This is a genomic window from Flavobacterium soyangense (assembly GCF_015277675.1).
GTDB lineage: Bacteria > Bacteroidota > Bacteroidia > Flavobacteriales > Flavobacteriaceae > Flavobacterium > Flavobacterium soyangense.
On record NZ_JADHEC010000019.1, the window covers coordinates 1 to 57671 of the forward strand.

General features: G+C 32.6%; 43 protein-coding genes and 1 pseudogene (1 of these 44 running past the window's edge). 23 read left to right on the forward strand and 21 right to left on the reverse strand.

What is annotated here, in order from left to right:
• From IR213_RS09530 to IR213_RS09540, 3 genes and pseudogenes are all read left to right on the forward strand, one after another.
• Positions 1-99: pseudogene (locus IR213_RS09530) on the forward strand (IS982 family transposase); the annotation flags it as partial.
• 24 nt (positions 100-123) lie between these two features.
• The gene (locus IR213_RS09535; protein ID WP_194312085.1) at positions 124-3396 is read left to right on the forward strand and encodes a glycosyltransferase family 117 protein; all 3273 of its coding nucleotides are present in this window, start codon (positions 124-126) and stop codon (positions 3394-3396) included.
• An 88-nt stretch (positions 3397-3484) separates the two neighbouring features.
• Positions 3485-4123, forward strand: a complete 639-nt coding sequence (locus IR213_RS09540) for a polysaccharide deacetylase family protein (protein WP_194312135.1) — start codon at positions 3485-3487, stop codon at positions 4121-4123.
• 21 nt (positions 4124-4144) lie between these two features.
• Here the strand turns inward: IR213_RS09540 and IR213_RS09545 are convergent, their stop codons facing one another.
• The 7 genes from IR213_RS09545 to IR213_RS09575 all read right to left on the reverse strand — a co-directional run bounded on the left by IR213_RS09545 (position 4145) and on the right by IR213_RS09575 (position 9216).
• Positions 4145-4441: a thioredoxin family protein gene (locus IR213_RS09545; protein WP_194312087.1), complete on the reverse strand. Its 297-nt coding sequence runs from the start codon at positions 4439-4441 to the stop codon at positions 4145-4147.
• A 74-nt stretch (positions 4442-4515) separates the two neighbouring features.
• A complete protein-coding gene (locus IR213_RS09550; RefSeq protein WP_194312088.1) occupies positions 4516-5751 on the reverse strand; it encodes a metallophosphoesterase in 1236 nt (411 codons plus the stop codon).
• A 215-nt stretch (positions 5752-5966) separates the two neighbouring features.
• Entirely contained in the window at positions 5967-6185 is a 219-nt protein-coding gene (locus IR213_RS09555) for a hypothetical protein (RefSeq protein ID WP_194312089.1), read from the reverse strand.
• A gap of 103 nt (positions 6186-6288) precedes the next feature.
• A complete protein-coding gene (locus IR213_RS09560) occupies positions 6289-7623 on the reverse strand; it encodes a sensor histidine kinase (protein ID WP_228479150.1) in 1335 nt (444 codons plus the stop codon).
• 10 nt (positions 7624-7633) lie between these two features.
• Positions 7634-8308 (reverse strand): response regulator transcription factor, encoded by a 675-nt coding sequence (locus IR213_RS09565; RefSeq protein WP_194312090.1) that lies wholly within the window; start codon positions 8306-8308, stop codon positions 7634-7636.
• 193 nt (positions 8309-8501) lie between these two features.
• Positions 8502-8747: a hypothetical protein gene (locus IR213_RS09570; protein WP_194312091.1), complete on the reverse strand. Its 246-nt coding sequence runs from the start codon at positions 8745-8747 to the stop codon at positions 8502-8504.
• Positions 8748-8964: 217 nt separating this feature from the next.
• The gene (locus IR213_RS09575) at positions 8965-9216 is read right to left on the reverse strand and encodes a hypothetical protein (RefSeq protein ID WP_194312093.1); all 252 of its coding nucleotides are present in this window, start codon (positions 9214-9216) and stop codon (positions 8965-8967) included.
• A 200-nt stretch (positions 9217-9416) separates the two neighbouring features.
• Here IR213_RS09575 and polA point away from each other — a divergent pair, with 200 nt between their 5' ends.
• On the forward strand, positions 9417-12257 hold the full coding sequence (polA, locus tag IR213_RS09580; RefSeq protein ID WP_194312094.1) for a DNA polymerase I: 2841 nt from the start codon (positions 9417-9419) through the stop codon (positions 12255-12257).
• A gap of 132 nt (positions 12258-12389) precedes the next feature.
• Here the strand turns inward: polA and IR213_RS09585 are convergent, their stop codons facing one another.
• Complete coding sequence (locus IR213_RS09585) at positions 12390-13415, reverse strand: LacI family DNA-binding transcriptional regulator (protein ID WP_194312096.1); 1026 nt, start codon at positions 13413-13415, stop codon at positions 12390-12392.
• A 340-nt stretch (positions 13416-13755) separates the two neighbouring features.
• Between IR213_RS09585 and rplM the strand changes: the two genes are divergently transcribed.
• From rplM to tsf, 4 genes are all read left to right on the forward strand, one after another.
• Entirely contained in the window at positions 13756-14211 is a 456-nt protein-coding gene (rplM, locus tag IR213_RS09590) for a 50S ribosomal protein L13 (RefSeq protein ID WP_143391594.1), read from the forward strand.
• The gene (gene rpsI / locus IR213_RS09595) at positions 14211-14597 is read left to right on the forward strand and encodes a 30S ribosomal protein S9 (RefSeq protein ID WP_143391595.1); all 387 of its coding nucleotides are present in this window, start codon (positions 14211-14213) and stop codon (positions 14595-14597) included. Before rplM ends, rpsI begins: the two co-directional genes overlap by 1 nt.
• A gap of 233 nt (positions 14598-14830) precedes the next feature.
• Positions 14831-15691, forward strand: coding sequence for a 30S ribosomal protein S2 (rpsB, locus tag IR213_RS09600; RefSeq protein WP_194312097.1), 861 nt, complete (start codon positions 14831-14833; stop codon positions 15689-15691).
• Positions 15692-15799: 108 nt separating this feature from the next.
• Complete coding sequence (tsf, locus tag IR213_RS09605; RefSeq protein WP_194312098.1) at positions 15800-16624, forward strand: translation elongation factor Ts; 825 nt, start codon at positions 15800-15802, stop codon at positions 16622-16624.
• A gap of 82 nt (positions 16625-16706) precedes the next feature.
• On the opposite strand, the gene IR213_RS09610 is transcribed toward tsf, so the two are convergent.
• The 10 genes from IR213_RS09610 to IR213_RS09655 form a co-directional block, all read right to left on the reverse strand.
• Positions 16707-17735 (reverse strand): LacI family DNA-binding transcriptional regulator, encoded by a 1029-nt coding sequence (locus tag IR213_RS09610; protein WP_194312099.1) that lies wholly within the window; start codon positions 17733-17735, stop codon positions 16707-16709.
• Between the two features lie 518 nt (positions 17736-18253).
• Entirely contained in the window at positions 18254-18715 is a 462-nt protein-coding gene (locus tag IR213_RS09615) for a DoxX family protein (protein ID WP_194312100.1), read from the reverse strand.
• A 17-nt stretch (positions 18716-18732) separates the two neighbouring features.
• Complete coding sequence (locus tag IR213_RS09620) at positions 18733-19968, reverse strand: hypothetical protein (RefSeq protein WP_194312101.1); 1236 nt, start codon at positions 19966-19968, stop codon at positions 18733-18735.
• 334 nt (positions 19969-20302) lie between these two features.
• Positions 20303-20854, reverse strand: coding sequence for a hypothetical protein (locus tag IR213_RS09625; RefSeq protein ID WP_194312102.1), 552 nt, complete (start codon positions 20852-20854; stop codon positions 20303-20305).
• Positions 20855-20899: 45 nt separating this feature from the next.
• On the reverse strand, positions 20900-22636 hold the full coding sequence (locus IR213_RS09630) for a glycoside hydrolase family 13 protein (protein WP_194312103.1): 1737 nt from the start codon (positions 22634-22636) through the stop codon (positions 20900-20902).
• 3 nt (positions 22637-22639) lie between these two features.
• Positions 22640-23317: a VOC family protein gene (locus IR213_RS09635; protein WP_194312104.1), complete on the reverse strand. Its 678-nt coding sequence runs from the start codon at positions 23315-23317 to the stop codon at positions 22640-22642.
• Positions 23318-23322: 5 nt separating this feature from the next.
• Positions 23323-25110, reverse strand: a complete 1788-nt coding sequence (locus IR213_RS09640) for a glycoside hydrolase family 13 protein (RefSeq protein WP_317173142.1) — start codon at positions 25108-25110, stop codon at positions 23323-23325.
• 321 nt (positions 25111-25431) lie between these two features.
• Complete coding sequence (locus IR213_RS09645; RefSeq protein WP_194312105.1) at positions 25432-26322, reverse strand: carbohydrate kinase family protein; 891 nt, start codon at positions 26320-26322, stop codon at positions 25432-25434.
• Between the two features lie 2 nt (positions 26323-26324).
• On the reverse strand, positions 26325-27653 hold the full coding sequence (locus IR213_RS09650; protein WP_194312106.1) for a sugar porter family MFS transporter: 1329 nt from the start codon (positions 27651-27653) through the stop codon (positions 26325-26327).
• 22 nt (positions 27654-27675) lie between these two features.
• Complete coding sequence (locus IR213_RS09655) at positions 27676-29163, reverse strand: glycoside hydrolase family 32 protein (RefSeq protein ID WP_228479151.1); 1488 nt, start codon at positions 29161-29163, stop codon at positions 27676-27678.
• Between the two features lie 264 nt (positions 29164-29427).
• On the opposite strand from IR213_RS09655, the gene IR213_RS09660 reads away from it, so the two are divergent.
• From IR213_RS09660 to IR213_RS09720, 13 genes are all read left to right on the forward strand, one after another.
• On the forward strand, positions 29428-31434 hold the full coding sequence (locus IR213_RS09660) for a glycoside hydrolase family 65 protein (RefSeq protein ID WP_194312108.1): 2007 nt from the start codon (positions 29428-29430) through the stop codon (positions 31432-31434).
• 570 nt (positions 31435-32004) lie between these two features.
• Positions 32005-35013: a SusC/RagA family TonB-linked outer membrane protein gene (locus IR213_RS09665; protein WP_228479152.1), complete on the forward strand. Its 3009-nt coding sequence runs from the start codon at positions 32005-32007 to the stop codon at positions 35011-35013.
• A gap of 11 nt (positions 35014-35024) precedes the next feature.
• Positions 35025-36566 (forward strand): RagB/SusD family nutrient uptake outer membrane protein, encoded by a 1542-nt coding sequence (locus tag IR213_RS09670; protein WP_194312109.1) that lies wholly within the window; start codon positions 35025-35027, stop codon positions 36564-36566.
• Positions 36567-36731: 165 nt separating this feature from the next.
• The gene (locus tag IR213_RS09675) at positions 36732-40040 is read left to right on the forward strand and encodes a VCBS repeat-containing protein (protein WP_194312110.1); all 3309 of its coding nucleotides are present in this window, start codon (positions 36732-36734) and stop codon (positions 40038-40040) included.
• Complete coding sequence (locus tag IR213_RS09680) at positions 40033-43284, forward strand: VCBS repeat-containing protein (RefSeq protein WP_194312111.1); 3252 nt, start codon at positions 40033-40035, stop codon at positions 43282-43284. Before IR213_RS09675 ends, IR213_RS09680 begins: the two co-directional genes overlap by 8 nt.
• A gap of 38 nt (positions 43285-43322) precedes the next feature.
• Positions 43323-44675, forward strand: a complete 1353-nt coding sequence (locus IR213_RS09685; protein WP_194312112.1) for a vanadium-dependent haloperoxidase — start codon at positions 43323-43325, stop codon at positions 44673-44675.
• On the forward strand, positions 44675-45592 hold the full coding sequence (locus tag IR213_RS09690; protein ID WP_194312113.1) for a GyrI-like domain-containing protein: 918 nt from the start codon (positions 44675-44677) through the stop codon (positions 45590-45592). The genes IR213_RS09685 and IR213_RS09690 overlap by 1 nt, the downstream gene beginning before the upstream one ends.
• 129 nt (positions 45593-45721) lie before the next feature.
• Positions 45722-47026, forward strand: coding sequence for an MFS transporter (locus IR213_RS09695; protein WP_194312139.1), 1305 nt, complete (start codon positions 45722-45724; stop codon positions 47024-47026).
• 13 nt (positions 47027-47039) lie between these two features.
• Positions 47040-47969: a carbohydrate kinase family protein gene (locus IR213_RS09700; RefSeq protein WP_194312114.1), complete on the forward strand. Its 930-nt coding sequence runs from the start codon at positions 47040-47042 to the stop codon at positions 47967-47969.
• Between the two features lie 6 nt (positions 47970-47975).
• The gene (locus tag IR213_RS09705) at positions 47976-49709 is read left to right on the forward strand and encodes an alpha-amylase family protein (RefSeq protein ID WP_194312115.1); all 1734 of its coding nucleotides are present in this window, start codon (positions 47976-47978) and stop codon (positions 49707-49709) included.
• 250 nt (positions 49710-49959) lie between these two features.
• A complete protein-coding gene (locus tag IR213_RS09710; protein WP_194312116.1) occupies positions 49960-51180 on the forward strand; it encodes an MFS transporter in 1221 nt (406 codons plus the stop codon).
• Complete coding sequence (locus IR213_RS09715; protein WP_194312117.1) at positions 51170-53026, forward strand: trehalase family glycosidase; 1857 nt, start codon at positions 51170-51172, stop codon at positions 53024-53026. Before IR213_RS09710 ends, IR213_RS09715 begins: the two co-directional genes overlap by 11 nt.
• Positions 53027-53122: 96 nt before the next feature.
• Positions 53123-53683, forward strand: coding sequence for a DNA-3-methyladenine glycosylase I (locus IR213_RS09720; RefSeq protein WP_194312118.1), 561 nt, complete (start codon positions 53123-53125; stop codon positions 53681-53683).
• Positions 53684-53722: 39 nt separating this feature from the next.
• On the opposite strand, the gene IR213_RS09725 is transcribed toward IR213_RS09720, so the two are convergent.
• Together IR213_RS09725 and aat are read right to left on the reverse strand one after the other, a co-directional pair.
• The gene (locus IR213_RS09725) at positions 53723-54511 is read right to left on the reverse strand and encodes an MOSC domain-containing protein (RefSeq protein ID WP_228479153.1); all 789 of its coding nucleotides are present in this window, start codon (positions 54509-54511) and stop codon (positions 53723-53725) included.
• Positions 54512-54513: 2 nt separating this feature from the next.
• Positions 54514-55152, reverse strand: a complete 639-nt coding sequence (gene aat, locus IR213_RS09730) for a leucyl/phenylalanyl-tRNA--protein transferase (RefSeq protein ID WP_194312120.1) — start codon at positions 55150-55152, stop codon at positions 54514-54516.
• A gap of 59 nt (positions 55153-55211) precedes the next feature.
• Here aat and IR213_RS09735 point away from each other — a divergent pair, with 59 nt between their 5' ends.
• A complete protein-coding gene (locus tag IR213_RS09735; protein WP_194312121.1) occupies positions 55212-55949 on the forward strand; it encodes a phosphatase PAP2 family protein in 738 nt (245 codons plus the stop codon).
• 57 nt (positions 55950-56006) lie between these two features.
• On the opposite strand, the gene IR213_RS09740 is transcribed toward IR213_RS09735, so the two are convergent.
• Entirely contained in the window at positions 56007-56384 is a 378-nt protein-coding gene (locus tag IR213_RS09740; protein WP_194312140.1) for a DUF3127 domain-containing protein, read from the reverse strand.
• 171 nt (positions 56385-56555) lie between these two features.
• On the opposite strand from IR213_RS09740, the gene IR213_RS09745 reads away from it, so the two are divergent.
• A protein-coding gene (locus IR213_RS09745) for a sensor histidine kinase (RefSeq protein ID WP_194312122.1) crosses the window boundary here: on the forward strand, positions 56556-57671 show its 5' portion. It continues 33 nt past the right edge of the window; the window shows 1116 of its 1149 coding nt (coding positions 1-1116); the start codon lies at positions 56556-56558; the stop codon falls past the right edge of the window.

The window sequence follows — 57671 nt, forward strand, 5'->3', positions numbered from 1 at the left end:
AGAATTTTAGCTAAAATAACAGCTTTAACTTTGGTTCAATTCATCAATAGATTTATTTTTGAAAGACCAATAAACAATATTAAAACACAAATAGTTTAATTACACCCAACGGGTTATATAAATATGTCAACATTCAATTTCAATAAATGGAATACAATTACTGGTTGGTGCGCATTTGCAATCGCATTAATAACATATACACTTACTGTTGAACCTACAATGAGTTTTTGGGATTGCGGCGAATACATTGCCACTTCAGCAAAACTTCAGGTCGGACACCCTCCAGGGGCTCCATTGTTCCAAATGATTGGTGCTTTTTTCGCAATGTTTGCAATGGATGATAAACATATCGCCCTGATGGTAAATATGATGTCTGTTTTTTCGAGTGCATTTACAATTTTATTTATGTTTTGGTCATCATCGATGATTTTGAAAAAAATAATTTCGCAGTATTCTGAAATAAATAAAAATAATTCTATTGTAATTCTTGGCAGTTCTTTTGTGGGCGCTTTGGCTTATACTTTCTCTGACAGTTTTTGGGCTAGTGCCGTTGAAGCCGAAGTTTATGCAATGGCTTCCTTGTTTATAGCTTTGCTTTTTTGGTTGGGTTTACGTTGGGAGCAAGATATGGATTCGCCTAGAGGCAATCGATGGCTACTAATTATTTCACTAGTGATTGGACTTACATTTGGTGTACATTTCATGGCATTGTTAGCCATTCCTGCCATTGGTTTTCTTTATTTTTTCAAACATTATAAAGTAGTTACCATTAAAAATTTCTTGATTGCCAATGTTGTCGTTGTAGCCATTTTGTTGTTTATTTTCAAACTACTGTTGCCTTTGACGATGGCTTTCTTTGGTAAAACCGAAGTTTTTATGGTCAATAGTTTAGGGTTGCCTTTTGACTCGGGGACAATTTTTGTCGTTTTACTTTTTATTGCTTTCTTTTATTTTGGTTTAAAATACACTCACAATAAAGGATATGTGCATTTCAATACCTTAATTTTATGCATTTTATTTATATTAATAGGTTTTTCAACCTGGATGATGTTGCCTATTCGTGCCAATGCAAATACAGTAATTAATGAAAATAAACCTTCGGATGCTCGAGAAGTTTTGGCTTACTATAATAGAGAGCAATACGGTTCAAATCCATTGTTTTATGGCCCTCAATATACTGAAGCTTTTGCAGGGCTAGACAAAAACAATCCTTATTTAGATAAAGCCCCTAACTACGAAAGGGATTATAAAACCGGGAAATATGTTATTGTAAATAATTTCAAAAATGCGGAACAAAATAGTGATGATGCACAAAAAACTATTTTGCCTCGATTATGGAGCAGCGAAAACATTGAGAATTACATCAACTTTACAAATCCACCTCAGTTTAGAATAAATCCTGACTATGCCTATGAAGAGGATTTGCCAAAATACGGAATCGATCCAAGCACCTTATCCGAAGAAGACTTAAATAAAGCTGTGGCTCAGTTGAGGAATGAAACAGAAAAAACTGTGACAGAATTCAGAAAAGCCTATGCTCAAAAACAAATTGATAATGATGGTTATGTAAAATTCTTAAAAAGTTATGGCGATTATTTAATTGTAGATAAACCCTCAACTATCGATAACTTAAAATTTATGGTTGAATTCCAATTTGGCTATATGTATTTTAGGTATTTAATGTGGAATTTTGTTGGCCGCCAAAACGATGTTCAGGGAAGATACGACTATCAAGACGGAAACTGGCTTAGCGGCATTCCATTTATAGATGAATTACATTTAGGTCCCCAACAAAACTTACCTTCGGATGTGTTGAATAATAAAGGGCGCAATGTATATTTCTTTTTACCTCTTATATTAGGCCTTATAGGTATAATGTATCACGCCAGCCGAGATCGAAAAAGCTTTTATGTGCTTTTAGTCTTGTTCTTGTTTTTGGGAATAGCATTGAAAATCTACCTCAACGAAAGACCTTTTGAACCTCGAGAAAGAGATTATGCATTGGTAGGTTCATTTTATGTATTTGCCATTTGGATAGGCTTTGGAGTATATTCATTGTATGAAAGCATACAAAAAAATTTAGCTCCAAAAATAGCCGGACCCATAATTATTGCGGCGAGTTTACTGGCAGTTCCTGTTCTTATGGCCTGCCAAAACTGGGATGATCACGATCGTTCAGGAAAATATACTGCAACAGCATTGGCGAAAGCCTATTTAAATTCCTGCGATTCAAATGCTATTTTATTTACCATTGGAGACAACGACACATTTCCTCTTTGGTATGCCCAAGAAATCGAGCATGTTCGAACAGATGTTAAGATTGTAAATACAAGTCTTTTTATGACAGATTGGTATATTGACCAAATGAAAACCAAAACTTACGAGTCAAATCCGTTGCCTATTTCATTTACTCACGACGAATACGTGGGTGACAAATTGGATTATGTAGCGCATATCCAAAAAGTAGACAGTCGTTGGGATATAAAAGATTTTATCAATTTTATTAAAAATCCAAAATCTACTGTTGAAATGCAAAATGGACAAACGATTCATTTTTATCCAACAAATAAAATCAGAATTCCTATTGACAAAAACAGCATCATCCAAAACAAAGTTGTGGCTGCAAAATTCAAAGACTCCATTGTGCCTTATATTGACATTGACATCAAAGGGAATGCAATATATAAAAACAGGTTAATGATGCTTGATATTGTAGCTAATAACAATTGGAAAAGACCTATTTATTTTAGCCCTGGTGCGTTTGAAGACGAAGATTATTTGTGGATGAAAAACTATCTTCAATTAGAAGGAACGGTTTATAAATTAGTCCCAATAAAAACAAAGGTCGAAAAAGACGGAAACCCAATGGATATGGGAGATATTGATGCGGATAAAATGTATTCTATTGTAATGAAATGGGATTGGGGCAATAGTGACGGAAATATTTATCACGACCCTGAAACAAGAAAAAACAGCATTTCTTATCGTTCAGTTTTGTCAAGATTAATGGATAAGCTCATTGCCGAAGGGAAAATGGACAAAGCTAAAAACGTGATTGACCTAGCTATGACAAAAATGCCTTTGGAAAAATTTGGTTATTACTCCATGGTAGAGCCTTTTGCCAAAGGATATTATGAAGTGGGCGAAGCGGCAAAAGCTCGTCAACTTTTGGATAAATTAATACTAAAATACAAAGAAAATCTAAATTACTATGGCAATTTAAGTTCTTCGGAACAGGTCGAAATAGCCGTAGACATCATCACTGATATTGAGCGTTACAGAAGTTTATTGCAAGTTATGAAGGAAAGCGGGGATATTCAATTTTATAATAAAAATAGACCTGCTTTTAATACCTATATTAAAATATTTGCTCGTTTTGGACGTGAAAAAGAATAATAAATTTTAAAAAATTGAGAGTTAAAAAATGTAGCGAAATTGAAAAATACCGCTACATTTTTTATTTCATTTAATAAAAATGGGAATGATGAAGTTCTATTGGATAAAAACAAATCTTCTTATTAAAAAACTATTCAGCAATTATGTATGGGACATTCCCAATACAGAAAACAAAATCTATCTCACTTTTGATGATGGCCCAATACCTGAAATTACGGAATGGGTGCTGCAAGAGTTGAAAAAACACAATGCCAAAGCGACTTTTTTTTGCATTGGAAATAACGTCGAAAAATATCCGAATATTTTTTTAAAGCTAATTAATGAAGGGCATTCTATAGGAAACCATACTTTTAATCATTTGAATGGCTGGAAAACTTCAACTGAAGAATATTTAGAAAATTCTAACCGTTGTGAAACTGCAATCTGTAATCTCCAAACTGCAAACTGCAAACTGTTCCGTCCGCCTTATGGGAAAATTAAAGCCTTACAAGCCAAAAAACTGCGACAATTAGGGTACAAAATAATTATGTGGGATGTTTTAAGTGCTGATTATGACACTTCCATTTCCAAAGAAAAATGTTTGGAAAATGTATTAAATAATGTGGAATCTGGAAGCATAATCGTTTTTCACGACAGTGTAAAGGCTTTTCCTAATTTGGAATATACTTTACCAAAAGTCTTGAAAATTTTAACAGAAAAGGGATTTGTGTTTGAAGCAATAAATTGAAATTGCTTGCTAAAACGGCGATTAAAGATACTCTTGAACCAGACCAATTATAGTATTAGCATCTAATTCTCCAGATTGTCTCCAGATCATTTGACCTTCTTTGTAAATCATTAAAGTAGGAAGCCCTTTGATCCGTAAAGCATCAGCTAGTTCCTGATTCTTATCAACATCAATTTTTATTACTTTTGCCTTATCACCCAAAGCTGCCGCAACATCTCTTATTACTGGATGCATCGAAACTGATGATTCGTTCCAATCTGTGTAAAAGTCAATCAACACAGGTACTTGCGTGCTTATAAGTTCTCCAAATTTTGACATAAAACCAACGAATTTAATTTTCTAAATCTATTGAAAAGAGTTGTTTATTTTACAAATGTAGCATTTTAAACGAATTAAGCCACATTCTTGCCTTTTTTTAGTTCAATGACTGTGATCTCAGGCATAATTCCCACTCTACCAGAATAGGCGTGAAAGCCAAAACCTCGGTTCACATATATATATCTTCCCACGTTTTCATACAAACCAGCCCAATGTTTATATACGTATTGAATTGGACTCCACTTAATAACTCCTGGAATTTCTATACCAAACTGAAATCCGTGAGTGTGACCTGAAAGCGTAAGTTGAAAATGTTTTGGGTGATTTTGTATTTCACAATCCCAATGACTTGGATCATGACTCATTAGAATTTTAAAATCTTCTTTTGCCAAATTGGCAGAAGCCAAATTAATGTCTCCAGCTTTCTTAAAATTAGTTCCCCAATTCTCAACTCCAATTAATGCGATTTTGTCTGTGCCCTTTTCAATAAAAGTATGTTCATTCAGCATCAAATTGAAATCAATTTGCCCATATAAATTCTTAATGGCTTGAAAATTTTCTTCTTTTGCAGCTTCTGACGGCCAAGTAACATACTCTCCATAATCATGATTTCCTAAAACCGAATATTTTCCGTACTCGTGTTTCTTGATTCTTTTAAAAGTGTCAATCCAAGGATTCATTTCTTTGGCATCAGTATTTACAATATCACCGGTAAACAAAATCATATCTGAATTTTGTGCATTAACCAAGTCTATGGCATAATTTATTTTTTCCGGATTATCAAAGCTTCCGCTATGGACATCAGATATTTGCGTAATGGTAAAGCCGTCAAAAGCATCCGGCAAATCAGGAAAAAATATACGTTGTTTGATTACTCGATAGTTATATTTTCCAATTGTCACTCCATATATTAAGGACAAAAATGGTACTGCTGCTATTCCTAATCCAATCTGACTGACAAATTTTCGCCTTGAAGCAAGAAAATTAATACTGTCATTATAATTTGAAAAATAATTTACAGTGCCAGTGCCAATTCGAAAAATATCTTCTCCAAAAAGCACTAAGGTCAATATAATTTTGGGAAGATATATTAGGAGAGCTAAACCCATCGTACGCATCGTTTGACTGGTTTGTCCTATCGAACGGTCAAATTGCGTGAATGAATAAATAATAAATGCCAAAATAATTGCGCTTACTACTTGATAAGAAACCAAAATAAATCTAGTTTTGATTAAGGTTTTAAATGCTTGAAAAGCATAAAACTCAATAATAACAAGGATAAGACACAATACTAATATGCGTATAATCATCAGAATATAAATTTTGTGCAAAATAACAAATTAATTAGGTGAAACGAATTTTAATTAATTGAAATTTAACTAAAACCATACCAAAATTATTTTAAATTTCAAAAAAAAAGCTGATAAATTCCTTTATCAGCCTTTATTTAAAAAACTATTATTTTCCCAACCTGTTTTTATAATTAATCTGAAAAATAAATTAATTGTTTTTTAGCTTTTGGAACTTACATTTTTTTTGCTGATTTCGCTTTCATAGCATCTGTTTTCATAGCATCTGTTTTCATAGCATCTGCTTTTTTGTCCATTTTAGCTTTTTTCGCTTTAGGCTGTTTTACTTCTTTTGCCGGAGCAGTTTTTGCTGGAGCAGTTTGAGTTTGAGTTTGTGCATTTACCATAGCAGTAGTTCCCAATAGAACTGCTACTAACATCATTACTTTTTTCATAATTCTAATTTTAATAATTTATATTTGATTATTTTATAGACCAAATGTAAAATGGCTAAATGAAGATTAAATGAAGTTTTGGCGATGTCAAAAACTTTAACTTTTAATTAAGTTTACGGCTATTGGAAAGTAGCAACGTAAAAGTCGTGCCTTCGTTAGGAACAGAAGTCACTTCTATGTCAATATGATGAAAATGGGCAATACTGTTAACAATTGCTAGTCCCAGACCTTGCCCTTCCTGATCAGAATTAATTCGGGTAAATCTATTAAATATCTGACTGGCTTGGGATTCATTCATTCCAATCCCAGTATCTGAAATAGACAAATAATATTTTTCTTTTAAAAATCTGTCACTAACGGTAATATTGCCATTTTTACGGTTGTATTTGACGGCATTGACCATTAAATTATACAAAAGGATGTGAATTAAAGTTTTGTTTCCAATAAACGGGAAATTATGCTGTAGATTTATACTTATCGTTAATCCTTTTTCATCCATACGATCTTTCAAATCTTCATGCAGATTATTAAGTAACTCCTTCAAATCTATAGTTTCATTTGCCTCATATTGATTATTTTCAATTCTTGAAATCAGTAAAAGATTGTTAATGACTTTTTTGAGCATATCGAGTGTTTTCAATGAACTTGCAATTTTATCAATGGCATTATCATCTAAAGAATTGTTTTGAAGCAGATTTTCGAACTTATTTTTCAATAATGCAATTGGAGTCAATAATTCGTGCGAAACATTGGCAATAAATTGCCTTTCCTTATTGAAAAGTTCGCTGATTCTATCCATCATTTGATTTAGAACCGCATCTAATTCCTGAAAATCTGTTGAATGCGAATTTATTGGAGTATGATCGAAAGTATCGGGTTCATTGACACGGCGAATTTTAGTATCGATGATTTTATTAAATGGCTTCAATAAATATTCGATGTAAAAAGTATCCATTAAAAAAGTGACTGCCAAAATAATGAATAAAACAATCAGGATAAAAAACCGAATGGTGAATGTAAGTTCTTTAATCTCACTCAAACTATTCCCTATTTCTAGGCGATAAGCCTTTTTTTCATAAATGAAATCATACTGTAAAATCATATAATCATTTCGCTCCTCTTCAATAATTCGAGGTTCTGTTATGAAAATTGTTTCATGTATCAATGCTTTTTTAGGCAATCTTGTCAGTTGTAGAAACTCACTATGTAAGGTCGAAAAACTGGAATACGTTTCGGTAGCATCATTCCTGATAATGAAATCATTGATTTCTTGCTTATCTAAGTTACAAATAAACTTTTCTTTCTTTTCCAATAAGCTTTTGTTGATGTGCTTATACACCACCTTTTCAATCAAAACGGGCAACATCAACCACAATATTAAAATCACTAACAATCGAGTCAGAGCATTAAAAATAGAAAGTTGGTGTTTAATTTTCAAAGCAACTTATTTATACATTAATTCTGTAACCAACATTTCTAACGGTTTCAAACCATTCTAACGAAGTATGTTTGTCTAATTTCTTGCGAAGATTTCGAACATGAACATCAATAAAATTTGAATCTGAATTAACTTCCAGAATATCACCCCAAATGTGTTCCGTCAATTGCAATCGCGTAATCACACGGTTTTTATTCAATGCTAAATATTGGAAAATATCAAATTCTTTTTTGGTCAGATTGATAGGGATTTTATTATAACTTACTTTGTAATCCTGCAATTGCAAATTAAAACCGTGAATGTTCAGATCATTAACCGTAAAACCGTGAATTCGCCTTATTATAGCATACAAACGTGCTCCCAATTCGGTTAAAGCAAAAGGTTTGGTCAAGTAATCATCAGCGCCAAGTTGCAGTCCATTAATTCTATCATCGAGTTCGCCACGAGCCGTAATGATAATTACAGCCATTTTCGATTGTGTTTTCCTTACCATTTTCAAAACATCAAAGCCGCTTCCGTCAGGCAAACCCAAATCAAGAAGCAAGACATCAAAATCATTGCTGTTAATCTCTTCCAATGCCTTAGAGCAACTGTTTGCCCATTTGCACACATAGCCATTTTTTGAAAGGTAATCAATCACCTCATTGGCTAATTCCTTAAAGTCTTCGACGACGAGAATATTCATAAATAGATTTTAATAAAAACAACAATTCAAAGAAACAAATTAAGTTGATACAACGTTTTTAATTATCAAAACATTAACTCTTAAATTCATCAAAAAAAAGCCGATAAATTTCTTTATCAGCTTTCTTAATAAACGCTTTTTTCTGGCAGTTTTTATGTTTGATTGTCTCAAAAAATTGCAATCTAAAAAATAATTATTTTTTAGATTTGGCTGGCTCTGCTTTTTTTGCTGGAGTAGCTTTTACCGGCTCAGCTTTTTTAGCAGGAGTTACTTTTTTGGTCGAAGTAGTTTTTGCTGGCTCTGCTTTTTTAGTTTCAGATTTTGCCATTGTCTGTTGCTTTACTTCTTTTTTAGTCTCTTTTTTCGCAGGTTCAACTTGAGCATTCATCATTACTGTTGTTCCTAACAATAGCGCAATTAACATCAAAAAATTTTTCATGATTTTTAATTTAAGTTAATATATTGATTTTTAATATGTTAAAGATAATGAATTTAAAATAATTTTTGGATAATTTTTAAAAAAAATAGCTCTTGAACGAAGCAAAAAAGCTTATAAATTTTATTACCCGCTTTTAAATAACTTGCTTTGTTTGCTTTGTTTGCAAACTCACAATAATTTGTCGCTCAATTTCATAAGGGCAAAACCAAAGGCTTCGTTATTTTTTTGCTTTTGCAGCGTTGGCCTTTTTCTCTGCTTTAGCTGCTTTTTTCTCGGCTTTCGCCTCTTTTTTCTCCTCTTTTGTTTTGTGTTTAGAAGTTGTAACTTCTTTTGCCAGAGTGATTTTTGATGGTTCTGTTCTTGCGTTTACCATCACACTTGTTCCTAAAATTACTGCGATTAACATCAATACTTTTTTACTCAAGTTTTGCAGTTTGTTTTTTTTGTTTTCGTGAATTTGTGATTCCATAATTTCTAAAATTTAAATTAATAATTTGTTATTTATAAGTCAAAAGTATATCCGTAAAATGAAGACCAAATGAAGATTGACTGGATCAAAGAAAGTTTAACCATTCATTAACTTTTTGGACTATAGAAACAAAAAATTTAATGAAAATGAAAAGACTTTTTAAAACCCAATTGCTTATTTTTACAAACTAATTTTTTATTATGTCAGCTCAAAAACGTCTTTTCCTTCTCGATGCATACGCTTTAATCTTCCGTGGTTACTATGCTTTTATAAAAAATCCTCGAATTAATTCCAAAGGAATGGACACTTCTGCCATTATGGGTTTTATGAATTCCCTGATGGATGTTATCAAACGCGAAAAACCAGACCATTTGGCCGTGGCGTTTGACAATGGCGGGAGCCAGTTGAGAAACGAAATATTTCCCGAATACAAAGCACACCGTGATGCTACACCCGAAGCCATAAAAATTGCCATTCCTTATATCCAAAAATTATTGCAAGCGATGCATATTCCAATTATTGAAGTCAAAGGTTATGAAGCAGATGATTTAATTGGAACCATTGCCAAACAAGCCGAAAAACAGAATTACAAAGTCTTTATGGTCACGCCAGACAAGGATTTTGCACAACTGGTTTCGGAAAACATTTTTATGTATAAACCAGCTCGAATGGGCAACGGAATAGAAATTTGGGGAGTTCCCGAAGTGTTGCAAAAATTCGAAATCGAACGTCCGGATCAAGTGATTGACTACCTCGGAATGATGGGCGATACTGCCGATAATATTCCAGGTTTTCCAGGCGTTGGTGAAGTTACCGCCAAGAAATTATTAAAGGAATTTGGCACAATGGAAAATCTTTTGGCCAATACCGACAAGCTGAAAGGCAAAATGAAGGAAAACATCGAAGCCAACAAAGAAAAAGGATTATTATCCAAAACCTTAGCAACAATTCTATTGGATTGCCCGGTAGTTTTTGATGAAACCGATTATGAATTATCAACGCCAGATGTCGACAAAACCGATGCACTTTTCAACGAACTCGAATTTCGAAGAATGGCAGAACAATTTGATGCTATATTCAGAAAAGGCGGAACTACAACGACAAATTCTCCAGTAGAAGATGCCAAATTATATAAAAAAACTCAACCCAAAAGCGAAGAACAATTCGATCTTTTTGGCAGCACGCTCCACGACGAAACTACAGATGAAACGCGTCATCAATATTACAATTCATTAGAAAATACTAAACATTCTTATCAGATTATCCAAGGAGATCTAGGTGTGAAATTGCTGTTACAAAATCTACAAAATCAACCTTCGGTTTGTTTTGATACTGAAACTACAGGTCTTGATGCTTTGCACGCAGAATTAGTTGGGATTTCGTTTTCTTTCGAAAAAGGAAAAGGATTTTACGTTCCGTTTCCGGAAAATCAGGAAGAGGCCCAAGTTTTAATTAACAAATTCGTTCCGTTTTTTGAAAATAAGAATATCGAAAAAATTGGACAAAATTTAAAATACGACTTAAAAATTCTTTCCAATTATAATATTAAGGTAGAAGGAAAATTATTCGACACAATGATTGCTCACTATCTCATTAACCCGGATATGCGTCATAATATGGATATTTTATCGGAAACCTATTTAAAATATTCTCCAAAATCTATTGAAGATTTGATAGGCAAAAAAGGCAAAAACCAGAAATCGATGCGCGACATCGAATTGGAAGAAATCAAGGAATATGCCGTTGAAGATGCCGATGTAACTTTGCAACTAAAAGAGATTTTCACATTGGAATTAGACAAAACGGGGACCAAAAAACTTTTTGAAGAAATTGAAATTCCATTAGTAAAAGTACTTGCCGATATGGAAAAAGAAGGTATTCGAGTGGATGTAGATTTTCTGAAATCATTGTCGAAAGAACTAGGCAATGATATTAAATCATTGGAAAAATCCATTTATGAAACCGCTGGACATTCTTTCAATTTGGCTTCTCCAAAACAATTAGGAGAAGTTTTATTTGACAAACTGAAAATTGGCGGAGCCAAACAAAAGAAAACAAAAACCGGACAATACGCTACTGGCGAAGAAATTTTAAGCTATTTGGCAGTTGATTATCCAATTGTAAAAGAAATTCTCGATTGGAGGCAACTGATAAAACTGCAAAATACTTATGTTGATGCATTACCGAATCAGGTTGACAAAATCACGAATCGAATCCATACCGATTATATGCAAACTGTTGCTGCGACTGGTCGTTTGAGTTCCAATAATCCAAACTTGCAGAATATTCCGATTCGCACCGAGCGTGGTCGTCAAATCAGGAAAGCGTTTGTTGCCCGTGACGAAAATTATACCTTGGTTTCTGCGGATTATTCCCAAATAGAATTGCGAATTATTGCGGCTTTATCTGGCGAAGAGAATATGATTGCTGCTTTTAAAAACCACGAAGACATTCACAAATCGACTGCATCAAAAGTATTTAATGTTCCTTTAGAAGAAGTTACCCGAGAACAAAGAAGTCACGCCAAAACGGTGAATTTCGGGATTATTTATGGTGTTTCAGCATTTGGATTGAGCAACCAAACTTCCTTGTCAAGAAGCGAAAGTGCCGCTTTGATTGAAGCCTATTACAAAACGTATCCAAGACTGAAAACCTACATTCAAGAACAAATAGAAAGCGCCCGTGAGAATGGTTATGTGCAAACTATTCTTGGTCGTCGCCGTTACCTAAAAGATATTAATTCACAAAACGCAATTGTGCGTGGCGGAGCCGAACGAAATGCCGTAAACGCACCAATACAAGGAAGTGCCGCCGATATCATTAAAATTGCGATGATTAATATTCACAAGAAACTAATTTCAGAAAACTGGAAATCGAAAATGTTGTTACAAGTTCACGATGAACTTGTGTTTGATGTACACAACTCGGAATTGGAAAGAATTCAACCGATGATTAAACATGAAATGGAAAATGCATTTATAATGGATGTGCCTTTAGATGTTGAAATAGGTGCTGGGAAAGATTGGCTGGAGGCGCACTAAAAAGTGGTCAATGTTCAGTCAAAGTTGGCAGATTAAGATTTTTTCTTGACTTTCTGTGATGACTAATTTAACACTTCCAGAATTACTCTTGGTGTAATTATCCTTTTAGATTATTTCTTAAAAGAACTTTAACTACAACTTTCTAGTCGATTCTCTTTCTCTCAATTGCGTTTTGATAACTACCGTTTCATAAGGAAGATTTTCTTCTTTAGATTCTAATCTGTTGATTAATAATTTTGCAGCTTCTTCACCTATTTCTACACCATATTGACTTACGGTGGTAAGGCTTGGAGACAGTCTTCTGGAAGCAAGAATTCCATCGGCAAAACCAATAATAGATAATTCTTCAGGAATTTTATAGCCTTTTTTAATACCAATTCTCAATGCGGCAACGGAGTCATTTTCGTCCAAGGCAAAAATTCCGTCAATGGTATTGTTGTCAAGATTTTTTTCGATTTTTTCTTTTAAATCATCCTCTGAATCGGTTCTAAGAATCAAATTCTGATTTATTGGAATGTTATTATTTTTTAGAGCTTGCAAATATCCTTCGACTCTTAATTTTCCAACACTTAGATTATCAACTGAAGAAAACAAGGCGATATTCTTGCATCCAATATTTATTAAATGTTGAGTAGCATTTAAGGCCGAATCGAAATCGTCAACAACAACTTTGTCACAAGAGACTTCTTCTGCAATACGATCAAACATAACAATTGGAATACCTTCATTTATAATGTCTTTAAAGTGATTGTATTCGTGTAATTTTTGAGCTTCCTCTGAAATAGATAGAATAAAACCGTCAATAGTCCCATTACTCAACATTTCTAAGGTGTGCACTTCTTTCTCCAATGATTCGTTAGAAATACACATTATAACATTATATCCTTTTTCATCTGCAATTTTTTCTATACCGCTAAATACTTTGGCAAAAAAAGAATTCAGAATATTTGGAATGATAACACCAATATTTTTTGTTTTTCTGTTTTTGAGGTTCAGACCAATAACATTTGGTTTATAGTTTTTGAGTTTAGCGTATTCTTTTATTCTGGTTTTTGTTTGCTCACTAATTTCAGGACTATCATTAAGTGCTTTTGAAACTGTAGAAACAGAAACATTAAGTTCTTTGGCAATTTGTTTTAGAGTTGCTTTAGCTTTCATAAGTCAATAATTTATTATCATTTATTTTGATTATGAAGAACTCTCGTTTGAGGATAAGCTTCATATTTTTTTATTCAAAAAAACTCTTTTACAAAATAAACCGTTTTTAAAAAGTGGAAATTACAATTTTTTTTTGAATTAAGGCATTGCAAATATAGAAACTCTAAATTGAACTACAATTCAATAAAAAACAAATGTATTTAGATTCAAATATTTATTTGATTATCAGTATAAAAAGGAACTTAAAATAAATTTTTAAGACAATTTGTATTTCAAAAAAATAATTGTACTTTTGCACTCCCTTTATTGGGAATGGAATGTTTAATTAAAATAAATTATTGTGAACGCATTAAGCTACAAAACAGTATCGACAAGCAAAGCAACCGTATCCAAAGAATGGATTGTGGTAGACGCTGACGGTCATAACTTAGGTCGTCTTGCATCAAAGGTCGCCATGATCCTTAGAGGCAAGTACAAACCAAGTTATACCCCACACGTGGACTGTGGAGATAACGTAATTGTTATCAACTCAGAAAAAATCAACCTTACAGGTAACAAAATGGACGAAAAAACATACGTTCGTCACACTGGTTATCCTGGAGGACAAAGAACTTTAACTGCTAAAGTATTACAGGCAAAAAACCCTGCATTATTAGTAGAAAAAGCAGTAAAAGGAATGTTACCTAAAAACAAATTGGGAGCAGAACTTTTCAGAAATTTAAATGTTGTTGTAGGATCAGAGCACAAACAAGGCGCTCAAAAACCTAGAACTGTTAACCTTAACGATCTTAAGTAATGGGAGTAATTCACAAAATCGGTAGAAGAAAAACCGCTGTTGCACGTGTATATGTTTCAGAAGGAACAGGAGTTATCACTGTAAACAAAAAACCATTCGCAACTTATTTCCCAACTGCAACTTTACAATACAAAGTTTTACAACCTATGTCTATGACAGAAAACGTAACTAACTACGATGTAAAAGTGAACGTTTACGGAGGTGGTTCAACTGGTCAGGCAGAAGCTGTAAGAATGGCTTTGGCAAGAGTAATGTGTGAAGTTGGCGAAGGAAACAGAGCTATCTTAAAACCAGAAGGTTTATTAACAAGAGATCCAAGAATGGTTGAACGTAAGAAATTCGGTCAGAAAAAAGCTCGTAAGAGATTCCAATTCTCTAAACGTTAATATTGCCTGTCTTGTGCATTTCGTGCAAGACTCATTGATAATTAAATTTAAAAACAATGTTGTTGTTGCTCGCTGAGGCGAGAATTAGTTTAGCATCTAAATGAAACCAAATTGAAAGATTGAAAAATTAAAAGATTAAAAAATTAGAAAACGAATCTTTAAATCTTTAAATAATTGAATCTTTAAATTTAAAAGGGACATTGCTAATCAACAGAACGTAAACTAAACAAAAAATGTCAAACAAAGTAGAAGTAAAAGAATTACTAGAAGCAGGTGTTCACTTTGGACACATGACTAGAAAATGGGATCCAAATATGGCTCCATACATTTATATGGAACGTAATGGAATTCACATTATCAATCTATATAAAACTGCAGCAAAAATTGAAGAAGCTAACGAAGCTTTGAAAAAAATTGCCGCATCAGGTAGAAAAATATTATTCGTAGCTACCAAAAAACAAGCAAAAGATATCGTTGCTGAAAAAGCAAAAGCAGCAAATATGCCTTACATCACTGAAAGATGGCCTGGTGGAATGTTGACTAACTTCGTTACAATCAGAAAAGCTGTTAAAAAGATGGCTACAATTGATAAAATGAAGAAAGACGGAACATTCATGACTCTTTCTAAAAAAGAGCGTTTGCAAGTTGATCGTCTTCGTGCTAAATTAGAGAAAAACTTAGGTTCAATCGCAGATATGTCTAGACTTCCTGCGGCATTGTTCGTAGTAGATATCAAAGCAGAACACATCGCAATAAAAGAAGCTCAAAAATTAAACATTCCAGTTTTTGCTATGGTGGATACAAATTCTGACCCAAGAGAGGTTGAATACGTAATCCCATCAAACGATGATGCTTCTAAATCAATCGATAAAATTTTAACTTTAGTAACTGCTGCAATTGTTGACGGTCTTGCTAACAGAATTTCTGACAAAGAAGGTGACGTCCCAGCTGAAACTACTGAAGCAGTAGCTGCTCCGGTTGCTGTTGCTGAAGAAGTTGCTCCTGTAGCAGATGTTGAAGTTGTTGCTCCAGCCGTTGAAGCTGAAGTGGCTGAGCCTACTGCTGAAGCAGAAGCTCCTGCAACTGAAGAATAAATTAACATAAATTCCAAATTCCAAAAAAAATTAGAAACTAACGAAGTTGCTGATTTAATAAAATTGGGATTTGGAATTTTTTTATATAACCTTAAAAAATAATACAAAATGGCAACAATTACTGCTGCAGACGTAAATAAATTAAGAACAATCACAGGTGCAGGAATGATGGACTGCAAAAAAGCACTTGTAGAATCTGACGGAGATTTTGATTTAGCTATCGAAAACTTACGTAAAAAAGGACAAAAAGTAGCCTCAAATCGTGCTGATAGATTGTCAACTGAAGGTGCAGTTATCGCTGTTGTAAATGCAGACAAAACCGCTGGAGTTATCGTTTCTCTTAACTGTGAAACTGACTTCGTAGGTAAAAATGAATCATTCATAAAACTAGCTCAGGACTTAGCCGATTTAGCATTAAATTTCGAAAGTAAAGAAGCTTTTTTAGCTACTGATTTTGGCGGAATCACTGTTGCCGAAAAGTTAATTGAACAAACTGGAGTTATTGGGGAAAAAATTGAAATTCGTTCTTTTGAAAGATTAGAAGGCGCTTTCATTGGTTCATACATTCACGCAGGAAACAAAATTGCCACTTTAACTGCATTATCTGCAAACATTGCGGGTGCTGATGAAGTAGCAAGAAACGTATCAATGCAAGCTGCTGCTATGGCACCAATTGCTTTGAACGAAGAAGGTGTTGATGCAGACACTATTGCAAAAGAAATCGAAATCGCGAAAGATCTTTTGCGTCAAGAAGGAAAACCAGAAGCTATGTTAGACAATATTGCTAAAGGTAAACTAGCTCGTTTCTTTAAAGACAATACATTGGTAAACCAAGATTATATTAAAGACAACAAAATGAGCGTTGCCGCTTATGTGAAATCTTTGGATAAAGATCTTATCGTTACAGGTTTTAAAAGAGCTGCTTTAGGATAATTTGTTCTAAACTCAAATATAAAATCCCATTTTAATTTTATTTAAAATGGGATTTTTGTTTATAATAATGGCTAAAAATTCTTTAACTCTTCTTTAAACTTGATTCTCTTACTATAACACTTGTATTCAGTTCAATTGTTCTAGGTTTAAATTCCTTTCCTTCTTTTCGACAAATTATTTCTTCAAGTAATAAATTAAAAGCTGTAGCACCCATTTCATAACTCGGCTGGTCAACTGTACTTAACTTTGGTTTGATAACTTGGGACATAAACCAATTGCTAAAGCCAACAAGTGCAATTTGACCTGGTACGGCAATATTATTTTCATTTAAATAGGACAAAACACCTACAGCCACTAAATCTGTGACCGCAAAAATTCCATCAACATCAGGATGATCATTTACAATTTGTTTTGCAAATTCTAACCCTTCATCAAAAGTTACACTTTGGCAAGTATAAACTAATTTAGAATCGAAAGGTATTCCGTTTTTATCAAGTGTTTTTTTATATCCGAGAAAACGATCAATTGCATTTTGTGGATTCTCAGGACCTCTGATATGGGCAATTTTTTTACACCCAATATTTATCAAATGTTGCACAGCTTCAGAGGAAGCCTTTTGATCATTGATAATCACTTTTGAGCTTGGTATTAACTTTGATATTTTATCAAACTGAACAAAAGGTATGCCATTAGAAATTATATTTTTAAAATGATTTTCATAATTTGATTCATTAGACAAAGACATTAAAATCCCATCAACACGTTTGTTTAACAAAAGATTTACCTGCTTTTTTTCAAGTTCCAATGATTCGTTTGATTGAAGAATTATAACCATGTATCCATTTTTATCAGCCTCCTCAATAACACCTTGAATGATATTTGAAAAAAAATGATGCACTACTTCTGGAATTATCAATCCAATAGTTTTAGATTCTTTAGTTCTAAGGTTTACTGCAAAACTATTGGGAGTAAAATTAAGCTGTTCAGCCAAATCCATTACCGCTTTTTTGGTTTTGGGACTTACATCTTTATAATTTTTTAAAGCTTTAGAAACAGTCGTAATAGAAATACCTAAAGTAGCAGCAATTTCTTTAAGAGTGGTTGTTTTCATTAGAATCTAAATAATAGAGCGAATTATTTTTTCCGAAAGTATAGATTTAAATTTAATATCAATCTTTTTTTTATAAAATTTATGAATAAATATGTTCAAAATAAATTTTTTTGTTTTCGTTTCTTTTAAGTTTTTATGATTAAAAAGTATCTAAACTTTTTTTCGAGAGAATTAGAAATATCTCTTTCAAAAAAATCTTAGATTTTATCTTAAAAATTAGTCGTTTATAACAATTAATTTTATTTTAAAAGCATTAAGCAAACTAAGATATAGATATTTTATAGCAATTGTTAAAAAATTGCATTTTGACACAAGAAAATAATTAAATAAAATCAATAACGTTAGAAGAAAAAATATTTTCCTCTAACGTTATTGATTTTTGAAAATTTGCAATGTAAATAACTCTTAAAATATGACCAAATAAGAAATATATAACTGTCACTAAAAAACAAACGCACCTTATTTATGTTAGCCGTTATTATTTAGTGACAGTTTTGTTAAGTCTTATATTTTAATCATTACACAGGAGCCTGATTCAGTTCATTATAGTATTTTTTATTGTGTTTTCCTGCAATCACGAGAGCTCCAGAAATTAACACAAGGTTTTTTATGATATATTGCCCCACCAAAGTTGGACAATAAGGAAAAACATCAAAACAAACAGTTTGAACAATAAATACAGGAAAAAAGGTCACACCCATGTGTAACAGAAGTAAAACTATGGCAATAGGAACTAACCTTTTGAAAAGCAATCCCAATCCAATAATAACTTCACAAATTCCAAGAATGGGAATAAATATTTCAGGCCTAAACCAATAAACTGTTTTTTCGACCAATTCCCCTGCAGGACTCATTCCGAAAACTTTTAGAGCACCAAACCAAATATAGACAATGGAAAGAGAAATTCGCAAAATTAAAATGCTATGTTTTTCTATTGAGTCACTAAAATTAAAATATAAAGTATTGAATGTTTTTATCATACTAAATGTATTTATGATTAATGACTAGTTTTTGGAGCGTTAAAAACAGGTATATTCATTTTTTTATGATGGCTAAAACGATATGTATAACCAAAGTTAATGGAGTAGTCGGCAAAAGCGGCATCCCCTTGCACATGTACAAATTGGCTTGGATCAGTGATTGTTGAGTTGTGCAGATTTTGTTCCGCAATATCGGCAGCACTTTGAATCCTATTTCTAATAAAATTATAAGGAATAAATAAAGTAAATCCATGTTTACCAACATGATACGAAACTCCAGATTCAATGGCAACAACATAACCAGGTCGACGATAAGCAACTTGTCCTCCAAAAACGTCATAGGCAGGAATTCCTTCAAATCGTCCTGCTAAGGAAAAAGTCAGATTGTTCTTCTTATCAACAGCAGCCATAAAACCTGCACGAGCGAAAAATTGATCGGGTGATGCATAAATGTTGTATCCTTCTAATCCGGGTTTAGGAGCAGACTTGAAAGCACCATTAGATTCTTTAGGATTGAACAAATAATAACCGTTCGCAAAACCATAGAGTCTTCTGTATATTTTTTGAAATCCCTGTAATTCAACAGTAAAACCAACTCCTCCATCACCCGGTTGAATGGCTTGATCTACAATGACATCTTTAAAAGTGCCATTAGTTTGGGGTGAATTATATGTTGCATCGTGTTTTCCGGTATTTAATTTAACACCTAGTCCTAACAGCACATTCCCATCATGGGCTTTTTTAGGATCCATCAACCAATAATTTACGCTCAATCTTGCATCAGCAATTCCCCTTGCGTAAATACTGTATCTGTAGGTATTAACTATTGGAGAAATTTGTTTTAAAACCTGAGATCTTTCGTTATTGACATACGGCAAGGTCACATTAAATTGAATGCGATCTGTAAGACCATAGGAAAAATTTAAATCAACTGCATGAGAATAAATGTTAACCGCATTTCCGCGTTCAACACCATTTGCATCAAAACCTCCGCCTGTTGTTTGACGTTGTGGCTGTTCTGTTGTTCCAATAAAATGTCTCCAAGAATGAAAATAGCGATAATTCAAGCCCACTTGAATATCTCCTTTGTTCAAGTTATAGGAATCGGCGGAGCACATACTCAGCCCCCCCATTTGTCTTACGGCAACACACCCTTGGGCAGCAGATTTTTCAGTTTGAAAAGTTAATAAAAGAAATAAAATAAAAGTTAATAGATGTATAGTTGAGTTAGATTGTATGTTTTGATTTTTCATGTTTTATATTTTTTTTAATGCATTATTTAGAATGTTATACTGCGCCATAAGTAGTAGCTCTATTTACAGAAAAATCACTCACTGCTTTAACCAATGCTTTTGAAGAAATTAAATATTAAAGAAATACTGTGCTGCCATCAGTAGGCAGATTATATATATTTCTTTCAATTAATAAAACTTTGATTAGTCATTAATCATCGCAAAAATTCAAATGAATAACTGCACTGTATTTTTAAATACAATTATTTAAATAATAGAAAACAAATAAATGATCCTAATAAGCATATGGCTTTTTAAGACAATTATCGTTTTCTAATTTTTAAAATAAATAAAGCTAAACTAAGTCTGGTGGTGAATCGGCTAGAGATAAATAGCCTGAATTAAGAATTCCTTGTGGATGAAAATCAAATTTTAAAGTGTATTCTTTTGATTTATAGTCAAAGACAAAAGTACTTGAATTGTGTTGAACATAATTTTTTATAACCGATTTAAAAAATTTTTCAATTGGTTTCTTACTTAAAGGAGCATTTTCAAATGAATCGTTATCCACTAATTTTTTTAGATTTATATCAGTGGCGGATTGCTGTTTGATAGGCAAATAATACAAACTAATAATATTATCTTGAATTTTTCTTTTAAAAATGTGATAGACTTTATTATTAATGCTCATATTCTCATTAACATATTCCATCTCGGTATCTTCAGCAAAAGAATATAAAGTTGCATTTAATTTTATTACTTTAAATTCAGAATCAGGAATATTCTGCATCGCAACTACCCATGAATGCTCTTTTTCAAGAGAAAACAATAAATGAACCCCAATAACATTATATAAAAATGTTGTGGTCAATATTAAGAGTAATAATGTAGATGCCTTTCTTTTCATAATTTATTATCTGACTCAGTAAATCGAATATTAAATGTTAATGAATTAATTTATTTCAATAATTAAAGCTTCATAAGGGCGCAATATAGCATTTTTTATTGAATCCAAATAAATATAATTACTGTTTATTATTTTGTAATTTTTAGGGTCAATTCCTGTATTAACTGTCGCATTATCAGCCGAAAAATTTAACAAGACTAGTATTTTTTTACCTTCTAATTCTCTAGTAAATGCAAATACTTTTGGATTCTCTCTATCTAAGAGCATATACTTTCCATAAATCAAAACAGGATTATTTTTACGCCATTTTACTAATTTTCTAAAATAATTCAATACTGAATTAGGGTCTTTCTCTTGAGATTCAGCATTAATTGTTACAAAATTTTGATTTACTTTCAACCAAGGCTTCCCTGTCGTAAAGCCTGAATTTACTGTAGAATTCCATTGAAAAGGTGTTCTGCTGTTTTCTCTTGAAGTTTGTTTTTGATCTTCTAAAAAAGCTGCTAAATCTCCTCCATTTTGTTTTAATCCCAAGTATCTATTTCGAGTATCCACATCTTGATAATCGTCTATGGAATTAAACTTTGCATTAGTCATTCCTAATTCATCGCCATTATAATAAAATGCAGTTCCTCTCATTGTAAGAATAAAAGTTGTCAGCATTTTTGAAGATAATTCTCTAAATTCAGGAGTATCATTTCCAAATTTATTCACCATACGTGGTTGATCGTGATTAGCCAAAAATATGGACAACCATCCTTTATCTTTGAATTCTTTATCATATCTGGAAAAAATATCTTTGTATTTTACAAGGCCAAAATCATTAAGGTGTTTTCCAACATCTACACTTTCAAAATGATAGGCAATATTTAATTCTTTTCGATCAGGATCTACGAATTTTAAAGCCGCTTTTGGTGAATCTCCGGCACCTTCAGCAACGGTTAAGACATTAGGGTATTTACTCAAAACCTCACTGTTCATTTCTTGAATATACTCATGTAAATGAGGACCATTCCCGTAATACTTAACGATTTCCAATGGTTTGTTAATAATTTCTTTAGGCAATTCAGGAAAACTATCATCTTTAGAAATAAATTGAAAAGCATCCAATCTAAAACCATCAATTCCTTTATCAAGCCAAAACTTCATCATATCGTAAATTTCTTTGCGAAGTTCAGGATTGTTCCAGTTTAAGTCGGGTTGTTTTTCGGAAAAATAATGCAGATAATACGAATCTGTCATCGCATCATATTTCCAGGCATTACTATTTACATCAAACCAGCTCCATCTATAGGGTGGTTTACCTTTTTCTGCGGGCCACCAATAATAATAATTCCTGTATTTATTATCCCTTGATTTTCGACTTTCCTGAAACCAATTATTTTCATCTGAACTATGATTGACAACCAAGTCCATTATAAGTTTTATACCTCGCTCATGCATTCCCTTTAAAAGCAGATTGAAATCTTTCATCGTTCCGAAATCCTTCATAATTTCGCGATAATTGCTTATATCATAACCATTATCATCGTTTGGCGACTCATAAACAGGATTCAACCAAACGGCATCAACCCCTAAACTTTTGATATAATCGAGTTTAGAAATAATTCCTTTCAAATCACCCACTCCATTACCGTCGCTATCCTTAAAACTTCTAGGATATATTTGATATATTACAGCTTCTTTCCACCATTTTTTGTCGGTTGAAGTTTTTGTTTCTTGGGATTGAGCGGTAATAGTCATTAATAAAATTATTATGATTAGTGATTTAATTTTTTTCATATATTATTCAATTAGCTGTGTAACATATCCATTTTCGATTTCTACAACATTAAGATTCAGAAAATCTTGAAGATGTTTAGAGCTTAAATGCTCTTTAAAAGCAGCTTCATTTTTAAAACATTCCCATATAATTATTTTTAAATTATCTTCTTTAGATTGATGAATGTCGAATACTATATTTCCTTGTTCGTTATTAGTTGCAACTTTTAATTTCATTATCTCTGAAATGGCAAAACTGACATTATTATTATCAATAATATTTAAAATAGCTGTTGAATAAAATAATTTAGTTGTTTTAGGTTCGATCAAATCCCATAAATTCCCATATAAGTCTTCAAAAACCGCAACCTTTCCATAGACTTCATTTTTGGGTTCCCGAATAATTTTGACATTATTACTAATTAGATTTTGATACTCTTTTGTAAAATTATTTGTATTTAAAAATAAAAATACACGACCACCAGTCTGGTTTCCAATACTATTTTCTTGGTCTTCATTTACAGCTTTAGCAAGTAAAAAAGAACATTCGGAAGAATTTGAAGGAGCGATTATAATCCAACGTTTTTCTTCGGATATTTTTGTGTCTTCAATTATTACAAAATTTAACTTTTGGGTATAATACAGTATTGCTTCATCATAGTCTTTAACAACAATTGCAATATGTTTTAATTTTAATGACATAAAAATTATTCTAATTCCAAAACAACCGCTTCGTATGGCCTGAGTTCCAAACTTTTTGAAGCTATAGGATAATTGTTAATTAATACTTTAGCATTTGCAGTGTTAATTCCTGTATTTGCAGTTGCTTTTTTAGAAGTAAAGTTTAACATAACCAATAGTTTCTTGCCCTCAAACTCTCTTGTATAGGAATAAACATTTGGGTTTTCTTTGTCTAAAAGCGTGTATTTTCCGTAAATTAAAGCAAGATTTGATTTTCTTAATTTGGTCATTTTTCTGAAATAATTCAAGTTAGAATTTGGATCCTTTTCTTGGGCGTCCGCATTCAAAAAAGCATGATTATCGTTGACTTTCAACCAAGGTGTTCCTGTTGAAAATCCAGCATTATTAGATGCATCCCATTGAAAAGGAGTTCGTCCATTATCTCGTGCACCACCCGTCTTTTGGTTTTCAATAAATTGTCTCAAATCCCCGCCGGCAATTTTTACTTTTTCGTATTCAGCAAATGTTTCGATGTCACGATAATCTTCAATTTTGTCGAATTTAGCGTTAATCATTCCAATCTCGTCCCCGTTATAATAATAAGGCGTGCCCCCCATAGTTAACAAAAATGTGGTCAGCATTTTAGAAGACAATGCTCTAAATTCTGGGGCATCGTTACCCCAACGCGAAGTCATTCTGGGTTGATCGTGATTCCCTAAATAAATGGTTCCCCAACCTTTTTTTGCATAAACCGCATCCCATTCTGAATAGATTTTTTTGAATTCGACTAAACTCCAATTTGGATCCATTTTTTTGAAATACCCAGGTAAATAACCTAAGCCGACACCATCAAAATGATAGCCCATATCCAATTCTTTTCTGTCTGGATCCACGAAATTTAGGGCGGTGTTTTTTGTCATTCCCGCTCCTTCGGCCAATGCCATACAATCATATTTGCTTAAAACTTCTTTATTCATTTCTTTCAAATAATCATGCAAATACGAACCACTTGCCAGATACACATCCCATTTTCCATTATAGTTTTTATTCAATTCTTCTTGGGTAATTATCGGAAAAGTCGTGTCTTTTGCGATAAATGGAATCACATCCATACGGAATCCATCAATCCCTTTTTTGAGCCACCAATTCATCATACTGAATATTTCTTGACGTAATTTTGGGTTTTCCCAATTCAAATCGGGCTGCTTGTAGCTGAAATAGTGTAAATAGTAAGAATCTGTTTGTTTGTCATATCTCCAACCGCTCCCGTCGGCTTCAAAATTTCCTGGACGAAAAGCTGGTTTTCCTTTTTCGGCAGGCCACCAGTGGTAGTAATCTCTGTATGGATTGTCTCGTGATTTTCTACTTTCCTGAAACCATTTATGCTCATCAGAACTGTGATTGACAACCAAATCCATTACCAATTTCAGGCCTCTTTCATGCATACCTTTGAGCAATGCATCAAAATCTTCCATGGTTCCGAATTCCTTCATAATCGATTGATAGTCCGAAATATCATATCCATTATCAGCATTTGGAGAACCATAAATTGGGTTCAGCCAGACCACGTCTATCCCTAAACTCTTGATATAATCCAGTTTAGAAATAATTCCTTTTAAATCGCCTACGCCATCACCATCTGTATCCTTGAAACTTCTTGGATAAATTTGATAAACAACAGCTTCTTTCCACCATTTTCTTTCAATTTTGGGTTCTTTTTCAACCATTTTTTTCTGGGCAATCAGCAAACTAATATTTGTCATAATCATCAAAATAACAATAATAATTGTGGTTTTTGTTTTATTAAATTTCATATGCGTTTATTTATTGTGGTTTTATTGTTTTAATTTCTTGAGAAATGAATTGGTTATAAAAATAGAATTCGTTTTCTAATATCTTGAATTTTTGATGTTGAAAAAGCTTTTGACGACACGAAAACGTTTTCGATTATCAATTATTAGACTTGTACAACAAATATTTTTTTTGAGATTTATAAATTTGGTTGGATAGTATTATAAAATAGAAACACAATTTAAAGACAAATTCAAAAACTTACATTCATAGAGCAGTCAATTTTTGTTAATTGATATTTTTGACAAAATTTCTCAAGCTTTAGAGGCTTAATTTTTTTAACCTTAACTCAGATTATTCATAAATTTCGTAATTTCTTCCTTTGTTATTTTTGGATTTGCTCCTTCATTACTTGCTACCAAAGCGCCTAATGCACAAGCAAAATCTATCGCCTTTTGAGGTTCTTCATTCGTTAATAATTTACTTAATAATCCAGCAAGAAAAGAATCTCCGGCTCCAACCGTATCAGCAACCTCTATTTTATATCCACTATTGTAATACATATCCCCTTTATAATACAAAACAGCTCCCTGATTTCCTTTTGTTACACAAATGCTTTTTGCTTTAGTTTGTTCTGCAATAAAAAGTATATTCTGTTCCAATGAATGAAAAGGAGAATTTAGATATTCGCTTATTTCATACAATTCATTATCATTAAATTTAATAAAATCAGACTGCTTGATTAGACTAATAAGCAATTCTTTTGTATAAAAAGGCGCACGCAAATTGACATCAAATATCTTATATTTTGCTATTTTCAAAAGACTCAACAAGGTTTTATATGAAATTTCATCCCTGCAAACTAGACTTCCAAAAACTAAAGCATCTGAATTTTTTACAGCCTTTTTAGCTTCAGAAGTAATTTCGATTTCATCCCAAGCCACCGGATAAATAATGGTATAAGTAGCCGATCCTTTTTTGTCTAATTGAACTAGAACTTCACCAGTAGAATAAGTTCCGTCAATTTGAATAGTATCTGTAGAAACATTATTTGCTTGAATAAATGCTATTAATTCTTTTCCGATTTTATCATTCCCTACTCGGCTAATAATTTGGGCATTAATTCCTAATGAAGCTAATCGCAAAGCCACGTTCAAAGGTGCACCACCAATTTTTTTATGTGTTGGAAAAACATCATATAAAACTTCTCCAAAACAAACTACATTCGTTTTCATAATTATTCGTTATTTGACAGACTTTTTGATAATTCTTCTAATGTTCTTCCTTTCGTTTCGGGCATTTTGAAGTAAACCCAAAGTAATTGGAAAACCATCATAATACAGAAAATGCTAAATACAGTAGTTGTTCCAATTTGTTTGAATAAAAACGGAATAAATGACGGAATTAAAGCCGCCAAAACCCAGTGAACTGAAGTCCCGAAAGAAGTTCCGGCCGCTCGAAGTTTATTGGGGAATAATTCAGAAATAAATACCCAAATTACAGCTCCTTGACCTATTGCGTGAGAGGCAATAAACAAGAAAAAAAACAAAGGAATTGCCATCCCTTTCCATTCAAAATGAAATGCTGTGGTCACTAATCCCAAAGAAATAATATAACCTACGGAGCCAATATACATAAGGGTTTTGCGCCCAAATTTATCAATTAATGAAATCCCAATCATTGTAAATAGTAGATTGATAATTCCAATACCGATACTACTCAAAAACGATGCAGATTTCTCTAATCCAGCTAATTCGAATATTCGTGGAGCATAATATAAAAAAGCATTAATTCCGGAAAACTGATGAAAAAAAGCGATGAAAAAAGCCAATAATAATGGTTTTTTATACTTTTTCATAAAAATAGATTCCTCTTTAACTTCCTGTGACATTTCATTTACTATAGCCCGAATTTCAGACTCAATTTCGGCTTCAGTACGAATTTGGTTTAAAATTGCCACAGCTTTTTTACGATCTTTTTTATACTCTAAAATCCAACGCGGGCTTTCTGGAATTCCAAAGACTAGAAGCGTATAAACAAAAGAAGGAAAAGCTTGTATTCCTAGCATCCAACGCCAAGAATTTTCACCTATATCTCGTAAATAATAGTTAGATGTAAAGGCAATGAGAATCCCAAAAACAATGTTGAATTGGTATAAAGCGACCAATTTTCCTCTGTCTTTAGCTGGAGCAATTTCAGAAACATAAGTTGGCGCAGCAATAGTTGAGGCTCCAATTCCTATTCCTCCAATAAATCGAAAAATCGAAAAGAAGATTGGATTATTTGCAAATGCGGTTCCAATTGAAGATGCAAAAAACAATAATCCGATGATAATTAATGTCTTTTTTCTACCCAGAATATTCGTTGGAAAAGACCCAAAAATAGCACCAATAACGGTTCCCCATAATGCAGATGACATAACCACTAATCCATGAAATAAATCTGAGGAACCCCATAATTGTTGCAGTTGTTTATCCGCACCCGAAATTACAACGGTGTCAAAGCCAAATAGAAAGCCTGCAAAAGCAACGATAATTGACCAATAAAGTATTTTGCTGTTTTTCATTTTTTTTTTTTAGTTTAAAGAGTTACCAAATTCCTTTGATTTTATGAATTGAAATATTTTTTATTTCTTGATTTTCATCAGATTGAATCGTGAGTTTAGTGAATGGCTTTTTAGGGAAAATTTGTTCCGTAAAACTGTAAACACCACCATTTAAGAAAATTTCTATTGATGACCAATCTAAAATAATTTGATAATCTATGGTTTCCGAAATAATATTAGGCGTCGCAGTTGTATGAATTGATTTTCCGAAATTAGGTTCAAAATTCACATTTCCGGAATGTCTTCGGTCAATAGAAAAAGTCTTTTGTTTACCATCATAATTTAGCACTAGAGAATCTTTTACATCATTTGAAAAAACCAATTTTAACGTTTTTGCATCCGCACTAAATCCAATTTGGGATTGATTCAGATTATTATAATTGAAAGTCGTCTTTTGTTTTGGTTTTAAAACCAATAAATTTTTAGAAAAGCCTTTTTCCAATTGTGATTTTAATTGTGCAACTGGAGCATTTTTCAAGACATAATTATTGTTTATTTTAGAAAGCGAAATTTCTCTAGGAAGCGTCATGGCACTTCTCCAATTTTTCGTTGGCGTATTTCTGGCATACAACCAATTACTCATCCAGCCAATAAAAATTCGCTTATTATCCGGCGCATCATTATAGGTTACACCAGCATAATTATCGGCACCATTATCTAACCATTTTGTGTCTTTTTGGTCTGTTTTAAAATTTTTCCCGTCAAAATCCCCAACAAAATATTGCGTTCCAGAACCTCCGTTTGGCGCACCTGGATTTACACTTATCAATAAAATCCATTTTTCATCAATCGAGTTTTCGACTTTAATTTTAAAAAGATTGGGACATTCCCAAACACCACCGTGAGCACCAATTCCTTTTCCGAATTCACTTTCCAATGTCCAATTAATCAAGTTTTTTGAAGTGTAAAATTGAGCGTGATCACCGGATACCAATATTAAATTCCAAGTATTTGTTTCTTTGTTCCAAAATACATTTGGATCCCTAAAATCTTTTAAATCAGAGTTTTCGATAATTGGATTTCCTTGATATTTCGACCAATTTTCTCCTTCATCCAGACTGTAAGCTAATCCTTGTGATTGCGCATTTATTCCTCCTGCTTTTTCAATATCCATATTATGGTACGTATAAACCGCTACCAATGCAGGATTTTTTAAAGTTCCCAATCCCGAAGTATTATTGACATCGACAACTGCACTCCCTGAAAATATATATCCTAATTTATCGGGAAATAATGCGATTTTATGATGTTTCCAATGTATTAAATCAGTACTAGTTGCGTGTCCCCAATGCATTGGTCCCCAAACAATATCTTCTGGATAATATTGATAAAATAAATGATAAATTCCTTTATAATATAGCAATCCATTTGGATCATTCATCCATTTTTTTTCTGGTGAAAAATGAAATTGTGGGCGAAAAGGCTCCGAATATGTTTTAGACGAATCAGCAACAATTTTTTTGTTCGACAAAATAGAATAATTAAATGTTTGTCCATTTGTATAAACAGAAAAAAAGAATGTTATGAGAAAAAATATTTTTTTATCAATTATCATTTTAAAAATAGAATAGATTGATAAAAATAGAATTCATTTTTATACTATTCTGAATTTTATTAGCCAAATTGCTTTTGAAGCATCGAAAACGATTTCGATTCCTCATTAATGAAACTTATTAGATAAATAAGAATATTGATAAATATTTTGAATAGGTTTGGTTTATTAATTAAAAACATTATGGACTTAAATTTCAAATTATTGCTCTTATTGCTCTTAACGAGCACTTCCTTTATTGGACAAACAAAATCTGACGAATGGCATCTAGTTGCTAATTCTCGTGAAAATTATTTTGGTGTAGCCATGGCAAATGGTCAAATAGGAATCGTCACCGATGACACTCCTCTTAAAACGAAAGAAATTATTTTAAACGGTGTTTATGAAGGCAGTCCTGAAAATGGGATTAGCCGAATTGTTCGCGGAATAGAATTTTTAAATTTACATTTAAGTATTGATGGCCAGCAAATTGAATCTTCTACTATTTCTAATTGGAATCAAGTAATTTCGATGAAAGAAGGAATCAGCACTACTTCATTTTCATTCAAAGATTTGGCAAGCATCAATTATTCTATTCTTGCCAATCGGGCAGTTCCTTATTCGGCGATGGCGATTGTTGAAATCACTCCTTTAAAAGATATTGAAATTCTTGCCAATAATTATATGATTGTTCCTGATGAATTAAAAGACGCAAAAAGTCAGTTTCGGGTTTTAAAAGACAATCAATATTTAATGCCCATTTTTGGAACAAAAGCCAAAACATTAAACGGAAAATATACAGTTTCGGCTTCGACTACCTTCCTTTTTGATGGTCAAAATGAACCTTTAAAACAAACGGGGAATGAAGTTGGTTTTACCAAAAAATTATTGAAAGGTCAAAAATATCGTTTTGCAATAGCTGGCGGAATTTGTACTTCAAAAGACATCACAGATCCTTTGAACGAATCCGAAAGGCAGCCAATTTATGCACTTCAACAAGGAATTGACAATTTAGTAAATCGTCATAAACAGGCTTGGGCAGAATTATGGAATACTGGTGATATTCAAATCGAAGGCGATCTTGACGCCCAACAACGCATTCGTTTTGCACTCTATAATTTATATTCCTATATCCGTCCGGAAACAAGGCAAAGTATTGCCCCAATGGGATTGTCATCTCAAGGTTATAATGGACATATTTTTTGGGATTCTGAACTTTGGATGTATCCAACGCTTTTAGCATTGCAACCCGATATGGCAAAATCCTGTCTAGATTATCGTTCAGATAGATTGCAGAAAGCCAAGCAAAAAGCCACAATTTATGGGTATAAAGGCGCAATGTATCCTTGGGAATCTGATGACACTGGAGAAGAAGCAACACCAACATGGGCTTTGACAGGAATTTTTGAACAACATATTACAGCTGATGTAGCAATTGCTTTTTGGAATTATTATGCCTTAACACAGGATAAATCTTGGTTACGAAGCGAATTTAAAGTATTAAAAGAAACTGCCGATTTTTGGGTAAGTCGCGTAGTAAAAAATACAGACGGAAGTTATTCTATTTTGAATGTGGTTGGCGCTGATGAATATGCCCAACATGTGGATGATAATGCTTTTACTAATGCTTCGGCAATTGAAGCTTTGAAAAATACCATCAAAGCAGCAACTATTTTAAACGAACCGATTGACCCAAAATGGAAAGACGTTTCAGAAAAATTAGTCATTCATAGAGAAAATGGAATTACACAAAATTACAAAGGGTATAAAGGGCAAACCATCAAACAGGCCGATGTGAATTTACTGGCGTATCCTTTACATATTATAACTGATAAAGCTCAAATTGAAAAAGACTTAGATTATTATGTAGAAAAAATTGATAAAAAAGATGGCCCTGCTATGGCTTCAGGAGTTTTGTCAGTTTTATATTCAAGATTGGGTGATAGAGAAAAGGCATACACCTATTTTGTAAAATCGTATTTACCAAACAGCCGACCTCCATTTGGTGTTTTTTCAGAATCGGCCAATAGTAATAATCCTTATTTTGCTACAGGTGCAGGCGCTATGCTTCAAGCCGTAATTTATGGTTTTGGAGGAGTGGAACAAACGGATAATGGGCTAAAATATAATAAAGGGCTACTGCCTAAAAAATGGAAGTCTTTAAAAATTATAGGACTTGGAGTTGACAACAAAACGATAACCGTAGAATAGATTCTTACATAAGATTGCCACAACCTTTAAAAATATATTTATAAGAAAATATTATTTTAGAGTTTGTGGCTTTTTTTAGTTATTAAGTTAAAAAAATATCTCCATTAACACCTATTTCTTTTAAAAAAATAAGTTTATTGTAAAATAAAACTTACTTAATACTAATATATTTTTTATTTTAAAAAATCAAATTGAGGTTTTCCATATAATTTTATAAGATTTTTATTATTGATAATAAGGCAATTGTAATTTTTAAATGCCAATTTTATAAAAAATATATAGAAAAATTGAGCAATAGTTTTTGAAAAACTTATACATTTCCTTTTAATCAGTATAATTTATCAAATCATAAAAAATAGGCATATAAAATTAAATTATGCGTTTTTTTAATTTAAAATAAGTTTACAACCGATAAAATTTTAACAAGGAATTTAAAAAATCGAAAACGTTTTCGTTGCTACTATAACGTTATAGTTTGCGTTTCTTAATATTATCACAAATAAATAGTTTATGTTTGAAAAGTTATTTAAACTAAATAAAAACAATACTAACCAAACTTAATTATTACGTATGAAAAACAGTCTACTAAAAGGCTTAATGGTGTTTCTAACGATGCTATTTACGAGTCTGACTTATTCGCAAGATGTGTCAGGAACAGTATCCGATTCCAGCGGTCCACTTCCCGGGGCTTCTGTTTTAGTAAAAGGAACAACGAATGGAGCTCAAACCGATTTAGATGGTAAATTTATCATCAGAAATGTAGGGACAAATGCAGTTTTAGTTTTTAGTTACATAGGACTAAAATCTCAAGAAATTAATGTAACAGGAAAAAGTAATTTAAAAGTAATTTTAAGTGCTGACAATGCTGAGTTAAAAGAAGTAATTGTTGTGGGTTACGGTACCGTTAAAAAGAAAGATGCAACTGGAGCAGTAGATCAGATTGGATCAAAAAACTTTGATAACGTGGCGTCTCCTTCACCAGCACAATTATTAAGAGGTAAAGTTGCCGGTGTTCAAGTTACACAATCTAGTGGTGAGCCAGGAGGAGCGATTTCAGTAAGAGTTCGTGGTAATTCTTCTATTCGTTCTGGAAATGGACCACTTTACGTTGTTGACGGTGTACCTTTAGATGGTGGAAATGTTTCTGCAGGTGGCGGACTTACATCCAACAGTGGCGCTCAAGATTTAGGAACGTCAACAGCTAGAAACCCATTAAACTTTATCAATCAAAATGACATTGAAAGCATTAGTGTATTGAAAGACGCTTCTTCGACTGCAATCTACGGTTCTCGTGGTGCAAATGGGGTAATTGTGATTACAACCAAAAAAGGAAAATCTAATGTACCACAATTGACTTATAGTAGCTCTGTGAGTTTTAGTAAAAAAGCAGGAGACTTTGGTGTAATGAATGCAGATCAGTTTGTTGCAGCAGGTGGTGACGATAAAGGATCTCGCTCTTACAATTGGGAAGATGCGGTATTGAGAAATGGATTTTCTACGAATCACGATTTGTCTTTTAGCAAAAGTACTGAGAATTCAAATACAAGATTGTCGTTTGGGGCTTCAAGTGCTAATGGGATTGTAAAAAATTCTGGTTTAGATAAATATTCTGCCTCATTTTATAACTCAAATGATTATTTTGGAGGAGCTTTAAAAATTGAATCAAGAGTTATTTATTCTTCATTAAAAGATGAAACTACATTATTGTCTAATAATGCTGGGTATATAGGTAACTTGATTGGTACAGCATTATATTGGAATCCAACATTACCAATTTACAATAATGATGGTACTTATAATGTAATTAGTACTTCCTATTTGAATCCTGTTCAATTATTGAACGCCTATAAAGATTATACAAATACCAATAAATTGTTGGGAAGTATTAATACTACTTGGAAAATCAATAGTCATTTAAAATACCAATTCTTATTTGGTATAGAAAGCTCGACTTCAAGCAGAAAAGCACAATTGTTACCTACTATAGAGATTTTGAATACTGCGCAGGCTGTTGTGCCTAAAGCTAAAGATTCTGACCCAACAATTACTAAATATGGTCAGGCATCGATTGCTAATCAAAATAAATTCAATAAAACATTTGAACACACATTAAATTATAATAACGATTTTGGAGATAACTTTAACCTAGATGCGTTAGTAGGATATTCTTATTATGATTATACAGCAGATGGGAATCAGTCTTCCGGAATTGGTTACGATAAATCTCAAACTAATTTGATTGATAATATCGAAGGTGGCCTTCAAAATGAATTTAGAGTTTCTTCTTATAGAAACAGAGTGGAATTGCAATCCTATTTTGGAAGAGTAAATGCTACTATATACAAAAAATTAATTCTTACAGGTACATTGAGATCTGATGGTTCTACTAAATTAGGCACGAATAATAAATACGATTATTTTCCTTCTGCCGGTATAGCTTATAAAGTTGTAGCTAACAAAGATGGTTTGGTAAATGATTTTAAAATTAGAGGAAATTACGGAATTACAGGTAACCAAGAATTTGCACCAAACTCTGCAATTGCAAGAGCATCTTATGGCAACAACGGTTCTTTAAATTTAGATAGTAATTCTAATGCCGATTTAAAATGGGAAACTACAAAATCTTACGGTGTTGGAGCTGACTTTGGATTTCTTAACAATAGATTGACAGGTTCATTAGATTATTTCCAAAGAGATACCAAAGATTTGATTTTTCCTGTACCGGCAGCGGCAACACAACCAGGACCACCATCACCACGTTTTAAAAACTTACCGGGTAACTTAATCAACAAAGGGGTTGAGGTAGCTTTAAGCTATAAAATCATTGATTCAGATAATCTTAAATGGGATATTTCGGGGAATGCTTCCTTCTTGAAAAATGAAATAACAAATTTTGCTGGATTCATTTCTACTGGTGGATTAAATGGACAAGGTTTATCAGGTGCTTATGCACAAGTAATCACAAATGGAAAACCCATATATTCTTACTATTTGTACGAATGGAGAGGGTATGATGCAGCAGGTAACGCTATTTATGCTGATGCAGCAGGTAATGACACTGGATTAGGGACTGCAGCAAAAAAATTATTAAACAAGCAACCTTTACCAAAAATCAATGTTGGTTTTTCAACAGGATTTAATTACAAAGGATTTGATGCAAGTGCTTCTTTTTATGGTGCTTTTGGTCACTATATTTACAACAATACCACTAACGCTTATTTCTTTAAAGGAGCTTTCACTGGTGGTAGAAATGTAACTCAGGAAGCCGCAACATCACCGCAAGCAGCTGGAGACCCAAACTCTCCATCTACTAAATTTCTTGAAAAAGGTGATTTCTTAAGAATGGGTAACTTAACCCTTGGTTATACCGTAGAAGGAAAATTGTTAGAGAAATTAAAAATGAAATCAGCAAGATTTTTTGTAAACGGTTCAAATTTATTTATAATTACTGGCTATTCAGGAACTGATCCAGAAGTGGATACTGACAAACAATTGAATGGAGTACCTTCAGCAGGTATAGAGTATTTATCTTATCCAAGAGATAAAAGTGTATCTGTCGGTCTTAACGTAACATTTTAATTAAAAACACGATGAAAAGAATAAATATAATAAAAAGCATCTTATTCACTAGTACTCTTGTAATGGGTGTAAGTTGCACAAATTTAGATGAAGAGGTATTAGATGGAGTAGTTGTTTCTAATACAGGTGGAGGAACTGTTAATACTGCTTCTTTATTAACTAGCTCATATGAAGGATTGAGAGGTTTTGAGACACAAGGCCAAATGTTTGCCTTAGATGAAATGTCAACAGATGCTTTAGTTGGTCCTACACGTGGTGGTGACTGGGATGATAATGCAACATGGAGACAAATTCACGTACATACTTGGGCTCCTGATCATGTAGAGGTGAGAAATGCATGGAATGCATTATTAACTCAAGTATATAACTGCAACTTGGTTATAGAAAATGGGACTGCTACTGAAAAAACTCAAGCCCGTTTTTTAAGAGCATTTTATTACTATAATGTAATCGATTTGTTTGGTCAAGTACCTTATAGAGAAGCTGGTTCTACTGTAGAAGCTGATCCAAAAGTGTGGACAAGAGCTGAAACGACAGATTTTGTGATAAGCGAATTAGAGGCGGTTATTGGTTCATTACCTGCAAGAACCCTTGCAAATACTAGTGTAGCCAATGCAGATGCTGCACATTTTTTATTGGCAAAATTGTATTTAAACAAAGGAGTATTCAAAGCTACTAATGCTGTTGGACCTTACACATTTGATGCCGCAGATATGACTAAAGTAGTAACTAATATAGATGCTATAAATAGTACATTAGCGACTGATTATTGGGACAATTTCAAGCCTAGCAACAGTACTTCCAATGAAATATTATTCTCATCTGTAAATGTTAGAGGTGGTGCTGGAGGAGGAATTCAATTCTTCTGGAGAATGGGTATGCATTACAACCAAACTCCTGATGGATGGAATGGTTTCGCTACTGTAGCGGAGTATTATGATAAATTTAATCCAAACGATAGACGTATTAAAAATGATGATGCTGCTATTATTACAGCATTTGGTAACCCAGTTGGATTTCAAATCGGACAGATATACAAACCAGGAGGGACTGAAATAGCTCGTGATAGAATTAAAACTACAGCTAATCCACTTGGACAGCCATTAGTTTTTACAAAAGCTGTGACACTAATTACCAGTGGTGCTACCTTAGAATCAGCAGGTGTGAGAGGTCAGAAATACATTCCTGATTCCCAAAATTTAGGATCTCCTGATAATGATTATGTTTTTATGAGATATTCTGATGCTTTAATGATGAAAGCAGAAGCAATTGCTAGAGGTGGTGCAGGTACAAATGATGTTGCTAAACTTGCTCAAATTGTATCAAGATCAGGGCAACCTGGGGTTTTCCCTACAACATTGGACGGTATTTATCTTGAAAGAGGCAAAGAACTTTGGTGGGAAGGTTGGAGAAGAAATGATATGATTCGTTTTGGTAAATTCTTAGCAGCAAGAGAATTGAAACCTTATGTGTCTGACAGCAAATATATTTTGTATCCAATTCCGGCCGATGCATTATTTAATGCAAATCTGAAACAAAATCCTGGTTACTAAGTTTAATTTGGTTTTTTAATATTTTGTGGTTAGTTAGTAATAAAGAGGGTATTTTACCCTCTTTATTTTTTTTAATTAAATTTCAAATCTTTTTTTTTATTAAATTATTAATCATAATTTAGACAATTGTAATCCAACTGATTCCTTAACCAAACTCAACATAATATGTTTAATCGGATTGTATCTTTTTTTATTCTTATTCCTTTTTTTAGTAATTGCTCAAAAGACAATACTGATTCTTTATTTACCAAACTAGATTCCTCGGCAACAGGAATTAACTTTATGAATGAAGTTAAAAATGGTGCTGATATGAATATTTTCAAATATAGAAATTTCTATACCGGAGGGGGTGTTGCAATTGGAGATATTAATAATGATGGTTTAGCTGATATATTTTTTACTTCCAATCTAGGCGACAATAAATTATATTTGAATAAAGGTAATTTAAAGTTTGAGGATATTTCAAAAAAAGCAGGGATAGATATCCCAAAATCTTGGTCAACAGGCGTAAACTTGATTGATATAAATGGCGATGGATTACTGGATATTTATGTTTCGAATGCAGGAAACAATATTAATTCTATAAGAAAAAGTCAATTGTTTATTAATAATGGCAATTTGACTTTTACAGATAGAGCCGAAGAATATAATCTTGCAGACACTGGAATTACAACTCATGCAGCATTTTTTGATTATGATAAAGACGGCGACTTAGATTGTTACATTCTTAATAACAGTTTTATTCCTGTGAGTAGTTTAAATTATTCTAACAAAAGGGATTTACGAGATAAAGACTGGAGTGTAGCCGATATTTTAAAAGGTGGCGGTGACAAATTAATGCGAAATGACAATGGGAAATTTGTAGATGTAAGCAAAGAAGCCGGAATTTATGGAAGCCTAATAGGTTTTGGTCTAGGAGTAACCGTAGGAGACGTAAACGGTGATACATATCCTGATATCTATATTTCCAATGATTTTTATGAAAAAGATTACTTATATATCAATAATAAAAATGGAACGTTTACAGAACAAATTGAAGGTTGGGCTTCACACATAAGCCAATCCTCAATGGGGGCAGATATGGCCGATGTAAATAATGATGGTAAATCTGATATTTTTACAACAGATATGTTACCTGAAAATGATGAACGCTTAAAAAAGACTACAAATTTTGATAACTATGATTTATTTACCAGAAAATTAAATCTAGATTTCTATAATCAATACATGCAAAACACTTTGCAACTAAACGATGAAAACAACAAATTCTTAGAAATAGCAAATTTTGCTGGAATAGCAAAAACGGATTGGAGTTGGGGTGCATTATTATTTGATATGGATAATGATGGTTATAAAGATATTTACGTTTGTAACGGCATTTATCATGATTTGACTAATCAGGATTTTATGGACTTTTTTGCAAATGATTTGCTACAAAAAATGGTGATTACAGGTAAAAAAGAAGATATGGAAACCATTATTGCCAAGATGCCAAGCACACCTATCCCAAATTATGCCTATAAAAACAACAGAAATCTAACATTTACAAATGAAGCCGAAAATTGGGGATTAGGAACTCCCAGTTTTTCAAATGGGGCAGCTTATGGCGATCTGGACAATGATGGCGATCTTGATTTGGTTGTGAATAACGTTAATATGGAGGCTTTTGTCTATAAAAATAATTCGGAGAAAAAGAAAGAAAATCATTTTATAAAAGTAAAACTTAAAGGTGAAAATCAAAATAAATTTGCCATAGGAAGCGTTGTAGAATTATACGCCGGCAAGGAAATAATCCGTCAGGAATTAATACCATCAAGAGGTTTCCAATCTTCGATAGATTATGTAATGACTTTTGGTGTTGGAACTAAAAAAATAGATTCTTTGCAAGTAATTTGGCCTAATGGAAAATTTCAAACCATTAAGAAAATCAAAAATAACTCCACCTATAATTTGAATATAGCTGACGCAAAATCAAATTATATTCCAAAAAATAATAAACGTAAATCGATATTTACAGAAAAGAAAAACAACTTTTTAGGACATAAAGAAAACGATTATATTGATTTTGATTATGAAGGTTTAATTTCAAAAATTCTATCTCAAGAAGGCCCAGCATTAGCTGTTGCCGATATAAATGGTGATGGTAATGAGGATGTTTTTGTTGGCGGAGCAAAAGGACAAGCAGGAAAAATTTATTTAAATAATGGAAATGACTCTTATACAGCTACTAATCAAAAAGATTTAGAAAGTGATGCCAGCAATGAAGACACGGCCGCAAACTTTTTTGATGCAGATGGCGATGGAGATCAAGATTTATTGGTAGGTTCTGGCGGGAATGAAAAAGCAGATCAAGCCAATTATAAAAATCGCTTGTACATAAATAATGGAAAAGGAATATTCACTAAGAGCAACTCTATTATTCCAACAACCAATAATAATGTTTCTGTAATTACAACTTACGACTTTGATAACGATGGCGACATCGATGTTTTCATAGGCAGTAGAAGTGTTCCGGGAGTTTATGGTATTATTCCAAAACAGTTATTATTAGAAAATGATGGCAAAGGAAATTTTACCAATGTTACAGATAAAAAGGCTTTTAAACTAAACGAAGTCGGAATGATAACTGATGCCGTTTGGGAAGATATTGATAACGATGGTAAAAAAGATTTAATAATTGTTGGCGATTGGATGACACCGGTAATCTTTAAAAACACTGGACGTCGATTATCTGAATTTAAGTCGAACCTAACAAGTTTTTCTGGTTTTTGGAATGCTGTTAGTTGTGTGGATTTGAATAATGATGGTAAAAAAGATTTGATCCTTGGCAACAAAGGAACCAATACTTCTTATAAAGCAACAGCTACGAACCCAATGAAAATGTTCGTAAATGATTTTGATGCCAATGGTACAATCGAACAAATTACAACTAGAACCATTGATGGCAAAGATATTCCGGTTCATCTAAAATCAGAATTAGCCAAACAAATTCCGATGATAAAAAAGAAAAATTTGAGTTATGCCGACTATTCAAAAAAATCATTCCAAGAATTATTTTCGCAAGAAGTAATTGACAATTCTATTCAGAAAACAGTCAACATACAAGAAAGTGTAATCGCAATTAATAAAGGAAACGGTAAATTTGAAATACAAGTATTGCCAAAAGAAGTTCAATTTTCTACTGTGAATACAATTTGCACTGCAGATGTCAACAAAGATGGCATATTGGATATAATACTTGGTGGAAACCAATATGAATTCAAACCACAATTTGGTAGATTGGATTCAAATTATGGAAGCGTTTTACTAGGAAATAAAAAAGGGACTTATAGTTGGACTTCCTATAGCAAATCAGGTTTCTATATAAAAGGTGAAGTAAAACACATTCAAAAAATAAAAAATAAAAAAAATACAATCTCTTTTATAGCGGTTGTCAATGATAATACTCCCAAAATATTTAAACTGAATGAATAATTTTTTTAGAATTCTATTGGTCATATGGCTTTTTACAAGTTGTACGAAAAAACAAGATTTATTGTTTGAAAAACTAGCTTCTGACAAAAGTAATATTACCTTCAACAACCAATTATTAGAGTCAAAAAATATATCTATTTTAGATTATCTCTACTATTATAATGGTGGTGGTGTAGCTCTTGGCGACATTAACAACGATGGCTTAGTTGATGTTTATTTTACTTCAAACCAAGGGAAAAATAAATTATACCTAAATAAAGGCAATAATAAATTTGAAGACATAAGCGCTAAAGCTGGTATTGAAGGCATAAGCGATTGGGAAACCGGTTCAATTATGGCCGATGTAAATGGCGATGGTTATCTTGACATTTATGTTTGTGCCGTGGTAGGAATTAATGGTTTCGAAGGTCACAATGAATTATTCATTAATAATAAAGACAACACATTTACCGAAAGCTCGGCAGAATATGGCTTGGATTTGGATAATTATAGCACATCGGCAGCCTTTTTTGACTATGACAATGATGGTGATTTAGACATGTATTTATTGAACCATGCCGTTCATACGGAAGAATCTTTTGGCAATGCAGCCACTAGAAACAAAAGGAGCTACGAATGTGGCGATAAATTATTCCGAAACGATAATGGCAAATTTGTAGATGTTAGCGAGCAAGCTGGTATTTTTGGTGGAGCAAATGGTTATGGTTTAGGCATTGCCGTGTCCGATTTTAACCTTGATGGTAACCCTGATATTTATATTTGTAATGACTTTCACGAAGACGATTATTATTACTTAAATAATGGCGATGGCACTTTTACCGAAAGTATGAAAAGCCATTTTGGGCACACCAGCCGTTTTTCAATGGGTGTTGATGTTGCCGATGTAAATCACGATGGTTTTCCAGATATTATGACATTAGATATGCTTCCTGAGAACGAAAATGTTTTGAAATCCTCGTTGGGCGATGACAATGTTCAAATGCTAAAAATGAGAACCGAAAAATTAGGCTATCATTATCAGTACACCCGAAATATGTTGCAAATCAATCAGGGGGGCAATAATTTTACCGAAACAGCTTTAATGAGTGGTGTTGCAGCAACCGATTGGAGTTGGAGCACTTTATTTGCCGATTATAATCAAGATGGTGAACAAGATATTTTTGTTTGTAACGGAATTCCAAAACGTCCGAACGACTTAGATTACGTAAAATACTACTCGAATGATCAAATAAAAACCAAAATTTCTACAACAAAATTATTGGATAAAGAAGCCTTAAAGAAAATGCCAAAAGGCAATGTGGCCAATTGTATTTTTAAAGGTTCTAAAGATTTACTATTCGAAAATAAATCAACAGAGTGGATTGAAAACGACTCCATAATTTCAAACGGAAGTGGTTATGCCGATTTAGATAATGACGGAGATTTAGATGTTGTCACCAATAATTTAAACAGTATAGCTTCAATATATATCAATCAGACGAATGAAAAAGCTAATTATTTGAAGATAAAACTTCGATTGGCAGGAAAAAACACCTATGGAATTGGGGCAAAAGTTATTTCTTATTCAAAAGGGAAGATGCAATACAAAGAATTACAAACTACACGAGGATTTCAATCATCGTCGGAACCAATCATCCATTTTGGTTATGCAAAAACAAATACCATCGATTCGGTATTGGTTATTTGGCCCGACAAAACCTCACAAACTTTGCGAAATGTAAAAACCAATCAAACCCTTACTATCAAGCCAAATCCTAATAGAAAAGCATTTGATTATAAAAAATTACATCCAGCTGTTTTGCCTGTTTTTAAGAAAGTGGAAAATAATTTGGGGGTCAATTTTACGCATCTAGAAAATGATTTTATAGATTTTACAGCTCAAAAATTAATTCCATATCAACGTTCGGATCGAGGTCCTGCCACAGCAATTGGTGATTTAAATGGAGATGGAAAAGATGATATATTCTTTGGGGGAACTAAAGATATAGCTTCACAAATTTACATTCAAAACGCTAACGGGTTTTCAAAAAAAACTTATCCTTCATTAGAAAAAGACAATGTTTTTGAAGACGCATCGGCAGTAGTTGGTGATTTTAATTCCGATAAAATTAATGACTTATTTGTGGCTGTAGGCAATGGCGAAAACGCACAAAATTTAGAAAATCGCCTGTATTTTGGAAATACACTAACAAAATCTACTTTACCGTTAATGCACCAAAATGCTTCGGTTGTCAAAGCTTTTGATTATGATAATGATGGCGATTTGGATATTTTTATTGGCAACAGCTCTAAATACAATCGCTTCGGAGAAAAATCGGATTGCTATTTATTAAACAACACTAAAGGCGTTTTTACCATCGTTCAAAACAAAACTTTTGAAGGGATCGGCATGGTCACCGATGCTGTTTTTAGTGATTTTAACAAAGATGGAAAAACAGATTTAGTAGTGGTTGGCGAATGGATGAAACCAATGTTTTTCGCAAATAATAATGGAAAATTTACCAATGTAACCGAAACTGTTTTTCCAGAAAAAAGTAATGGTTTGTGGCAATCAATTATTCCGTTTGACATAAATGGCGATGGAAACCTAGATTATTTAGTTGGAAACTGGGGAATGAATTCAAAATTCAAAGCTTCGCAAGAATTTCCAATGAAAATGTATTATGATGATTTTGATTCCAACGGAACATTTGAAACTATTGTAGCCATAGAAAAAGGAGGCAAATATTACACCACAATGGGGCTAGACGAATTAACAGAGGAATTTAGCGGAATGCTGAAAAAGAAATTTCATACCTATAAATCCTTTGCAGGAAAGACTTTAGAAGAAGTTTTTGATCCAAAAATGCTTGAAAAAGCAAAATTATACGAAGTCGATAATTTAAAATCTGGGTATTTAAGAAACGACAAAGGCAAATTTACTTTTGTGCCATTTTTTAATAAAATGCAGGTTGCTCCAATAAACTGTTTTGTAAAATCAAATTTTGAAGGCGGTAAAGAAGAAGTTTTTGCTGCTGGAAATTATTTTGGGGTTTCGCCATATCACAGTCGTTTTGATGGTTTTTCGGGCGCATTAATTAAAAACGAAAAAACAATTTACTTAGGGAACCAAATCGGAATCGACTTGACACAAAAAGCTATAAGACATTTAAACATAATCAATTTTAACAGCAAAAAATATTTATTAGTGACCATAAATAATAAAAAAGCAGAAGTATATGAGTTGCCAATGAGTAAAAATTAATGCAAAAACACACTAAATAAAACAATAAAATTATAAAAATGAAATCTAATATTTATCTTTTAGGAATTATAGGGCTGTTATTTATTTCCTGTAAAAAAGAAGCCCCAATCAAAGTTACAACAGATGATTACTGTGCTGTGGTAGATACTGTAACAGCAATTATGGTTCACGACATTTTTTCGCCTCCTGTTGCCAGCAGAATTTATTTATATCCTAATGTTGCCGCATATGAGATTATGGCTCAGAATAGCACAAAATATGAGAGCTTGCAAGGGCAAATAAACGGCCTGGATTCTATTCCAAAATTAGACCCAAAAAGTGGCGTCAATAAAAATTTAGCAGCACTTATTGCTCATATTGAATTAAGTAAACAATTGATTTTTTCTGAGGAAGCATTAGAAAAATATAGAGACAGTTTGTATAAAAAATGGGGTTCAGAAAATTCAAAAGAATTTGAAGTTTCAAAAGAATATGGACTTAAAGTAGCCGATCAAATCAAAAAATGGATGGGTAAAGACAATTATAAGCAGACCCGAACTATGTCTAAATTTTCTGTTCATATAAACCAATCTGGAAGATGGCAACCAACACCTCCGGCCTATATGGATGGTGTTGAACCACATTGGGGCGAAATAAGAACATTGGTTATGGATTCGGCTGCTCAATTTAAACCAATTCCTCCTTATCCTTTTTCTACCGATAAAAATTCTACTTTTTACAAAGATGCAAAAGAAACATATGATATAGGAAATATGATTTCCCAAAAATTAATTGAAGTAGAAAAAACCAAAAGTAAACTTATTCCTGAAGAATCTGCTATTGCAACATTTTGGGATTGCAATCCATATGCCACAGTTACGCAAGGGCACATGATGTTTGCAAAGAAGAAAAATACTCCTGATGCGCATTGGATTAATATTACAAAAATTGCTTTGAAAAAAACAAAAGCTGATTTTGAAACAACTGTTTTTACCTATACCAAAACATCCATCGGGATTTTTGAAAGTTTTATCAGTTGCTGGAATGAAAAGTATAGAAGTAACGTTGTGCGTCCTGAAACCTATATAAATCAAAATATAGATGAAAACTGGAGACCACAATTGCAGACCCCTCCTTTCCCGGAATATACAAGTGGCCACTCCGTGGTTTCTTCCTGCTCTGCCACTATCTTAACATCAATATTTGGAGATAATTTTAGCTATGTTGATGATTCCGAAGTCAATTTTGGTTTACCGAAAAGACCTTTTAAATCGTTCAAACAAGCTGCATCAGAAGCTTCAATCAGTAGGCTGTACGGAGGAATTCATTATAGAGCTGCAATTGAAAACGGTGTTAACCAAGGCAATAATATTGGAAATTATATTATTAAGAAATTAAAAATGGCAAAATAATGTTGAACAAGAAAAAAATTGTTGTTGGATTATTATTTTTATTTTCCGTTTTGACTATTTGGTATTTATTAATAAAAAAAAGTGATTATTGTATCACCTTTAAAGAAAAAACAGCTTCCGGAACAATTTTTCAGGGCATCCAAGAATGGACAGTGGCTCAGCAAGTAAGCAACAATGAAGTTTATTCTATTCTTGAAAAGAAAAATTTTGATTACATCAAACAAGAAATGAAAAGAGGTAAAACACAAATGGAATATACTTGGGAAATGAAATCCGTAAATGATTCCGTAACCGAAGTAATAGTCGGAATAAAAGATTTGAACCACAGTTTTTATAATAGAATAACCGCTCCATTTTTAAATACAAATTTCAAAAAAGAACAGATTTTAAAAATAACCAATTTCAAAAAAGGTTTAGAAAAACATTTAGAAAATTTCAGAGTAAAGATTGATGGTGAAGGTAAATCTGAGGAAATATTTGTAGCTTACATTAATTTGAAAAGTGTTTTACAAGAAAAGGCTCAAAATATGATTGGAAACGACGCAATTATTACTGGATATCTACAAAATAATAACATTAAAATTACTGGAAAACCTTATGTTGAAATTGAAAATTGGGATCTTGACAATGAAACACTAGTTTATAATTATTGTTTTCCAATAGACAAGAGCACAAAGATTATTAATGATGCTAATGTAAAATTCAAGACAATTCCAACCCAAAAAGGATTAAAAGCAACCTATTATGGCAATTTTAGAACTTCGGATCGAGCTTGGTTTGCATTGTTAGATTATGCAAAAAAACACGATATTAAACTAAAAAACAAACCATTGGAGCATTTTTTGGCAAATCCATTTAATGGAGGCAATGAATTAGAATGGAAAACTGAAATAATTATTCCTTATGATGTTGAATAAATAGTGCTTATTTAGAATAAATCTAATATTTCGAAAACGTTTTCGGTTGCTCCGAAAACGTTTTTATTTTTTAAAAGCATTATATTAATGTATTTAAAATTATTTTTAAACAAAAACAAGAGAACAAAAATGGGAATGAAATTAAAATTAAGTTTTTGGCAAATTATCAATATGAATGTCGGCTTTTTTGGTATTCAATATAGTTTTGGTTTACAGCAAAGTGCCGTCAATCCCATTTATGATTTTTTACACGCAAGTCCAGATCAAATTCCTTTATTAAATCTTGCAGGACCATTAACTGGCTTATTGATTCAACCTATAATTGGAGCAATGAGTGATAAAACTTGGCATCCAAGATGGGGAAGGCGAAAACCTTACTTTTTTATTGGAGCATTAATTTGTAGTATCGCTTTATTTATGTTTCCATTTAGTAGTTCATTATGGATGGCTGCTGGCTTGCTTTGGATTCTGGATGTTGGTAACAACACTGCTATGGAGCCTTATCGCGCTTTTATTGCAGATACTCTGAACGAAGATCAACAACCAATAGGTTTTCAGGCTCAAAGCTTTTTTACAGGTTTTGGACAATTTTTGGCATATATTTCTCTTTTTCTTTTTCCAATTGTTTTTGTAGGTTATACAGGGTCGTTACCAACTTGGATTTACGCCTCCTTTTTTTTAGGAGCAATCCTTTCTGTAACTTCCATTTGGTGGAGTATGAGCAAAACAAAAGAAATCCCACCAACAGTAGATGAATTAGCCATATTAAAAGCAGAACCTTTAAATGTATTTTCACCATTCATTGATATTTATAAGGCCGTTTTAGATATGCCAACTGTGATGTGGCAACTGTTTCTGGTGTATTTGTTTCAGTGGTATGCGATGATGTGCTATTGGCAAAACAATTCAAAAAGTATTGCCTTGTCCGTATGGAATGTAACTCCAAAGGATGTAATGCGTTACGAAAAAGCAGTTGAATGGAATGGATTAATTGGCGCTTTTGGATTTATAGTTACATTTTCTATTGCTTTCTATTTAGCCAAATTAGCCAAAAAACATGGTGCAAAAATGATTCATTTTGCGTGTCTGCTATTAGGAGCTATTTCTTTTTTGTGGTTTCCAATGGTTCAAAATCAATACATGTTCTTTGCGGTGATTATTGGCTACGGTATTGCTTGGGCTAGTATGATGGGTATTCCATATTTGATGGTTGTTGCGGTTGTTCCAAAAGAGCGTTATGGGGTTTATATGGGAATTATAAATATGATGATTGTTATTCCAATGATTATCCAAAACTTATCTTTTGGTTACATTTTAAAGAACTTCTTAGATAACGATCCTCGTCAAGCAATTCGTTTTGCGGGTGTATTATTAGTGCTTGCAGCTATTTGTACTTTATTAATTAAAATAAAAAACAAAAAATTAAGTGAATAATTCAATAAATAATATGACAGATAAAATAGATATCCTTTGCGTGGGAGAAGTATTAGTAGATTTTATTGGACACCAAGAAAATGTTCTTATCGACGAAACTAGAGATTATCACAGATATTTAGGAGGTTCTCCAACTAATGTCGCCATGAATTCTACGAGATTAGGATTGAATACAACATTGGTTGCTACTGTAGGAAATGATGGATTTGGCAGTTATATTTTGGAAAGATTGTCAAGTGTTGGGGTTAACACCAATCATGTTAATGTCATAGATAATAAATCAACAAGCGTTATATTCGTATCAAGATCTGATGGTACACCAGATTTTATACCCTATCGTGAAGCAGATTGCTGTATTTATGAAGAACAAATTTCTGAGCAAATTTTATTAAATACCAAAATATATCATACCACTTGCTTTGCATTAAGTAAAAACCCCGCCCAAAAAACAATTCTAAAAAAAGCACAAGAAGCTTATAACTTAGGATGTCAATTAAGTATAGATGTTAATTATGCCAAAAAACTTTGGAGTAGTCAAGAAGAAGCTTTTCAGGTAATTAAAACCTATTGCAGTTATAATCCATTGATTAAAATTAGCGAAGACGATATGCTGCGTCTTTTTGAAAAGGAACTGCCACATGAAGACATTTTTAATTTTTTTCATAACGAGGGTGTAGATATTGTATGCTTAACTTTAGGAAGCAAAGGGGTCAAGTTATCTCAAAAAGGAAAAGAAATAATACAAATGCCAGCGATTAAAATTGATAAGGTTATGGACTCTACTGGTGCTGGTGATGCCTTTTGGTCTGGATTTCTATTTGCTTATATTAAAGAAAAAACAATTGATGAATGTTTGGATATCGCATTGAAATTAGCGGCTTTAAAACTGCAAAACGTAGGAAGGTTACCGGATAATATCAATATTCTATCTCAACTTTTATAAAATAATATGCAACAAAATAATGAAATCAATAATGGTGTAATGCTTAATGCTTACCCAGATAGCATTGGAACCAAATTTAGCGATACAATGGCGATGCTTAAAATGTCTGAATTTAAAGATGCTTTTTCTTTATTATATGTATTGCCAACTTTTTTTAATAGTGATTTAGACAGGGGTTTTTCAATTATTGATTATAATATTAATAAAGATTTGGTTGACACAAATGATTTAAATGATTTAAAAACTCTTGACATCAAGTTAAAATTTGATATTGTATTAAACCATTTATCGGTCGGATCACCTCAATTTAAAGATTTACTGCAAAAAGGTGACAAATCTATTTTTAAAGATTTTTTTATTAATTGGAATGAATTCTGGGAAGGATATGGAGTAAAAAACGAAGATGACATCGTGATTCCAGAACCACAGTTTCTCAATAAACTGTTTATGAGAAAATCGGGATTGCCAATATTAAAAGTACGATTCCCTGATGGATCTGAGCAACCTTATTGGAATACATTTTACCAACAAATAACATACAATCCCATTTTTGAAACTGATTTAAAAAATATTCAAGGCTTAACCGATTCGTCAAAAACACAAATTGTAAAAAAGATCAATCATGCAATCGAACAATCCATAGATTTATGTGCTATTGATTTTGAAGACTTTACTAATTTAAAAACAGAAATAGTACAAATTGTAGAGAATAAACGCTCCTATTTGGGACAAATGGATGTAAATGCCTCCTCTCCCTTGGTTTGGGAATTTTATGAAGAAACACTACAGAAATTAAGTAGTTATGGCTGCACTATTTTGCGCTTAGATGCTTTTGCTTATTTGCACAAACAAGTAGGTGAATCTAATTTCTTTAATAAACCGGGGACTTGGGAATATTTAGAGCGAATTAAAAACATAGCCCAAAAAAATAATTTGATGCTTTTGCCGGAAATTCATGCAGAATACGGACTTCATTTACATGATGAAGTAGCAAACAAGGGCTACTATATTTATGATTTTTTCTTACCAGGATTGACCATTCACACTATTGAAAGCAAATCGAGCAAAGCCTTATTGAGTTGGGCAAATGAAATTGTTACCAAAGGATATAAAACAGTTAACATGCTGGGTTGCCATGATGGAATCCCTGTCCTGGATTTGAAAGGAAAAGAAGTCAATGGCGTTTACAATAAAGGATTATTAGAAGATGCCGAGATAGAAAAAATTATGAATACAATTATGGAACGTGGTGGTCGTGTAAAAAACCTTTATGACCCATCAGGTAACAAAATTTCGTATTACCAGATAAACGCTACATTTTTTAGTGCATTGGGTGAAGATGAACAAAAAATGCTTTTGGCAAGAGCAATACAAATGTTTATGCCTGGGATTCCACAAGTTTGGTATTTGGATATATTCGCCGGGAGAAATAATTATCAAGCTGCAGATAATGGAGGCAGTGCAGGTCATAAAGAAATTAATCGCACTACATTGTCGATGCAAGACGTAACTCAAGGTTTGACAACAGCCATTGTAAAAAAACAACTTGAAATCATTCGTTTAAGAAACACAACAAAAGCATTTTTAGGTAAAGTGGAAATAAATGATGATCTTGAAGACAAAATTGATATCAAATGGATAAACAATAAATCTGTTATCCATTTAAAGGCAGATTTAGAAAGCTATAAATTTACAATTGAGCATATTGAGAATGGAATAACAACTGTTTTTAGCTATTAATGTTAAAAATATAGTCTAGTTTAAAAAACAGCGTGATTATTTTGTGTTTTGTATTGTTATTTTATCTATTTTTAAAATTTAGGTATTGTTACTAATTTGAATCATATTTTTAATTTTTTTGTAAAATTACCTTACAATCAAGTGGAAAATCCCGTAAAAAATATCTAGCCTTTTTTGGCGGGAAACCATATTAAAATTCCTACTTATCGAAATGATTACTATACAAGAATATTATATAACCAGGAAATAAATGAAAAAAAACTCCATCAAAATAGCAATGTATCTCAACTATTTTGTTTTTGCAATTTTATTAAACAGTGTTGGAATTGTTATCCTAAAATCACAAAAAAATTACGGTGTCAATGAAATTCAAGCCAGTATATTAGAAGCTTTTAAAGATTTGCCTATTGCAATTGTCTCCTTTTTAATAGCCTCTTTTTTACCGAGAATAGGTTATAAGAAAGCAATGCTTATCGGTTTAGGATTAGTGACATTTGCTTGTATTAGCATGTATTTTGGAAATTCTTTCGATACTGCAAAATTACTTTTTGCAACCGTTGGTATTTCATTTGCATTAATTAAAGTCTCCGTGTATTCTTTAATAGGAACCATTACAGAAAATCAAAAAGAACATAATAGCCTGATGAGCAGCATCGAAGGCGTATTTATGATTGGAATTGCCTTAGCATATTTCCTGTTTCCTGCCTTTAATTCTGAAACAAATGCTGACACCTGGCTGAATGTATATTTACTCTTGGCATTTATTTCTTTGTTATCATTCGGGTTTTTGTTTTTTGCAAAATTTGAAAATCAAACTCAAATTCCGGGTGTTGATTTAGCTGATGATTTTAGACAAATGTTCAAATTATTTGCAAAACTTTTAACTATTGTTTTTGTAATTAGTGCTTTCTTGTTTGTGATGATTGAACAAGGAATTATGACTTGGCTGCCTACATTTAATGATAAAGTGCTTCATCTTCCAGAAAATATCAGCATAATGATGGCAAGTATTTTGGCGGTTTCTTTAGCTGTTGGAAGGCTTATAGCTGGCCAAATAACAAAGAAAATAAATTGGATTTGGGTGTTGGTTTTTTGCATCATCAGTGCTATGTTAATCGTGTTATTTGTACTGCCAAAAACCGTTGGACTCAAAGTAACAAATATTAATTCATTGAGCGATATTCCATTGATAGGATTTGCTTTTCCGCTTGTGGGATTATTCATTGCGCCTATTTATCCTTTGTTAAACTCGGTTATTTTGAGTGCATTACCCAAAAAACTACATAGTTCCATGACTGGATTAATAGTGGTTTTTTCAGCACTTGGCGGAACAATTGGTTCCAGAATAATAGGTTGGTTGTTTATGAATGAAGGTCCAGAAAATGCGTTTTATTTCACATTAATTCCCATGACATTATTATTGGTATCTTTCTTTATATTAAAAAAATTAACTTCAAAAAATGAAATTTAACCTTAATATTAGCCAAACAATTCAACAACTTTTAGAGCAAGAAGATACTGATGGCGATAAAAGAATAACCATTGACGACAAGGGGCTAAAACATTTTACATTAAAAAATAAGACCGAAGAAATTGTTGTTGAAGGAACTTATCATCTTTCAAATTTGTTGCAAGAATTAGTTTTAGCTAAAGAAAATAATCACGATTTTATTGAAACCGATGCTATTTTTGAACTTCCGACAAACCGGATTTCGAAAATGATTCGAAATTATTTTTGGGATGGTTTAACGAGAACTTTGGACGAAAAAGGATTAGACAAATTATTAATTGATTCGAAATCTAAAACCGAAAAACCTATTATATATGTTCCATTTTCAGATGATTTTGGATTGCAATATTATCAAAAAATTGCACCTAATTTTAATTTAAAAGTGGTTCAATTACCCAAAATAATTTCCCCAGAATATGTAAGCAGCATTAATGATGAAGGAGGGATTTTGGCTTTAGCCTTAAAAAAAGAAGGAGGAAATACAGTAGGATTTCCATTTGTAGTTCCTGGAGCAAGATTTAATGAAATGTATGGTTGGGACAGTTATTTTGAAAACGTTGGATTGCTAATTGATGGGGAAATAGATTTAGCACAAAGTATGGTCGGAAATTTCGCCTATCAAATAACGCATTATGGTAAAATTCTAAACGCAAACAGATCCTATTATCTCACCAGAACACAACCACCATTTTACTCCAGTATGATTCGAGAAGTTTTTGAAAAAATGCCAATCAAAGACTTTAAATGGTTACGAGAAAAACTCCAAATTTGTATTAAAGAATACGAAACCGTTTGGATGGAAAACGAAAAACGACTTACGGAAAACGGACTCAATCGTTATTTCGCACAAGGAATTGGATTACCCCCAGAAACAGAGTCAGGACATTATGATGATATTCTGAAATCATTTGCCAATGAAGCAAATTTGTCAATTCCAGAATATGAAAAACTTTATTATCAAAGAAAAATAGAAAACAAAACACTCGATGCTTATTTTGTACACGACCGTAGTGTTCGCGAAAGTGGACATGATACTAGCTATAGATTAGAAGGAATTTGTGCTGATTTAAATGTCGTTGAACTCAATGCAATGTTGTATAAATATGAAACCGATTTTGCTGAATTAATTGCCTTGCATTTTGATGATAAATTTGTATATAACACCACAACTTACAATCAAAAATACTGGACAGAAAAAGCAGCTAACCGAAAAAAACTGATGAATCAATACCTTTGGAACGAGCAAGAAAGTTGTTTTTTTGATTATAATTTTAAAACCCAAAAACAAAATATTTTTTTATCTGCAACCAGCTTTTTTCCGCTTTGGGCAAATTGTGCCACACAAGATCAAGCTGATAAAATGATAGAAAATTGTTTGCCTAAATTAGTTTATTTAGGGGGAATTGCAGGCTGTTCCGAAGAGGCTCTTTCAACTATTTCGAAAGATCAAATGCAACGACAATGGGATTTTCCAAATGGTTGGCCCCCACATCAAATGGTTATTTGGCAAGGCTTAATCAATTATGGATATGATGAAAAAGCACAGGAATTAATATACAGATGGCTTTGGATGATAAGCAAAAATGCTTCTGATTATAACGGAACAGTTCCGGAAAAATATGATGTTGTAAGTGCATCACACAAGGTTTTTGCCGAATATGGGAACCAAGGGACTGATTTTGAATATATCAGCCGAGAAGGTTTTGGGTGGATGAATGCTTCTTTTCAATTGGGATTATCTCTTTTAAATGAAGATTTAAAAACTAAATTAAATCAATTAATTAATCCAAATGAATTATTTGATTAATTAATTTGTGTCGCTATTTACGGTTAAATTAAAAAATTCCATTTCGAGCAATTTGAAATGGGATATTTTTATATTTGAAACTCAATTCAACGAAAAATGGAAAATAAAACAAGATGCGGCTGGTGCTTATCAAGTGATTTGTATAAAAAATACCATGACGAAGAATGGGGTGTTCCTGTTTATGATGACCAAAAATTATTCGAATTCCTTATCCTCGAAACTTTTCAGGCAGGTTTGAGTTGGATTACAATTCTAAAAAAGAGAGAAAATTTTCAATTAGCTTTCGATGATTTTGACTATAAAAAAGTAGCCCAATATCCTGAAGAAAAGATTCAGGAATTACTACAAGATGCCGGAATTATTCGCAACCAATTGAAGATTCGCGCTGCAGTTTCGAATGCGATTGCTTTTATGAAAGTACAGAAAGAATTTGGAAGTTTCAGTAAATACATTTGGCGATTTACCAATGGAAAACCAATCGATAACAACCGACAATCCTTAAAAGAAGTTCCTTCCACTACTCCACTTTCTGATGAAATCAGCAAGGATTTGAAAAAGCGCGGATTCAAATTCGTGGGTTCTACGGTAGTTTACGCTCATATGCAAGCCACAGGAATGGTTAATGATCACTTAGACGATTGTTGGAGGAAAATTTAGTTTAAGCAATTTAGCAAGAAACTCTAACGTTTTTAAATTCTAAAAAGTCAGAAAGTCGCCAACAGCAATTACTCCCTCATTTAGACACATAATATTAGTGCCAAAGAGAACAGAATTATCTAGTTTCCGGTATGTGCTTAATGTCTTTAATGGTTCTTTTAACATGACACCTGTCTTCGGATTATTGTTTACCATTACGCATCTGCCACAAGGTTTGACATTTTGGAATTTTACATTTCCAATTTGGAATCTGTCAAAAAAATCCTCTTCGTGGGCAATATGACTATCAATGAGGATATTTGGTCTGAATCTTTCGATAGTTATCTTTTCATCTAATTTTTCATTTAATAAATCCAAACTTTTCGAGCCAATTAGCAAATACGGATATCCATCGGCCAAGCTAACATTCAGCGTTTTGTCAAGTTTTTTAGTCCTGTGTATTCTATCCCCTTTATTGCTGATTTTAACAAGCTTACACGTAAATCCTAGTGCGTCACTAAACCATTTTGACGTTGTTTTATTTACTTCAAATACTTTACATTCATCATCCCAAACATTAGAAAAAATAAGTTCGGATAAATTTTCTTCGATATAAAATTTGTGATTCAAATCTTGATACCCAATTTCAATTTTGTCTCCTTTGATTTTTGGATAAAACTGACTTAAAATTGGATATTTTCTTTGGGTAATAAACTGATTTTCTTCGTCAATTAACATCCATCTGCGGTCGTTTTCGAAACCCATTTCTTCGGCTTTGGCATTTACAACACGAATTCCAGCCAAACTTTTTATTGGGTAGAGATACAATTCTATTACAATATATTTCATAATCACTTACTTTTTAAAAATTCTATAAATTCTTCCCTTTTAATTTCGCGACAGCCCAAACTTTCCAGATGTTCATTATAAACTTGGCAATCCAATACTTTATAATTTGCTGCTTTTAATTGGTTTGCCAAAGCAATAAATGCCACTTTTGAAGCATTCGAAACTTTAGAAAACATACTTTCTCCACAAAAAACATCTCCCAAATCGATTCCGTATAAACCACCAACTATTTCATCATTTTGCCAAACTTCGACTGATTTTGCTATTCCTAATTCATTGAGTTTGCAATAGGCTTGAATCATATCATTGGTAATCCAAGTTCCGTTTTGACCATCGCGTTTTATCTTTTGGCAATTTGAAATTACATCTCTAAAATTCTGGTTGAAAGTAACTTTGAAAATATTTCTATTAAGGATGTTTCGCATACTTTTTGAAACTACTAATTCATCTAGAAACAAAACCATTCTGGGATTGGGCGACCACCAAAAAATGGATTCTCCTTCCTCAAACCAAGGAAAAATTCCGCTTTTGTAAGCCAATAACAAACGTTCTGGAGATAAATCGCCACCAATGGCTAGAATTCCATCAGAATTGGCTTCGGAAACTGAAGGAAAAAATAATTCTTTGGATAAAAAATACATAGTTTCGAACAAAAGTATAAATTTGGCAAAGCGAATTTACGCTTTAAAAATTAAAAACTATGCAAACCAAACTCCTTACTTTTACATTTTCATTATTGGTTTTCTTAGGAAATGCGCAAACCAAAGATTTAATTGCTGCGACAAAAACGCAAGATAAACTTTCGTATAAACAATTTATTGCGCCAGTTGCTCTTATAACTGCTGGAACATTGCTTTTGAACACAAAACTCAATGATGATTTGCAATCAAACGCCAACAACTTTTTTGGAGAAAATTTCCATACCAATGCTGACAACTATCTTCAATTTATTCCAGTTGCGCAAATCTATTTGGGCAAAACCCTTGGATTTAAACCAAAGAACAATTTTAAACAACAGACGATAAATATTGTTGTTGCCAATGGGATTATGGGAACGGTAGTTTATGCTACGAAAAACATAACTAAACAAGAAAGACCGGATCACTCAGACGATTTGAGTTTTCCTTCCGGCCATACTGCGACTGCTTTTACAAACGCCGCGCTTCTTTATTACGAGTATAAAGATTCGAATTTATGGTATGCCAGCAGCGGATTTTTGTTTGCAACAGCTACGGGAATTCTCCGAATTGCAAATAATAAACATTACACTTCCGATGTTCTTGCCGGCGCAGGGATTGGATTGGCTTCGGGATTAGTTGTTTCGTATTGGAATCCTTTTAAGTCAGTGACTTTTGGGAAAAAGAAAAAAACGACGGCTTATGTTTTTCCACAAATTGGAAGCCAAATAGGAATGGGAGCACTTATTCAATTGAATTAATTTGGCGAAAGTCCAAAAAAAAGCCTTGAAATCTCAAGGCTCTATCAAAACTATTTTTTAGAACGGTAAATCGTCCGGTTCCTCTTCATTTAAACTTGTTGCTGGCGGAAATGCAGCTGCTGCAGGCATTGGTGGAGCTTGAGGTGAAGCGGTTTCAGCTTGTGCTTTTGCGATTCTCCAACCTTGAATTGTATTGAAATATACAGTTTCGCCTTGTGGATTAGTCCACTCACGACCTCTCAAATTAATATCAATTTTTACGGCATCCCCTACTTGAAAACTATTCAACAAATCACATTTGTCCTGAACAAACTGAACTAAAATATGTTGTGGATATTGCTCATCTGTTGTAACAACAACATCTCTTTTTTTGAAACCTGCAGATCCAACCTCTTTAGTCTGATCGATCATTTTTATTTTTCCTGTAACTTCCATCTTAATTTTATTATTTGTGATAGACAAATATAGTATTTTATCAGTTAGTTTCAAATTAAATACTAATTTCAAAAAAGATTTTAATTCAATTATGACCAAAAAGAATAACTCCAAAAAAAACACAATCTTACTTAGATTATTTCGTTATATTTATGCCACAAAAATCACTTTATGCAGTTTTCCAAAAGTAGAAACACAACCCGCTGGATTATCATTTGTGCCTCTTTTTTAATCATTTCATTAATTCTTTGGAACACTTATACTTTTTTTCAAATTTTTAAAAATGAAGAAAGATTAAAAATGAACCTTTGGGCAAATGCTCATAAAACGCTTATAAATGCAGGTGAAACCACTGATGTAGAGCTTCCGCTTCAAATTTTCAGCAACAATACTTCAATTCCAATTATTCTTACCGAAAATGACTCCATCATAAATACGAGGAATATTGATGAGGCAATTGTGAAAGACAAACAACGAATCAGAGGTGTTTTGAATGGTCTAAAAAGCGAAAATGATCCCATTGTGATTGAATATGTTCCCGGAAAATTTCAAAAAATATACTATGGAAACTCGGAGTTATTAAAAAAACTTAAATATTATCCCGTTGCATTACTACTAATTATCGTGTTGTTCACAGGACTGGTTTATAATTTTTATCGCAGTACAAAAATGGCGACCCAAAACAAACTTTGGGCAGGAATGGCAAAGGAAACGGCACATCAAATTGGAACTCCACTTTCATCATTAATAGGCTGGGTTGAACTCCTGAAAGCTGAAAATGCTGATGAATCAACGACATTTGAAATCGAGAAAGACATCGAACGCTTGAAAACCATTACGGATCGTTTTTCGAAAATAGGTTCAGAACCAAAATTAGAAAACAAGGATATTGTGGAAGAAACACTTCAATCTTATGATTATTTGCAATCCCGATTTTCAAAACAAGTCGAGTTTTCTTTTAAAGCTCCAAGCAAACCAATTATTGTTTTGATGAATCCCACTTTACATGGCTGGACGATAGAAAATCTAGTGAAAAATGCCATTGATGCAATGAAAGGAAGGGGAAAATTAGCGGTTTTTATTGAAGAAGACGGCGAATTCGTAAAAATAAAAGTCTCGGATACAGGAAGTGGAATTCCCAAGAAACAGTTTAAAAATGTATTTGAACCAGGATTTACCACAAAGAAACGCGGTTGGGGTTTAGGTCTTTCTCTAACAAAAAGAATTGTAGAAGAATATCATAAAGGAACCATAAAAGTGCTAAATTCCGAAATAGGAAAAGGAACC

Excerpts from the sequence above, each read along its gene's own strand:
- IR213_RS09535 (WP_194312085.1), top strand. The coding sequence starts at position 124 with ATGTCAACATTCAATTTCAATAAATGGAATACAATTACTGGTTGGTGC.
- IR213_RS09735 (WP_194312121.1), top strand. The coding sequence starts at position 55,212 with ATGCAAACCAAACTCCTTACTTTTACATTTTCATTATTGGTTTTCTTA.
- IR213_RS09720 (WP_194312118.1), top strand. The coding sequence starts at position 53,123 with ATGGAAAATAAAACAAGATGCGGCTGGTGCTTATCAAGTGATTTGTAT.
- rpsB (WP_194312097.1), top strand. The coding sequence starts at position 14,831 with ATGTCAAACAAAGTAGAAGTAAAAGAATTACTAGAAGCAGGTGTTCAC.
- IR213_RS09645 (WP_194312105.1), bottom strand. The coding sequence starts at position 26,322 with ATGAAAACGAATGTAGTTTGTTTTGGAGAAGTTTTATATGATGTTTTT.
- polA (WP_194312094.1), top strand. The coding sequence starts at position 9,417 with ATGTCAGCTCAAAAACGTCTTTTCCTTCTCGATGCATACGCTTTAATC.
- IR213_RS09725 (WP_228479153.1), bottom strand. The coding sequence starts at position 54,511 with ATGAAATATATTGTAATAGAATTGTATCTCTACCCAATAAAAAGTTTG.
- IR213_RS09575 (WP_194312093.1), bottom strand. The coding sequence starts at position 9,216 with ATGGAATCACAAATTCACGAAAACAAAAAAAACAAACTGCAAAACTTG.
- IR213_RS09625 (WP_194312102.1), bottom strand. The coding sequence starts at position 20,854 with ATGAAAAGAAAGGCATCTACATTATTACTCTTAATATTGACCACAACA.
- IR213_RS09550 (WP_194312088.1), bottom strand. The coding sequence starts at position 5,751 with ATGATTATACGCATATTAGTATTGTGTCTTATCCTTGTTATTATTGAG.
- IR213_RS09700 (WP_194312114.1), top strand. The coding sequence starts at position 47,040 with ATGACAGATAAAATAGATATCCTTTGCGTGGGAGAAGTATTAGTAGAT.
- IR213_RS09635 (WP_194312104.1), bottom strand. The coding sequence starts at position 23,317 with ATGTCATTAAAATTAAAACATATTGCAATTGTTGTTAAAGACTATGAT.
- IR213_RS09680 (WP_194312111.1), top strand. The coding sequence starts at position 40,033 with ATGAATAATTTTTTTAGAATTCTATTGGTCATATGGCTTTTTACAAGT.
- IR213_RS09675 (WP_194312110.1), top strand. The coding sequence starts at position 36,732 with ATGTTTAATCGGATTGTATCTTTTTTTATTCTTATTCCTTTTTTTAGT.
- IR213_RS09545 (WP_194312087.1), bottom strand. The coding sequence starts at position 4,441 with ATGTCAAAATTTGGAGAACTTATAAGCACGCAAGTACCTGTGTTGATT.
- IR213_RS09570 (WP_194312091.1), bottom strand. The coding sequence starts at position 8,747 with ATGAAAAATTTTTTGATGTTAATTGCGCTATTGTTAGGAACAACAGTA.
- IR213_RS09740 (WP_194312140.1), bottom strand. The coding sequence starts at position 56,384 with ATGGAAGTTACAGGAAAAATAAAAATGATCGATCAGACTAAAGAGGTT.
- IR213_RS09685 (WP_194312112.1), top strand. The coding sequence starts at position 43,323 with ATGAAATCTAATATTTATCTTTTAGGAATTATAGGGCTGTTATTTATT.
- IR213_RS09615 (WP_194312100.1), bottom strand. The coding sequence starts at position 18,715 with ATGATAAAAACATTCAATACTTTATATTTTAATTTTAGTGACTCAATA.
- rpsI (WP_143391595.1), top strand. The coding sequence starts at position 14,211 with ATGGGAGTAATTCACAAAATCGGTAGAAGAAAAACCGCTGTTGCACGT.
- IR213_RS09640 (WP_317173142.1), bottom strand. The coding sequence starts at position 25,110 with ATGAAATTTAATAAAACAAAAACCACAATTATTATTGTTATTTTGATG.
- IR213_RS09565 (WP_194312090.1), bottom strand. The coding sequence starts at position 8,308 with ATGAATATTCTCGTCGTCGAAGACTTTAAGGAATTAGCCAATGAGGTG.
- IR213_RS09710 (WP_194312116.1), top strand. The coding sequence starts at position 49,960 with ATGAAAAAAAACTCCATCAAAATAGCAATGTATCTCAACTATTTTGTT.
- IR213_RS09540 (WP_194312135.1), top strand. The coding sequence starts at position 3,485 with ATGAAGTTCTATTGGATAAAAACAAATCTTCTTATTAAAAAACTATTC.
- IR213_RS09650 (WP_194312106.1), bottom strand. The coding sequence starts at position 27,653 with ATGAAAAACAGCAAAATACTTTATTGGTCAATTATCGTTGCTTTTGCA.
- aat (WP_194312120.1), bottom strand. The coding sequence starts at position 55,152 with ATGTATTTTTTATCCAAAGAATTATTTTTTCCTTCAGTTTCCGAAGCC.
- IR213_RS09665 (WP_228479152.1), top strand. The coding sequence starts at position 32,005 with ATGAAAAACAGTCTACTAAAAGGCTTAATGGTGTTTCTAACGATGCTA.
- IR213_RS09620 (WP_194312101.1), bottom strand. The coding sequence starts at position 19,968 with ATGAAAAATCAAAACATACAATCTAACTCAACTATACATCTATTAACT.
- IR213_RS09610 (WP_194312099.1), bottom strand. The coding sequence starts at position 17,735 with ATGAAAACAACCACTCTTAAAGAAATTGCTGCTACTTTAGGTATTTCT.
- IR213_RS09555 (WP_194312089.1), bottom strand. The coding sequence starts at position 6,185 with ATGAAAAAAGTAATGATGTTAGTAGCAGTTCTATTGGGAACTACTGCT.
- tsf (WP_194312098.1), top strand. The coding sequence starts at position 15,800 with ATGGCAACAATTACTGCTGCAGACGTAAATAAATTAAGAACAATCACA.
- IR213_RS09630 (WP_194312103.1), bottom strand. The coding sequence starts at position 22,636 with ATGAAAAAAATTAAATCACTAATCATAATAATTTTATTAATGACTATT.
- IR213_RS09670 (WP_194312109.1), top strand. The coding sequence starts at position 35,025 with ATGAAAAGAATAAATATAATAAAAAGCATCTTATTCACTAGTACTCTT.
- IR213_RS09585 (WP_194312096.1), bottom strand. The coding sequence starts at position 13,415 with ATGAAAGCTAAAGCAACTCTAAAACAAATTGCCAAAGAACTTAATGTT.
- IR213_RS09705 (WP_194312115.1), top strand. The coding sequence starts at position 47,976 with ATGCAACAAAATAATGAAATCAATAATGGTGTAATGCTTAATGCTTAC.
- IR213_RS09715 (WP_194312117.1), top strand. The coding sequence starts at position 51,170 with ATGAAATTTAACCTTAATATTAGCCAAACAATTCAACAACTTTTAGAG.
- IR213_RS09695 (WP_194312139.1), top strand. The coding sequence starts at position 45,722 with ATGGGAATGAAATTAAAATTAAGTTTTTGGCAAATTATCAATATGAAT.
- IR213_RS09660 (WP_194312108.1), top strand. The coding sequence starts at position 29,428 with ATGGACTTAAATTTCAAATTATTGCTCTTATTGCTCTTAACGAGCACT.
- IR213_RS09690 (WP_194312113.1), top strand. The coding sequence starts at position 44,675 with ATGTTGAACAAGAAAAAAATTGTTGTTGGATTATTATTTTTATTTTCC.